At 46.8% G+C, this 41,566-nt stretch carries 29 protein-coding genes, 1 tRNA gene and 2 pseudogenes (1 of these 32 cut by a window edge); 26 read left to right on the forward strand and 6 right to left on the reverse strand.

Going from position 1 to position 41,566, the window contains the following annotated elements; genetic code table 11:
* From NDI48_18190 to NDI48_18205, 4 genes and pseudogenes are all read left to right on the forward strand, one after another.
* A pseudogene (locus NDI48_18190) lies at positions 1-1,230 on the forward strand (cadherin-like domain-containing protein) (it extends 3,315 nt beyond the left edge of the window).
* Positions 1,231-1,678: 448 nt separating this feature from the next.
* Positions 1,679-1,819 (forward strand): hypothetical protein, encoded by a 141-nt coding sequence (locus tag NDI48_18195; protein MEP0833106.1) that lies wholly within the window; start codon positions 1,679-1,681, stop codon positions 1,817-1,819.
* Between the two features lie 733 nt (positions 1,820-2,552).
* Complete coding sequence (locus NDI48_18200; protein ID MEP0833107.1) at positions 2,553-6,326, forward strand: DUF4347 domain-containing protein; 3,774 nt, start codon at positions 2,553-2,555, stop codon at positions 6,324-6,326.
* A gap of 338 nt (positions 6,327-6,664) precedes the next feature.
* Positions 6,665-8,002, forward strand: coding sequence for an AAA-like domain-containing protein (locus NDI48_18205; GenBank protein MEP0833108.1), 1,338 nt, complete (start codon positions 6,665-6,667; stop codon positions 8,000-8,002).
* Between the two features lie 38 nt (positions 8,003-8,040).
* On the opposite strand, the gene NDI48_18210 is transcribed toward NDI48_18205, so the two are convergent.
* Entirely contained in the window at positions 8,041-8,730 is a 690-nt protein-coding gene (locus NDI48_18210) for a DUF2834 domain-containing protein (protein MEP0833109.1), read from the reverse strand.
* Positions 8,731-9,064: 334 nt separating this feature from the next.
* Between NDI48_18210 and NDI48_18215 the strand changes: the two are divergent.
* Positions 9,065-9,610, forward strand: a pseudogene (locus NDI48_18215) (alpha amylase C-terminal domain-containing protein).
* A 46-nt stretch (positions 9,611-9,656) separates the two neighbouring features.
* Here the strand turns inward: NDI48_18215 and NDI48_18220 are convergent.
* The gene (locus NDI48_18220) at positions 9,657-9,812 is read right to left on the reverse strand and encodes a hypothetical protein (protein ID MEP0833110.1); all 156 of its coding nucleotides are present in this window, start codon (positions 9,810-9,812) and stop codon (positions 9,657-9,659) included.
* On the opposite strand from NDI48_18220, the gene NDI48_18225 reads away from it, so the two are divergent.
* Together NDI48_18225 and mltG are read left to right on the forward strand one after the other, a co-directional pair.
* Positions 9,803-10,381 carry a DUF3727 domain-containing protein gene (locus NDI48_18225; protein MEP0833111.1) on the forward strand — a complete coding sequence of 193 codons (579 nt, stop codon included), beginning with the start codon at positions 9,803-9,805 and terminating at the stop codon, positions 10,379-10,381. The two genes, NDI48_18220 and NDI48_18225, sit on opposite strands and share 10 nt — an antisense overlap.
* Positions 10,382-10,445: 64 nt before the next feature.
* Entirely contained in the window at positions 10,446-11,534 is a 1,089-nt protein-coding gene (gene mltG / locus NDI48_18230) for an endolytic transglycosylase MltG (GenBank protein MEP0833112.1), read from the forward strand.
* Positions 11,535-11,606: 72 nt separating this feature from the next.
* Here the strand turns inward: mltG and NDI48_18235 are convergent, their stop codons facing one another.
* Positions 11,607-11,768, reverse strand: a complete 162-nt coding sequence (locus NDI48_18235) for a hypothetical protein (GenBank protein ID MEP0833113.1) — start codon at positions 11,766-11,768, stop codon at positions 11,607-11,609.
* Between the two features lie 352 nt (positions 11,769-12,120).
* On the opposite strand from NDI48_18235, the gene NDI48_18240 reads away from it, so the two are divergent.
* Together NDI48_18240 and proB are read left to right on the forward strand one after the other, a co-directional pair.
* Positions 12,121-12,684 carry a YqeG family HAD IIIA-type phosphatase gene (locus NDI48_18240; GenBank protein MEP0833114.1) on the forward strand — a complete coding sequence of 188 codons (564 nt, stop codon included), beginning with the start codon at positions 12,121-12,123 and terminating at the stop codon, positions 12,682-12,684.
* A gap of 367 nt (positions 12,685-13,051) precedes the next feature.
* On the forward strand, positions 13,052-14,164 hold the full coding sequence (proB, locus tag NDI48_18245) for a glutamate 5-kinase (GenBank protein MEP0833115.1): 1,113 nt from the start codon (positions 13,052-13,054) through the stop codon (positions 14,162-14,164).
* A gap of 168 nt (positions 14,165-14,332) precedes the next feature.
* Here proB and NDI48_18250 read toward each other — a convergent pair whose 3' ends face one another.
* Positions 14,333-15,949 carry a response regulator gene (locus NDI48_18250; GenBank protein MEP0833116.1) on the reverse strand — a complete coding sequence of 539 codons (1,617 nt, stop codon included), beginning with the start codon at positions 15,947-15,949 and terminating at the stop codon, positions 14,333-14,335.
* A gap of 472 nt (positions 15,950-16,421) precedes the next feature.
* Between NDI48_18250 and NDI48_18255 the strand changes: the two genes are divergently transcribed.
* Entirely contained in the window at positions 16,422-18,788 is a 2,367-nt protein-coding gene (locus NDI48_18255; GenBank protein ID MEP0833117.1) for a flotillin family protein, read from the forward strand.
* Positions 18,789-18,980: 192 nt separating this feature from the next.
* Positions 18,981-20,888 (forward strand): serine/threonine protein kinase, encoded by a 1,908-nt coding sequence (locus tag NDI48_18260; protein MEP0833118.1) that lies wholly within the window; start codon positions 18,981-18,983, stop codon positions 20,886-20,888.
* 107 nt (positions 20,889-20,995) lie between these two features.
* On the opposite strand, the gene eno is transcribed toward NDI48_18260, so the two are convergent.
* A complete protein-coding gene (gene eno, locus NDI48_18265) occupies positions 20,996-22,282 on the reverse strand; it encodes a phosphopyruvate hydratase (protein ID MEP0833119.1) in 1,287 nt (428 codons plus the stop codon).
* 304 nt (positions 22,283-22,586) lie between these two features.
* Here eno and gloA point away from each other — a divergent pair, with 304 nt between their 5' ends.
* The 8 genes from gloA to NDI48_18305 all read left to right on the forward strand — a co-directional run bounded on the left by gloA (position 22,587) and on the right by NDI48_18305 (position 33,882).
* Entirely contained in the window at positions 22,587-23,018 is a 432-nt protein-coding gene (gene gloA, locus NDI48_18270) for a lactoylglutathione lyase (GenBank protein ID MEP0833120.1), read from the forward strand.
* Positions 23,019-23,274: 256 nt separating this feature from the next.
* Positions 23,275-24,708, forward strand: coding sequence for a carotenoid oxygenase family protein (locus NDI48_18275; protein MEP0833121.1), 1,434 nt, complete (start codon positions 23,275-23,277; stop codon positions 24,706-24,708).
* Positions 24,709-25,815: 1,107 nt separating this feature from the next.
* The gene (locus tag NDI48_18280) at positions 25,816-26,793 is read left to right on the forward strand and encodes an SDR family NAD(P)-dependent oxidoreductase (protein ID MEP0833122.1); all 978 of its coding nucleotides are present in this window, start codon (positions 25,816-25,818) and stop codon (positions 26,791-26,793) included.
* A gap of 27 nt (positions 26,794-26,820) precedes the next feature.
* Positions 26,821-27,648 carry an SDR family NAD(P)-dependent oxidoreductase gene (locus NDI48_18285; protein MEP0833123.1) on the forward strand — a complete coding sequence of 276 codons (828 nt, stop codon included), beginning with the start codon at positions 26,821-26,823 and terminating at the stop codon, positions 27,646-27,648.
* Positions 27,629-28,978, forward strand: coding sequence for an NAD(P)-binding domain-containing protein (locus NDI48_18290; GenBank protein MEP0833124.1), 1,350 nt, complete (start codon positions 27,629-27,631; stop codon positions 28,976-28,978). Before NDI48_18285 ends, NDI48_18290 begins: the two co-directional genes overlap by 20 nt.
* A 449-nt stretch (positions 28,979-29,427) precedes the next feature.
* On the forward strand, positions 29,428-30,771 hold the full coding sequence (gene miaB, locus NDI48_18295; protein MEP0833125.1) for a tRNA (N6-isopentenyl adenosine(37)-C2)-methylthiotransferase MiaB: 1,344 nt from the start codon (positions 29,428-29,430) through the stop codon (positions 30,769-30,771).
* 213 nt (positions 30,772-30,984) lie between these two features.
* Complete coding sequence (locus NDI48_18300) at positions 30,985-31,650, forward strand: hypothetical protein (protein ID MEP0833126.1); 666 nt, start codon at positions 30,985-30,987, stop codon at positions 31,648-31,650.
* Between the two features lie 525 nt (positions 31,651-32,175).
* Complete coding sequence (locus tag NDI48_18305; GenBank protein ID MEP0833127.1) at positions 32,176-33,882, forward strand: DMT family transporter; 1,707 nt, start codon at positions 32,176-32,178, stop codon at positions 33,880-33,882.
* 107 nt (positions 33,883-33,989) lie between these two features.
* Here NDI48_18305 and NDI48_18310 read toward each other — a convergent pair.
* Positions 33,990-34,076 (reverse strand) — tRNA-Ser (locus NDI48_18310).
* A 71-nt stretch (positions 34,077-34,147) separates the two neighbouring features.
* On the opposite strand from NDI48_18310, the gene NDI48_18315 reads away from it, so the two are divergent.
* From NDI48_18315 to NDI48_18345, 7 genes are all read left to right on the forward strand, one after another.
* The gene (locus NDI48_18315) at positions 34,148-34,516 is read left to right on the forward strand and encodes a 2Fe-2S iron-sulfur cluster-binding protein (protein ID MEP0833128.1); all 369 of its coding nucleotides are present in this window, start codon (positions 34,148-34,150) and stop codon (positions 34,514-34,516) included.
* Positions 34,517-34,724: 208 nt separating this feature from the next.
* Positions 34,725-35,270: a thermonuclease family protein gene (locus NDI48_18320; protein ID MEP0833129.1), complete on the forward strand. Its 546-nt coding sequence runs from the start codon at positions 34,725-34,727 to the stop codon at positions 35,268-35,270.
* Between the two features lie 261 nt (positions 35,271-35,531).
* Entirely contained in the window at positions 35,532-36,356 is an 825-nt protein-coding gene (locus NDI48_18325; GenBank protein ID MEP0833130.1) for an inositol monophosphatase, read from the forward strand.
* 235 nt (positions 36,357-36,591) lie between these two features.
* A complete protein-coding gene (locus NDI48_18330; protein MEP0833131.1) occupies positions 36,592-37,605 on the forward strand; it encodes a DnaJ domain-containing protein in 1,014 nt (337 codons plus the stop codon).
* Positions 37,606-37,613: 8 nt separating this feature from the next.
* Positions 37,614-38,849, forward strand: coding sequence for an ATP phosphoribosyltransferase regulatory subunit (locus NDI48_18335; GenBank protein MEP0833132.1), 1,236 nt, complete (start codon positions 37,614-37,616; stop codon positions 38,847-38,849).
* Between the two features lie 117 nt (positions 38,850-38,966).
* On the forward strand, positions 38,967-39,191 hold the full coding sequence (locus tag NDI48_18340) for a ferredoxin family protein (GenBank protein MEP0833133.1): 225 nt from the start codon (positions 38,967-38,969) through the stop codon (positions 39,189-39,191).
* Between the two features lie 743 nt (positions 39,192-39,934).
* On the forward strand, positions 39,935-41,371 hold the full coding sequence (locus NDI48_18345; protein MEP0833134.1) for a GUN4 domain-containing protein: 1,437 nt from the start codon (positions 39,935-39,937) through the stop codon (positions 41,369-41,371).
* Positions 41,372-41,566 lie beyond the last annotated feature (195 nt).

Genomic DNA, 41,566 nt, shown 5'->3' on the forward strand with positions numbered 1-41,566 from the left:
ACTCAGTCCTTTGCGATCGCTCCTGTTAACGATGCACCTGTACTAGCAACCAATACCCTAAGCATTACTGAAGGCGCTACAGTCATCCTCTCTCCTACTAACCTCAACACGACTGACTCTGATACACCTGCAACCGGACTGACTTACACCGTTAGCAACGTCACAGGGGGCCAGTTCGAGACTGTTGCTAATCCTGGAACAGCAATTACCAGCTTTACCCAGGACAACATCAACAATGGAGCAGTACAGTTTGTCCACAACGGCGGTGACGCGGCTCCTTCTTACTCAGTCAGCGTCAGCGATGGTGCTCTCAGCACCCCTGCAACTCCGGTTAGCATTGGTAATTTTACCTCTGTTAATGACGCTCCCACTCTAGCAACCAATACCCTAAGCATCACTGAAGGCGGCACGGTTACCTTAAGCAGCAGCAACCTCAACACCAGTGACTCGGATAATACACCCGCTCAACTGCTCTACACCATCAGCAACATCAGTGGTGGCAGCTTTAGCGGTACAGGCGTCACCACCAATAGCAACGGCACTGTCAGCTTTACCCAAGAGGCGATTAACAACGCAGTAGTACAGTTCACCCATGATGGCGGTGAAAACCCACCCAGCTATGCCGTCAGTGTCAGCGATGGTGCGTTGAATACAAACCCAGCCACTGTCACTATCCCAGCAGGTAGCTTCATTCCTGTTAATGATGCACCCATTGTGGTCGGGCAAGGCATTGAGGATCAAATCATCTCAATTAATCAAGCCTTCTCCTTAAATGTCAGCAACAATTTTAGTGACGTTGACCCAGGGAATATTCTTACCTACACGGCTACAGGCTTACCCAGTGGTTTCAGCCTCAATGCCAACACGGGTATCGTATCCGGCACAATTTCCACTCCTGGCATTTTTAATGTGAATGTCACAGCCAATGATGGAGATGGTGGCACAGTGAGTGATGCCTTTGAACTGATTGTTGCTAATAATAATGCCACTCCTTTTGATGACATCATCTACATGAGCCAACTCTCTGGCATCCACAAAGATAAAATCAATGCCAAAGAAGGGCGCGATCGCGTGATTGGCACCAGTGCTAATGAGTTTATTGGCGGTGCAGAAGGCGATGATTACTTGGATGGTCAGGGCGGTAACGACAAACTTCTCGGTGGTGATGGTAACGACACGCTCATTGGTGGACTTGGCAGTGACGACCTCCAAGGCGGTGACGGGAACGACACCTTGACCGGTTGGGGCAGTGGTACAGGGAGTGCCAATCAAATCGACGAACTCAAAGGTGGCAGCGGAGCTGACCTCTATATTCTGGGAAATAGTACCTCCGTCTTTTACAACTTGGGTGGCTACAATGACTACGTCAAGATTGTTGGCTTTGAAGCTGAGGATCGCATTCAGCTAAAGGGAACAGCTAGCAACTACTCTTTGGGTTCACTTCCATCATCTGTGTCTACAGATAATGCCTCTATCGGCCTGTTTACCAATTCCGGCACAGAATTGATTGCCGTCCTCAAAAACGAAGGTTTAACCTCCACTAGCCTGACAACAGATGCTCGCTTTACTTTCGTTTAATCGCGTCTTGTTGAGGTAAAAGAGTGAAGATTTGATTGGAATTGAGAGGGTTGCCCCAAAGGAACAACCCTCTTCACTCCGGTAACACTAATCCTGTTGAGTGCGATCGCTATCCCCAGCCTGTTCACAACTCAAGTTCCGCGTTGAGTATATTTCAGGATATTTGGTGGGCGATCGCTCTTTTTTTTTGCCAACTGCTGAGGATACAGAAGACCCAGAGGGAGAAAAAGCGATCGCTTAACCTACAGTCTTGATTGATGGCGATTGCACTAGAGACGAGTCTTCATCAACTCTTCATCCATTTGGTTTGCGATCGCTTTTACCCAACAACAGACTTTACCACTACTAAAATACGACCTTCTGTATATTGACTTATCCAGTGTTTTATGTAACTAAGGTAGTTAATGTACGAACTTCCCTATATTGACTTATCAAATATTTTGTGTGTTTTTAGCAATATCTACAAAAACAAAGAATTGTCAATCCACCTATTTAAAGAGTATAAGAAGTCACCGCTGATTCTTTTAAAGATTCATAAAGATAGGCTTGTGAGCAAATTGCCAAATGTACGAACTTTTATATATCGACATTGTTGAACTGATTGAAGATACTGGGAAAACTCAATAAAGTTAAAGGTTCACACAAATCATCACTCTCAGGAAATTCACTGTTGAAAATATCCTGTTGTTCCAAAGGTATAGATTCACTCCCTAAAACAATAAGGGTTTGTAGGTAATTGTTTTGGGATGGGGCATGGTTGCCCTGACACCCACTGAGAATTTTGCACCAATCAGGTTGGTGTAAATAAAAGTAATCTCAACTTGTCTGAGATTTCATCTCTTGGCGTTGGCATGACGCTAAGTGTTCATTGCGTTCTCCTCGAAGTGAGGTTGGCGTTCATTTCTGCTGTTTTTTTTGCCTGTACTAACTAACCAAACTCAAGAAAACACAAGAACTAGAGGCATTTATCAATTATGGAATTTTTCACGACAATTCAGAATGACAATTCACAGGATGGAATGAGCTGGGAAATAGGTACGGCACTTCGCTCTCGCAGAAACGATGAAATCGCTATCTCTGATTCGGGTTGCAGAGTCGCTTCACACAAGCAGAATGTTGATGAAGTTCGGCAAGTTTTGAGTGGAATTGCCTTTATTGATTCGGGATTAGACGATTACCAAAGTTTGGTTGCGGGAGTGGCATCAGGAATTGAGGTGGTTGTCCTCGACTCCACACAGGATGGGGTGGAGCAAATTAGTCGGGCACTGGCGCAACGGCAGAGAATTGGCAGTATCCATATTGTCTCTCATGGCGCTCCCGGTGCAATTTATATCGGTAATCGCGAACTGAGTCTAGAAACGCTGAATCAGTATGGAAGCGAACTTTTAAGCTGGGCAGATTGGCTAGCTTCCGATGCTGAAGTGTTGATTTACGGTTGTGAGGTAGCAAAAGGCGATCGCGGACAAGCCTTTATCCACCGCTTGAGTGAGCTAACTGGAGCAGCGATCGCGGCTTCAGCAACGCTGACAGGTTCCTCTGAACGAGGTGGCAACTGGGAGCTAGAGTTTAATACTGGAAGTAGTGAGGCTTCAGAAGTTTTTCAACCCTGGACACAGACGGCTTACAGCCATGTGTTGGCGACTTTTAGCGTCACGAATACCAACGATAGTGGTGCCGGTTCATTGCGGCAGGCGATCTTAGATGCAAACGCAGCGGCAGGAGCAGACACAATCGAGTTTTCAGGTTCCATCTTCACCGATGCAACTCCCGACACCATAAACCTGACTTCTGGAACGCTCAATATTACAGGCGACACCACAATTACGGGAACCGGAGCCAGCAATTTGAGCATTGCCAGAAGCTCCAGTGCATCTAACTTTGGCATCTTCAATATCACAGGTGCAAACGTTAACTTGAGCAGCTTGACGGTTACAAATGGTGTTAGCAATTTGGCCGGTGGTATTTTTTATCAAGGTGCTGGAACGCTGAATCTCACTAACACTGTTGTCTCCGGTAATAGAGGAAGCAATGGAGCTGGGCTGTGGGTTAATGGTACTGGTGCTGCAAATGTAGTCAACAGCACTTTTGCAAATAATACTGCTCCCGGAGGACTCGGTGGTGGTATTTTGCTTAACACTGCCACCACAATTAACATCATCGATAGTCAGATAACGGGAAACTCTGCCGCAAGTGGTGGTGGTATTAACAATAATGCTCAAGGTGGCATCATTAATGTTACCAATAGCACAGTTTCTGACAATACGGCTACTGATTTGGGTGGTGGTATTTCAAACCGCTACCATCAAGTAAATGTTATCAATAGCACCATCTTTAACAACACGGCGGGTAATAGCGGTGGTGGAATTTACCATCAATCGGGCACTTTTACAGTAAGTAACTCCACTGTTTCGGGTAACCGCTCCAATAATAACGGTGGTGGTATCTACAACGATTTGTCCGGTGCAGTGATGAATTTGTTGAACAGCACCATTACTAACAATATTGCTGACAACGACAATAACGGTTCGGGTAACGGTGGCGGAGTTGCCAGAAATACTGGAACTGTTAACGTTAAAAACACCATCATTGCTGGAAATTTCGATAGTCCCAATGCTAATACAGCAACTGAAAATCCCGATGTCTCTGGAATTTTTAATAACCAAGGCAATAACCTGATTGGCATCAATACTGGCAGTAACTTTGTTGCTGGAGGTTTAATTGGCTCTGCTGCAAATCCAGTCGATGCCTTACTAGCTCCCCTGGCTAACAATGGGGGTTCAACTCTGACCCATGCTCTACTTTCTGGCAGCCTTGCTATTAATGCAGGTAGTAATACCAGTATCCCTGCTGATACTGCCGATTTAGATGGAGATGGAAATAAAACTGAGTCTATCCCGTTTGATCAGAGAGACTCAGGTTTTACAAGGCTTTACGGTAGCTCTGTCGATATCGGGGCTTTTGAAGTCCAACCTCCCTCCAATACTCCACCAACCCTTAGTGCTCCAGTGACGGTATCTGCAACTGAAGATGACGCTCCTTTGAGCGTTAATCTGCTGGCTAATGCGTCTGACCCTAATGCTGGTGACACTCTCAACGCGACCAACCTCACCCTTACGAGTGGCAATGCGGCGGGTGTAACAATTAACGGCAACAGTCTGAGCGTCGATCCCAGCGCGTACAATAGTCTGTCTGCTGGGGAGAATGAGGTCATTACTTACAGCTACAACATCATTGATGGCAATGGTGGTAGTGTTTCCCAAACGGCGACTCTCACTATTAATGGTGTCAACGATGCACCTGTACTCACAACCAACACCCTAAGCATCACAGAAGGTGGCACGGTTACCCTAAGCAGCACCAACCTCAACACCAACGACCCGGATAATACTCCAGCGCAACTGCTCTACACCATCAGCAACATCAGTGGCGGCAGCTTTAGCGGTACTGGCGTCACTAACAATAGCAACGGTAGTGTCAGCTTTAGCCAAGAGGCGATTAATAATGGACTGGTGCAGTTCACCCATGATGGAGGTGAAAACCCGCCCAGCTATGCCGTCAGTGTCAGTGATGGTGCATTGAACACCACCCCAGCAACTGTGACTATCCCCGCAGGCAGCTTCACTCCCGTCAACGATGCCCCTGTACTAGCAACCAACACTCTTACCATCACTGAAGGTGGCACAGTTACCCTAAGCAGCACCAACCTGAACACCAGCGATTCAGATAATACACCAGCTCAACTGCTATACACCATTAGCAACATCAGCAGTGGCAGCTTTAGCGGTACTGGCGTCACAACTAATAGCAACGGTACTGTCAGCTTTAGCCAAGACGCGATTAATAACGGACTGGTGCAGTTCACCCATGATGGAGGCGAAAACCCACCTAGCTATGCCGTCAGTGTCAGCGATGGTGCGTTGAATACCACCCCAGCCACTGTGAGTATCCCCGCAGGCAGCTTTATACCTGTCAATGATGCCCCAGTAGCGACGGGTGACACGACAACCACCAGTCAAAACACAGCCGTGAATATCAGTGTGCTGGCAAACGACAGCGATATCGAGGGTAACTCTCTCAGCTTGAGCCTTGGCACCAATCCCAGCAACGGCACTGTCCAAATCAATAACAACGGCACTGCCTCAATTCTGTCCGATGACTTCCTCACTTACACTCCTAACAATAGCTTCAGTGGCACTGATAGCTTTAACTACACCATCAATGACGGCAATGGTGGAACTGCCACGGCTACTGTCACAGTAGCTGTAGGTAAAACCTTAGATGGCACCAACAAAGACGATTTGCTCGACGGTACCTCAGGCAACGATATTTTCAGGGGCGGTAATGGTCAGGATACCCTGAACGGATTTGCAGGTGACGACCTACTGGACGGCGGCAACGGGAAAGATACTCTTAATGGCGGTGTCGGTAACGATACCCTACTCGGTGGCAATGGCGAAGATGTTCTTGTCGGTGGCGATGGCAATGACTTGCTAATTGGCGGTAATAGTCCTGACACTTTAACGGGAGGCACTGGCAGCGATATCTTTGCGATCGCTAAAAATGGAGCCAATGATACGATTACCGACTTCAGTTTAGGTCAAGGCGATCGCATTGGTCTATCTGAAGGTCTGACGTTTGGCGAACTGACCTTCCAAGCCAACAACATTCTCAGAGGCACTGAAGTTTTAGCGACTCTGACTGGGTTTGATACCACAACTCTTACTCAGGCTAACTTCATAGCTGTTTAATCTCGATCGCCCAACCGCTTGGTACTCTGTAACACCAATCCTGTTGGGTGCGATCGCTATCGCCATCATAGTCTCCGACCCAGCATGAGTTCTTTGCTCATGCTGGATTATTGCTTTTCCCTTACTTTTTCTTTACTTTTTCTCTGTTTACTATTGGAATTATTCCCTGTTAAATATAGAATACCAAAATAAAAAATCAAATTTATATTTTTAGGCTTCTTATGAAGAAATAAAAAATAATTTGATTTTTGGTTAAATTAGGTTTTGAATTTTAACCTTGCTTGGAGTAGTTCGTTGGAGCTACCAATCTTGAAATGTATATTTCTAGTTCAATAGCCATGAAAGAGAGCCATGACGGCTTAGATTTTATCGAAAAATTAATTTATGTAAAAACAGGGAAATCTCTCAATAATATTCAAAAAGCTGTATTACAGCAATTTTGGCAAGATTCCAGAAAAACCTATGAAGAATTTGCTAAAGAATTAGAATATTCTGCTAGTTATATCCAGCAAACAGTTGCTCCTCAGCTCTGGCGTCTCTTGTCAGAGATATTAGGCGAAAAAGTCAGTAAAATTAATTTTCGTTCTATCGTAGAAAGGCAGTGGTTAAACCAAGTTTTGAGTAAAAGTGATAACCTGATTGAGCCACCAATGCTAGAATTGATGGACTTAGAATTTCCAGAGGGACGAGTTTCTCTAAGTTCCCCATTTTACATAGAGCGAGTTCCCCACGAAAGCAGGTGCTATGCAGAAATTGTTAAACCAGGAGCCTTTATCCATATCCAAGCACCCAAGCAAATGGGCAAAACTTCTTTGTTGGGAAGGATTCTTGCTTATGCAACAAGGCTAGGCTATCAAACAGCCAGCTTGAACTTGCACAGAGCAGATCAATCGATTCTCACAAACCTAGATAAGTTGTTGCGGTGGTTTGCCTGGGAAGTCAGTCATAAACTAAAACTAAATCCCAAATTGGATGACTATTGGTATGAAGATTTGGGCAGTAAGGCGAGCTGCACAAACTATTTTCAAGACTATCTATTAGAACAAATCAATTGCCCCTTTTTCTTAGCAATGGATGAGGTGAATGAAATTTTTCAAAATCCGCAAATTGCCCAAGATTTTTTATCACTTTTGCGTTCTTGGCATGAAGAATCAAAAGACAACAAAATTTGGCAAAAACTCCGCTTGGTAGTTGTTAATTGCACAGAAGCTTATGTGTCTCTAAATATTAATAAATCTCCATTTAAGGTAGGGATACAAATTCAGTTGGACTCATTTACCTGGGAGCAGGTACAGGATGTAGCCCAGCGTCATCGACTCGATCTATCAATCGATGATTTAGCTCAGCTTATGTGGTTAGTAGCCGGTCATCCTTATCTCTTGCGTTTGGCTTTATACCATCTGGCTCAAGAGAGTTTGACGTTGGAGGAACTGCTACAAACGGCTGCTTCAGATACTGGGATTTACAGCGAACACCTGCACCAAAAATCGTGGTATTTACAACAGAATTCGGAACTAGCGGCAGCGTTTGAGAAGGTTTTAAAGGCAAAAGCTCCCATTGAGTTGGAGCAGGTACAGGCGTTCAAGTTGCACAGTATTGGGCTGGTGAAAATGGAAGACAAGCTAGCAATGACTAGCTGTAATTTGTATCAGCAGTATTTTGGCGATCGCTCTTAAATAGGCTGCCACGTACCTTACACGTAAAAACCTAGCTTTCAACTACCTTCTAAAGCCATCTCTCCCCTGTTGACTCGTTCGGAGTCAGTTTCTGGCAAAGACGGACGCAGGCAGAGATAGACGAGTGGGCCAAACAGAGGTACCAGCGCCACAGCCCAAAAGATACGAGCATCTATGAGACCTCGCCTTGCCATGTCATCATCAAACAATGAGGTTAAGGGAAATATCAGACACATTAAACAAAAATCCAGACTGATCAGGTGAACAAAGTGCCTTGTTTGGAATAGCTGTATATAATCTCCCCAATCTCCAGCCAGGATAGCGTAGGCGAATAGACCAATGGTAATCAGTAGGAGAAAAACACCAGTTGAGCGCCTATCTAAAATTCGCAACCACTTATCCTTTTTTCCGGAGAATTCTTGATTCGGTTTCCGTAAAATTAAATAGGGCAGCAGACAAAGTACTCCGGTTCCATTTGACCCAATAAAATAAGGCCAAACCCGGAAGTTTTGCATTCTGCCATCAGCGAACATCAGGCAAGCATAGATCATAGGCCAGACACCCATTAGCCAGAAAATAGCAAAGAGGATAGCGTTAACGTCTCGCCACTGAAGCGTTAATAGCTTTTTGACCAGAGGCCAGGTATCGGGTTGATCAAGGGGCGCTAGCCCTATAGTGTAGGTGACAAACCCTACCCATATTAAAAACAAGACAATTTTTCTAACCATCATCATAATTTAAATTCATTCTTTCAAACGCTAAGAATTGACTCAAAATTCTAAAGCTCTTACTAAAAATGGGATGAACGTCTTAACCATGTGCTTTTTATTTCATTCACTCTAAGGCTGAGGCGGAATAAAATACGTCTGTCTTTAGTCAAGTTTTAGTTTGTCGATTCTGAAGCGTATCTCTTGCCTTTGCTAGTTGCGAGCGCTGAAATATGCCTTCATTTCTATATTTTTAGCACCTGTGTATTCACCGTGAGACTTATCTTTTTGACCGTTGAATGTAACCCTAAAAAATATTTCTGTAGTTAGATCCATCCCTGACTTTAGAAAATATTATTTGGCAACGCACGATCGCGAACATCTATTCAGAGAATTAGGTGAGCGCGGAATTTTTGACGAAGCCGCATTTAGGCGAGCCAAGTTAGCCGCTGTCTTATTAATGACGGCAATGGGGGTGCCAATGCTCTGGATGGGAGAAGAATTCGGTGAGCATAAGCGCAAAAGTGAAAAGGTGACTCAACCGAATAAAATTGCATGGCCGTTGTTGGGAAGAGACTTGAATCGAGATTTATTCGAGTATTACAAAAAACTCATTGCCCTACGCAAACAACATCCAGCGCTTCAAGGGAACTATATTGAGTTTTGCCACGAAAATCCAGAGGCTAAAGTGTTAGCTTACGTTCGTGGAAGTGATGCAAGTTCTCGTGTTGTTGTGATTACGAATTTCTCTGATAATGTTCTGAATCAGTACCATGTCCCTAATTTTCCAGACGCTGGGACTTGGCATGAGTGGATGGGCAACTATGACGTAGCCGCACGGGAAGAGGGCATCCGGATTGATATCGGAGGCTACGAAGCAAAAGTTTTCGTCTGTCAGTGAGCTTCCCCAATCCCAAAAACCAATCCCCATCCCTTGCCATGAGCGATTACCCATGACCCATGACCCATTTCTCAACTTCAGGCTCATGCATCGTGATATCCTGATGGTTGCGACCGGCTCCCCAGCGTCTTGTTACAACGGAGGTTGGCGCTTTTCCCATCCCTTTCGAGCCTATATAGCAGCCTATCTGCCATGTTCTCATCTGAATTTCCCCAAGAGAATGGGTCATCCGGTAATACGAGTGTTACGCTGACGGATGAAGCTGGACGATCGCTCAATTGTTATATTGAGCATTCCCTTGAAGTAGACGGTAGTGAATACCTTTTGCTCCTACCGGTAGACGCACCCGTCGAGATTGTTGCGTGGGATGAAAGCGATGAAGAAGAAGAAGCCGATGCCACTCTCATTGAAGATGACGCTGAAATTGACCTCATCTTCTCGGATGCTCAAGCGGTTCTGGCTGAACAAAATCTGACGCTCAAGCGCACAGCCTATACTCTCACGGTGGAAGGTGAACTGCCTGCTGTGGATGAGGAGGAGATTCTCACCATTGAAATTGAAGAAGACGAGGTCGAATTAGAGCCAGAGCAATTCCAATATCTGGCAAGCTTCTATCATGAGGAACAGGAGTATGGAATTTACACTCCCCTCGATCCCCTGCTATTTTTTGCACAACGGGACAAAACAGGTCAACCTGTGTTGCTTTCCCCGGAGGAGTTCAAAAAAGTGCAGCCCTTGCTAGAAGAATTGCTCTTTGATGATCTCGAATAGAGCAAAGCTTCTCCCAGGACGGTAAAACCTCTCAGGGGAAAGTGATTATTTACGGCACCAGGTTATGAAAGCGGTCAGTAGCATATCCAAATGGTTATTTTATCTGGCTCTCCTGCCAGCAGTACTCTTCATGGGTGCATGGCAGGGGTGGGAGTGGTGGAGCTGGGCGCAGTCACCTGTGATCAGTCCATCCTCAAAGGCCGGGGAGGATAAAGCCGTACAAATTCAGATTCCCCCAGGAACAGCAGCTCAGAAGATTGGCAAAGATCTGGAGGCGGCTGGTGTAATTCGTTCTTACCAAGCTTGGAAACTGTGGACGTATTGGCTGCGGTTTCAGGATAAGCAGGGTGGCTTTAAAGCGGGGACTTACAAACTATCACCCGCACAACCTCTAACTGCGATCGCCGACAAAATTTGGGCGGGTGAGGTGATGGAAGTCTCGTTCACCATTCCCGAAGGTTGGTCGCTCCAGCAGATGGCCACTTACTTTGAATCCCTAGGATATTTCAAAGCGCAAGACTTTCTCAATGCCGCAAGCCAAATTCCCAAGGATAAGTACCCCTGGTTACCCGATAACTTGCCCCATCTGGAAGGGTTTTTGTACCCAGACACCTATCAGTTGCCGAGCGATCGCATGTCTGCCTCACAAGTGGTCCAACAAATGCTCAGCCGCTTTGAGCAGGTGGCGCTACCCTTGTATGAACAGGGACGAAATCAAACTAAACTTACCCTTTTCCAGTGGGTTACCTTAGCCAGCATTGTGGAAAAAGAGGCGGTAATTGCTACCGAACGCCCACGCATTGCTGGTGTTTTTACCGGCCGTTTACAAAAAGGGATGAAACTCGAAACCGATCCAACGGTTGAGTATGGGTTAGGCATTCGACAAACCATGGAGCAACCCCTAACCTTTGCCCAGGTGAAAACCCCTTCTCCCTACAACACCTATCTCAACCCTGGACTCCCCCCGACACCCATTGCGAGTCCGGGTGTAGCCAGCTTAAAAGCCGCTCTCTATCCCGAAAAGACCGATTATGTTTTCTTCGTTGCCCGGTATGATGGCTCTCACGTTTTTAGTAAAACCCTAGCCGAACACCAAGCCGCTACAGCTGCCATTCGCCAACAAATTAACTCCCAGCAAAAACCCGCCTCTTAATCGTTCCTCACGAACGCTGATTGAGTGGGGCATTTCCTCTGCTTGTGAGCCAGGGCGCACACCGCTAGAACTCTAGTGCAGCGCGGCGGAAATAACTATCCAGTTGACAAAGGCAATAAGGCTTACTGTACAAGCAATGTTGCTTCTGCCTTCTGCCTCCTGCCTTCTGCCTTTTTGCACTAGTGCAGACTGGCAGAAATAATCCACCAGTTTTTTTGTAGGTGTTTCTCCCATCCTCACGTTTAGTTCCAGTCCCAATCTCCCACTCCCCCACTCCTTCCACCTAGCTGGTGGGGAACTTTCGCCGCCTTGCACTAGGGCGGGCTTTCCGGCTCACCCCATAAAAACACCAACCATGGGGAAACCCCAAAATCTTACTTCCTCCAGATTGGGCATTGCCAGAGCAAGTGAGTAAGATGCGTTTAGGTTATACCATTTTGGATGCGAGAATTTGAGATTTTAGATTTTAACAGCCTTGCCATTAGGGGTTTCAGAAATTTAAATTAGACAAGTTCATCCCCCAACTGGGATTAAACGTTTCAAATCTCTCAATTTTTTCCAAATCTTAAGCATTTAATCAATCCTCATGTCTTGGCTATCTTACTTACAACCCGATTTAATTCTTGGTGGCCCTATCCTAGGTCTCACCCCAGAAATCTTACAGAAATATCAGATTAGAGGTTTAGTTCTGGATGTTGATGAAACTTTAGTCCCTCTACGCTCTCAAGAGGCGTCTGCGGAACTCAGAGAGTGGGTAGAGCAAATTCGACAAGTGGTGTCCCTGTGGCTAGTCAGTAACAATCTCAGCGAGAGTCGGATTCGCAGTATTGCTAATTCCCTCAATTTGCCTTACATCTTGGCGGCTAGCAAACCCTCGCGGCGAAAGTTAAAACAAGCCGCAACAGCGATGAATCTCCCCGTAGAGCAGGTCGCCATGGTCGGCGATCGCTTGTTCACGGACGTGCTGGCCGGAAATCGTCTGGGGATGTTCACCATCCTTGTCGAACCAATGGTAGACCCCAGCGTCACTGAGCCTTCATATCCAACTCATGACTTTGAAGTTTGGCTGACGCAAGCCTTAGGTGTCTCAATCCCAGCTCAGAAACAAAACTTCAAAAAACATGACGAATCAAGAAAATCAGAAACATAAAGAAAACATTACGATAGTGTAAACGCTGAGAAAGTCATGAGATATTTACATTAGTTCAAATGGGGTCAGCCCATATAAAGACCCTAAACATATTAAAACCCTAATAAATCTCTAGAGTGTCCAGCTTAAAACCGATATGAGCTGGGCGCTCTAGAGTTTTGTCTGTTTAAAAAAATTTTAACCTATACCCTTGTAGGTGTTAATTTTACAAGCATTCCCAGTCGAGAATTGTAGATCATCAAATGTAACAAATCTTTTCTCCAGAGGGTAATCGGGAGTTGTCCGTTAGCAAGTTGCACCTGAGCAAGTTATAAAGTTATTTGTCTAACCTTCTCACATTCCAATCTTCAACCTTCAACATCGCCTCATGTCCCAAACGATTGTTGTTAAAGTTGGTACCTCCAGCCTTACCCAACCACAAACCGGTCAGCTAGCACTCTCAACCATTGCCAAGCTCGTTGAAACTCTCACGCATCTACGCTCCTCAGGTCATGGCATCGTTCTAGTGACCTCTGGGGCTGTGGGTGTTGGTTGTGCGCGGTTGGGGTTAAAGTCCCGACCTCAGACAATGGCTCTCAAACAAGCCGTGGCAGCAGTCGGACAGGGACGCTTGATGCGAATTTACGACGATTTCTTTACCAGCTTGCAACAACCAATCGCACAAATCCTCCTCAGCCGCCGTGACTTCATTCAGCGGAGTTGCTATGTCAATGCCTACGGGACATTTCGAGAACTGCTCCAATTAGGGGTGATCCCGATTGTGAATGAAAATGACACCGTTGCTGTTGAGGAACTCAAGTTCGGAGATAACGATACTCTCAGCGCTTTAGTCGCTAGCCTAATTCAAGCCGACTGGCTGTTTTTGCTCACGGATGTAGACCGGCTGTACTCCGCCGATCCACGCCAGGTACCCGATGCTCAGCCCATTACCCTGGTAAACAGCATGGAGCACTTAGCCGAACTTCAGATCCAAACCGGAGAATCCGGCTCCCAGTGGGGGACGGGTGGCATGGTGACCAAAATTTCAGCGGCGCGGATTGCCACCAATGCCGGTGTGAGGACTGTAATCACAGAAGGACGATACCCTGAATCGATCGAAAAAATTTTACAGGGAGAACCCCTCGGTACCCAGTTTGAACCCCAACCTCGGACTGAAAATGCCCGTAAGCGTTGGATTGCTCACAGTTTAGTGCCTGTGGGTAAACTGTATCTTGATTATGGAGCTGTAGCGGCAATTTGTCAGGCGGGGAAATCTCTATTAGCGGCTGGGATTACAGGCATTGAGGGGGAGTTTCACGCTTCCGAGGCGGTACAGTTATGCGACGGCAGTGGCGTAGAAATTGCTAGAGGATTGGTTAACTACAGCAGCAGCGAACTTCAGAAGATTCGAGGGCGCAAATCCGAGGATATTCCCACGATTTTGGGCTATGGGGGTGCTGAAACGGTGGTGCATCGCGATAACCTGGTGTTGAGTAATTAGCCTTGAGTTGGCGGCTGGGTAGGTGTTTTTTGGGGATGATCTAATGTTGAGGCTGTATAGCTGAGCATACAAAAGTTGGGTGCGATCGCGCCAGTTTTGAGCAGAATTCTGCCAAGAGTTAAAAACTCCTGACTAACAGCAAAAGTCCTCTTGCATAGGACTAAAACGTTATTCCTGAGAGGGCTGCCGTATGGGAAGGGTGACAGTAAACGTTGTGCCTTGACCCACTTCACTTTCTACAAGAATCTCGCCCCCGTGTAAGTCCACACATTCCTTGACAATTACTAATCCTAAACCAACTCCAGGGGTAACACCAATATTACTGCCGCGAAAGAAGGGATTAAATAACCAAGGTTTTTCGGTCGGGAGAATACCAATTCCTTGGTCTGATAGGTGCAAAATCACTTGGCTGGGTTCGCAAGTTAACTCCAACCGAATTGGGTTGTGATCCGGAGAAAACTTAATCGCATTGGAAAGCAAGTTTCTCAGGATTAATTGTACGAGCTTTTCATCTAGAAAGACATGGGTACAGCTTCCTTGGCACTCAAAAAGAATGGGGTGTAGATTTGCGGCATTCACCTGATATTCGTTGACCATTTCACGAGCAATCTGTTCGACATTCACAAGAGTCGGACTAAACTCTAGATTTCCCGTTTCCGCTTGGTTGACAATCAGCATATCTTCAACCAACTTGGTCAAGTATTTAATAGAGGATTGAATGCGTTGAAAATGTTTCTTTTTTTTATCGAGTGTCAATCGCGAGTCGTAATTTTCTAGTAGATCTGCTGAGGACAAAATGGTCGTCAGGGGAGTACGGTACTCGTGTGAAACCGTCGCGATGATGCGAGATTTTAAGTCATTAAGTTCTCGCTCTTTTTCGAGAGCCAATCGCAATTCCTGTTCTAAACGCTGGCGTCGAGCAATTTCTTGCCTAAGTTGCTCATTCGTTTCTCTTAATTGATTCATACCCTCTGCCACTCTAAGTTCTAGTTCTTCATTAGTCTTTTCTAATAAAGATTGAAATTGCTGTTTTTCAGTCATGTCATGAAAAACTAATACAGCCCCAAGAATGTTACCTTCTTCATTTTTGATCGGTGCTGCACTATCATCAATTGGAATTTCGCTACCATCTTTGGTAATCAGGAGGGTGTGGTTTTCTAAACCCACCGTAATTCCCTCTTGAAGAACCAAGTTGATCGGATTCTCAATAATCTCTCGCGTTTTTTCGTTGATGGCGTGAAAAAATTGGCTCAAAGCATTCCCTAGAACCTCTTCGGAGTTCCAACGAGTAAGGGCTTCGGCAACCGGATTCATAAACGTGACTACACCCTGTGAATCGGTTGTAATCACGGCGTCTCCAATACTTTTAAGTGTCGTTGCCAACCACTGTTCTCTCTGTCGAAGCTGCTGCTCTATCTGATGTTTGTAGAGAGCTATTTCAATAGTTGTATTTAAATCTCTCGCTTCAAAAGGCTTCAGAATATAACCGTAGGGTTCTGTGCGTTTGGCACGATTGAGTGTTTCCTCATCGGTGTAAGCCGTTAAATAGACGACAGGAATTTGGAATTCGGTACGTATTCGTTCGGCAGCTTGGATACCATCGATCATGCCTTTGAGTTTAATATCCATTAAGACTAAGTCGGGGTGAGTTTGTTCTACCTTTTGCAGGGCAACTTCTCCCGAAGAACTCACAGCGGTTACAATATATCCAAGTCTTTCCAATCGATTTTGAATATTAAAAGCAACAATATTTTCGTCTTCAACTATTAAAATTTTAGCTTTCACGATTTTGGGTGCAATTCCTTCAAGGGTCATTTTATAAAAAGTATTTGAAATCGGGTTTATCAGCCACAGTCTCATTCAGCATTCGCTCATCGGCCAGTGATTTTTCTCTCGGTAATGAATTACTTGGAGGAAAACTCTCCTAAAAAATTTTAAAATTCTGAGCCTAATGTTTCCATTTGTCAAGTTTGCGTGTGCCAGAGCCTCTTGTGTACATTACAACATGTAACGGAATTGCGTAGGCAAGAATATAGCCGTTCTCCCATGAGTTAAACCCAGCCGTCTGTCAGGACAAAGCCTTCCTTGTCTCTACCCTGTGGTATATACAACTGAGACCCGATATAAACTTTTATCACAGATTGAGCCGGTGTCTGGAACCGGCTTCCGGCTGACTGTGGTACTCTTGTAAGTCCCTGCGGGACTGATGAATTTCATAGGCTACACACCCTAATACTTCCTCCTTTAGGAGGGAATAATGAAAAATCCCCACACTTTTTTACGCTCGGTTTTGTTAATGCATCTGCGGCAATTGCCCTACACGCAAGCCGCCCAATCGTTTCAGAAATCTATCACCTTCAAGCATCCTCTGCTGAAGCAAATAGCGGCCTCCGCCTTGGCAACGGTGGCATTCGCTTCAGTCGGAACGACTTTAAAACCTACCCTAACTCAAGTCAGTTCTGCGACTCTGCCTTTGACTGCAACAGCAAGGGTTAACACCAACCTCAATCCTCAATCGGCAAAGATTGCGGCCTCTGCGCGGCTCAATTCTACTCCATCAACTCTTGCCCAACTGCAAACCCGTAACAGTCGCTATCAAGCGATGCAGTTGTTTGACCTGGGAGGACTCATCCCCATTATGGTTGTGGGGGGTCTGATTATCGCTGTGCCGCTGTTGTTCGGCGGACTGGTGGTGATTAGTGAACGGGAAGTCGGCATTGTGGTTAAGAAATTTGCCCTTTCCGGTCGCGGACTTCCACCCGGTCGTTTGATTGCCTTGGAGGGCGAAGCGGGATATCAAGCGGATACTCTCGCCCCCGGTTGGCATTGGGGTTATTGGCCTTGGCAATATAACGTTCGCAAAGAATCGCTGAGTATTGTCCCCCAAGGGGAAATTGCCCTCGTGGTAGCTGCCGATGGTGCTTCCATCCCGGCGCAACGCATTCTGGGGAAAGTCCTCGCCTGCGATAATTTCCAAGATGCCCGGAAGTTTCTCAAAGGGGGTGGCGAAAAAGGTCGTCAGTTGGGTATCCTCACCGCTGGAACCTACCGGATTAATACGGCTTTATTCACCGTGATTACCGCCGCCAACGCCAACCATCATGGCATGAAACCGGAGCAGTTGCGGCTGTATAGTATTTCTCCGGACAAAGTGGGCATTGTCACCACCTTTGACGGTATCTCGATCGAAGAAGGGGAAATTGCAGGCCCGATTATCCCCCATCACGATAATTTCCAGAATGCTCAAAAATTCATCGATGGCGGTGGGCGACGCGGTTTACAGGAGCAAGTTCTGCTATCGGGTTCTTGGAACCTAAACCCTTGGTTCGTGGGCGTTGAGCAAGTCGCGATGACCGAAATTCCCATCGGCTATGTCGGTGTGGTGATTTCCTATGTCGGCAAAGCGCAAGAAGATGTCAGTGGGGCAGCATTCACCCACGGCAATTTAGTGGAACCAGGGCATAAGGGCGTGTGGGTAACACCGCTTTATCCAGGGAAACATCCCCTCAATACCCGCATTCTGAAAGTTGAACTGGTGCCAACCACGAATATCGTGCTGAATTGGTCAGGCAGAACGGAACGGCACAGCTACGACTCGAAACTCTCCTCTCTCACGGTGCGTTCTCAGGATGGCTTCGCCTTTGATTTGGAAGTGGCTCAAATTATCCATGTCGGGGCGTTAGATGCACCCAAGGTGATTTCTCGCGTCGGTGCGATGCAAAATCTGGTAGACCATGTGTTGCAGCCCACGGTGGGAAATTACTTCCGAAATTCCGCTCAAGCCTATACGGTACTCGACTTTCTCACAGCACGTTCCGAACGGCAAGTGGAAGCGGCTGAGTATATTAAAATCGCACTTCGCGCCTATGATGTACAGGCGATCGATACCCTGATTGGGGATATCTTGCCGCCAGCAACGCTGATGACGACGCAAACCGATCGCAAAATTGCGGAAGAACAACGCAAGACGTATGAAGTGCAGCAAATGGCACAAACTCAGCGGCAACAGTTGGTGAGAGAAACCGCGATCGCAGATATTCAGCAAGACTTGGTGAAGTCGGAACAAGGGGTTAAAATTGCGGAACTCAAGGCCAATGCCAGAGTGAAGGAATCCACTGGGGAAGCAGAAGCGATTCGAGTCACGGGTAACGCCAAAGCCGAAGCATACAAAGCCGGTGTCGATGCTTTGGGAGGACAGGGTTATACTGCATTGCAACTCATGCAGATTATCGGCGATCGCAACGTGCGCGTTGTCCCCGATGTTGCCGTTAGCGGAAACGGCAGCGGTGGTGGCTTAGTGGATGGCTTGTTGGGGATGATGATTCGTTCTCAGACAAGTAAATCCAATGGGAATGGGAAGTCGCCCTCCAAGCCTCCTGTGCCACCGATCACGGAAACGATGACCGCCGAGTTGGAAACCGAACCAATAATTGCGATCGCCCAAGAGGCGGTGGCAAAGCCAATCGCCCAAACTCAGTCTCCGCGTTTAGAAAGCACACCGTCAACCCATGCCACTCAAACTCCCAAATCTCAGGGAACAAAGGCACCCCCACTACCTCCCCATAAAATAGCGATCGATTCATTCTTCGACCAATTGTCGCAGGATGCTCCATCAATCGACTAGGGAATCTGGGCAAAAATGTTTGACCACTTCCCAGACTAGATGGGAGAAGGAGAGATTCTAATCGGTCAAATCGTTCTCAATAGCAATAGGAATTCACAGGAATTTGGCTCCAAAAACTCTGCGTTCCTCTGCCTTAAAAAATAGTATGGCGATACGAACAGATTCAATCTCAATTATCCTTCATCCTTTTTGATGAGCTACTGTGTAAACCCTGATTGTCCAAAGCCGCGAAACCCTGAAACCCAAAAATGTTGTCAGGGATGCGGCTTTAATTTATGGGTGCAACAGCGTTACCGGGCTATTGAGTTAATCGGTGAAGGTGGATTTAGCAGAACCTTTCTAGCTGTGGATGAAAGTGAATCGGCTTGCGTACTTAAGCAGTTGTGGACAAAGAACCTCACCCCTGAAGCGGCAAAAAAAGCGATGCCGAAGGCGGTTCGCGAAGCGACCATCGCTCTTTTTCAACAAGAAGCACGACGACTGGAGGAATTAGGCCAGCATCCCCAAATCCCTACGTTATTGGCACATTTTGAGGAAAATTACTACCTCTACTTAGTGCAAGAGTTGATTGATGGCCTAAACTTGGCGAAGGTCGTAGAGGAAGAAGGGACATTCAGCGAGGCTCAGATTTGGCAACTTCTCGATGATTTATTGCCAGTCCTCAAGTTTATTCACGACCATCACATCATTCACCGCGATATTAAGCCAGAAAATATCATTCGCCGTACCTCTTTGCCTACAGTTTTCTCCCTTAATCAGGCCGGAACTCATACGAGGAGGTTCGGAGAGGTTGAGAAGAGTCAGTTGGTACTCGTTGACTTTGGTGCTGCCAAATTAATCACAGGAATTAACTCCCTGAACGCAGGAACCTGCATCGGCAGTCCGGAATATGTAGCACCCGAACAAGCGAGAGGAAAAGCGGTTTTTGCCAGTGACCTTTACAGCTTAGGGGTAAGCTGTATTAACCTGCTGACAGGCATTCCTCCCTTTGATTTATTTGATGTTGTTAATGATGGCTGGGCGTGGCGAGATTATTTAACGCAAGATGTGAGCGAATGCCTGGGTCAAATTTTAGATAAACTGCTGCAAAATGCGCTAACTCGCCGCTTTCAATCAGTTGATCAAGTGATGCAAGCGATCGCTGATACTAGGGAAAAATCAGGTTTATCTCAATTCCGGCACAAAGATTACGCAGGGACGCACAGCCCTCCTCCAATCTTATGGCAATGCCAACAGACTCTGAGCGGTAATTCAGCGGTCAATTCACTAGCCATTAGCCCGGATGGTCAGTTCTTGGCAAGTGGCTATGAGGATAACACCATTCGCTTATGGAATTTAGCAACTGGAGAGTTACTCTCTACCCTCATGGGACATGGACAAGCTGTAACATCGGTTGCTTTTAGTCCTGATGGGAGAATGCTGGCGACAGGGAGTGATGACCAAACAATCAAATTGTGGGACTGGAAAAATGGTCAGGAAATTTACACCTTGTGTGGGCATTCCCACGCCGTAAAGTCGGTTGTGTTTAGCCCTGATGCTCAGGTGTTAGCGAGCGCTAGTTGGGATAAGACCATTAAACTGTGGAATGTTCAGACTGGTGTGTCAGAAAAGACGCTGACGGGTCATAGATTGCAGGTTAGTGCTGTGGCGTTCAGTCCGACGGGTAATATTCTGGGCAGTGCCAGTTGCGATCGCACTTGGCGTTTGTGGGACTTGACATCGGGTTCATCTACCCCTCTTTACGGTCACGCTTGGGCTGTTGTTGCGATCGCTTTTAGTCCGGATGGTCAAACCCTGGCAACAGGCAGTGATGATAACACGAGCATCTTGTGGGACTGGAAAACTGGGAAAATACTTTACACGCTTTCTGGTCACTCGTGGTCAGTGGTCGCTCTTACCTTTAGTGCGAATGGAGAGACTTTGGTAAGTGGCAGTCGGGATCAGACGATTCAGCTTTGGCAAGTGAGTACAGGGAAGAAGATCGCCACCCTCACAGGGCATTTAGACTCTGTCTCTAGCGTCGCCATGAGTTCGACGGGGGCGATGATTGCCAGTGGCAGTCAGGACAAAACGATTAAGCTGTGGCATCGGCTTGGATAACTTTGAGCATGAGCATTCTCTGAGGCACTGCCAAAAGATAAATTCTCCAATACCTAAATTAACAAGTAAGGTGCGTGATTTAACGCACCCTACTACCTTTTTCAGCCCTAAATTGGCCCCAGTCCTACAGTTCCAGCATAAATGGCGCGATCGCCTAATTCATCTTCAATCCGCAGCAGTCGGTTGTATTTGGCAACCCGTTCACTACGACATAAAGAGCCGGTTTTGATTTGACCTGCACGAGTCGCTACCGCTAAATCGGCAATGGTCGTATCTTCTGTTTCACCAGAACGGTGGCTGATCACGGAACGGTAACCCCGACGCGTCGCTAAATCAATTGTTTCTAACGTTTCAGTCAACGAGCCAATTTGATTGAGCTTAATTAAGATCGAGTTACCTGCACCCAACTCAATGCCTTTCTTCAGGCGTACCGGGTTAGTCACAAACAGGTCATCACCGACTAACTGAATGTTGCCTAGTTTCTGACTCAGCAATTTCCAATGATCCCAATCTTCTTCGTGCAACCCATCTTCAATGGAAATAATGGGATATTGCCCCACTAACTTCGCCATATAATCAATAAATTCTTCGGGTGAGTGAGATGACCCATCGTAGATATACTGACCCTCTTTGTAAAACTCACTCGCCGCCACATCCATGGCTAACGCGACTTGTTCTCCGGGTTTATACCCAGCCTGCTCAATTGCCGCAATCAGCAATTCTAAAGCGGCTTGATTAGACTCCAGGTTGGGCGCAAAGCCTCCTTCATCCCCAACCCCTGTCAGTAACTTCTTCTCCTTCAGAACTTTTGCCAAGGATGCGAACACCTCAGCACCCCAGCGCAGCGCGTCTCGAAAGGTAGGTGCTCCCACGGGTACAATCATGAATTCCTGAAAATCCACATTATTATCCGCATGAGCGCCACCGTTGATCACGTTCATCAGCGGGACTGGCAGCAGATTAGCCAGGGGCCCCCCTAGATAGCGATAGAGTGGAAGTCCCAGATTATCTGCGGCTGCTTTAGCCGTTGCCAGCGAGACAGCGAGGATGGCATTGGCTCCCAAGTTCTTTTTGTTGAGGGAACCATCGCGCTCTATCATTTTTTGGTCAACGGAGGCTTGGTCGAGGGCATCCATTCCCAACAACTCAGGCGTAATTTTCTCCTTAATATTCCGTACCGCGTAGAGAACTCCTTTACCGCCATAGCGATGGGAGTCATCGTCCCGCAGTTCGTGGGCTTCAAAAGTCCCTGTCGAGGCTCCACTGGGAACCTGGGCGAGTCCCTTAGCGCCCGTCAGCAGCATCACTTCGGCTTCTACGGTAGGACGCCCACGAGAGTCTAAAATTTCTCTGGCATCGATCGCTTCAATTGCGGTTTCTGGCTTGTATTCCATACATCTCCTTTTAGCAATGTAAGGATTTTAGATTGCCGACTTTGATTATGGCTCAATAGAGTGAGTTTTAACTCCCCAGATTCATTGATGGGGTTCTACTCCAAAATCTAAAATCGGATGACTCCAGCGATTAGCATACGCCTTCTTGTGAGCGTCAAACTACAACTTTAAGGATGTCTACCGATCCCTACCGTGTTACTACGTACTCTGGGGTAGGGATTTCTCTTCATCGCGTGAGCGCTTTTAGACCGTCACTGTTTTTAAAATGAACTCATAGAGGAATCCGCTTAAGGAGAAAAAGCCCATGCGAATGCTACACACAATGCTGCGGGTCGGCAATCTTGAGGAATCTCTCAAGTTTTACTGCGACGTTTTGGGGATGAAGCTACTGCGCCAAAAAGATTATCCCAGCGGCGAATTTACCTTGGCTTTCGTGGGTTATGGCGATGAATCTGACCACACTGTCATTGAACTGACCCACAACTGGGGTACAGAGCAATACGACTTGGGTAATGCTTATGGTCACATTGCCCTTGGTGTGGATAATATTTACGAAACTTGTGCCCAAATCAGAATTAAAGGTGGTAAAGTCGTCCGCGAACCAGGGCCGATGAAGCATGGTTCAACGGTCATTGCTTTTGTGGAAGACCCGAATGGATATAAGATTGAGCTGATTCAGTTGGGCACTCAAAATTCTGTTAACCAGCAAGAAACCGCCAAAGCTGCAACCAGCTAGTACAGGCTGATCAAAAACTGATTTTCTCTTGAATTGTTCCCTTGGTTAATTTCTTCCTCTCCCCTTAGCCACTCCTTTGAGGCATAAAGGAGTTGCCGAAATGGATTGGGTCAGAATCGTCTCAAAGACCTTAGGAAAAGGAAAAAGAGCCACTTGTGTGACTCTTTTGATTATCAGGGTGCATCTACTAAGCACAATATAACACCTTAGGGGTGGGGGGTGTCACCCCTTATTTAAAAATTCTGCCTGGAAACGAATGAAGACAACCCATAAACCTCTAACTCGTAGAGCTTGGGCAAATGCGATCGCCCAACCCGCCCAAGAATTTCCCCCCACACCCCTGCCCATCCTCTCCGGTAAAATTCCAGAGGGTTTACGGGGTTCACTCTACCGCAACGGCCCCGGACGCCTAGAGCGCGGTGGTATACGAGTGGGACATTGGTTTGATGGGGATGGAGCGATCTTAGGGGTGCATTTTACCGATGCGGGTGCGACAGGACTCTATCGCTACGTGCAAACCGCTGGCTACCAAGACGAAAGCGAAAAAGAGCAATTTCTTTACCCCAACTATGGCATGACAGCACCGGGCAGAATTTGGCAGCGTTGGGGTAAGCCAGTGAAGAATGCTGCCAATACCTCAGTGTTGCCGTTGTCCGATAAACTCTTAGCTCTGTGGGAAGGCGGAAATCCCCATGCTCTCGATCTTCAGACGCTGGAAACCATAGGAATCGATGATTTAACTCAGTTAGGTGAGGGAGCGCCATTTTCGGCTCATCCCAAATGTGACCCCAAGACGGGGGAGATTTTTAACTTTGGTGTGACTATTGGCCTGAATATCACATTAAAGGTTTATAAAAGTGATTCTACGGGCAAGATTATCCAACAGGGTTCTGTACCCCTAGACGGTTTGTCCCTAGTGCATGATTTTGTGCTCGCAGGGCAGTACTTAATCTTTTTTGTGCCACCAGTGCGGGTAAATTTGTTAAGCGCTGGGTTGGGATTGAGCAGTTATAGTGACGCGATGGAATGGCAACCTGAACGCCCGACTCAGATTATTGTCCTTGATCGCGAAACCCTTAGTTTGGTCAGCCGCACTGAAGCTGAGCCTTGGTTTCAGTGGCACTTTAGCAATGGTTATGTGGATACGGATGGCACGATCGCGATCGATCTGGTGCGCTATCCGGACTTCCAGACGAATCGGTATTTAAAAGAACTGGCAACCGGTCAAACCCAGACACAAGTTAAAGGAACGCTGTGGCAGGTGCGTTTAAATCCCCAGACGGGGAAAGTTATACAACTCGTGGAATTGTTAGACAGAGGCTGTGAGTTCCCTGTTGTACCGCCGCAACTTGTGGGACAAGCCTCGCCGGATATCTATTTAGCCGTACATCGGGATGGGGTGGATATTAGTCAAGAGTTTTTTGGTGCGATCGCTCGATTCAACACCAAAACGGATCGTTTAGCGATCGCGGATATGGGAGACAATCGCTATCCCTCTGAACCCCTATATGCCGCCGATGCCTTGAATCAGCAGCAGGGTTGGGTACTAACGGTTGTGTATGACGGGAATTCTGACACGAGTGAGGTATGGATATTTGATAGCGACACTCTAGATGATGAGCCCGTCTGTCGCCTAGGATTACCCAGCGTGATTCCCCATAGTTTTCATGGCAAGTGGAAACCCGCATAAGCTGTTCGTTATCTAGTTTTACAGGGTAATCTCAGGCAGCAAACGATTTCAGGCACTAAATTATCAAATTTAGATGCCCCTCAGCTTAACAACCGAGAAGTTAATACGAGTTGCGTTTAACGATAGTAGAGCGGTTGGATGGGGAGATGGGGAGAAAGAAAAATTCTTGATCAGTCCTACTAAAATTTCAGCCATTTCACTGAAGGAATTGAGCCATTTTGCTGAGGCTTCCTTAGCGAACTCAACTGTAATATTAGAGAGGATTGAGAGAGGAGAGCGAATCAGCGCTCGAATTAGCTGTTTTTAGTCATCTCTTTATCTCTCCGCCCACAGCCGGGAGGAGGGCTTTGTCCACTATCAGGACAAACCTTCTGTGTGCCTGACGCCTTTGTTGTTAATAACTGTACGCCAAAATCCGATGGCTGCGGCCTTGCAGCTCGAGAGCCGAACTGTGGAGAATTAGCAGCTAGGCCAGTGAATAACAGACTTGCTAACAGGATCGAGCTGTAGGTTTGCATTTCGGGATGTCCTTGTCGGAGTATCTAATTCCTTATTCGGACCTCCAAAGACGGTTTCAGTAAAAAAAGCAATGAGAGAAACACTTTTGTAAGTGTTCTCTATCTACTTCATTAAAAACATGTAATTAGATGACTGGGTTTAAGGAAAGGTTAACCCTGACAGTAAAAAAACTGGCCTGCATTTCTGTGACAATTGTCTCTTCTTATGTATATTCTATTAAGTAAAGTAATATCTTTCTTAAGAAGGATGCACAGCTCAAAAAACTTAATCGGTGTTAGCGCAGCCCTTCCGCAGTAGAGCCAGACTAGCGAATCAGTCCCGACCTGAGAAGCGTCAGCGGGATGTATTGATTCTAAAGCGTAAATCCTGTAGAAAATCGCCTGATAATTTTCCCCTCAAGAATAGACAATTAATGCCATTGGAGCCGTGTTAAGAAACTGGGCGTAGTTGTTTACAAATGCTTTAATTTTTGATGGTTTAATGATAAAAGATTTATGAAAAACACAGTCTTCCAGTCTGCGGTGAGCTAGTGAAGGCTTTCATCTGCGAGTTTTTTGTGCATCTTGATAAGCGACGGAGACAGCAATCATGAAAAGCCTTGAGGGCAGAGTGACATTGGTCACAGGTGCGACGCGGGGTCTGGGTAAGGGAATTGCCATTGGACTCGGTGAAGCCGGTGCAACGGTATACATCACAGGTCGCCGTCTTAATAGCTCTAATACCGAAAATGGCATACCAGGGAGTCTCAATGATACTCAATTAGCGGTGGAACAAGCCGGTGGTGTATGCATTCCCGTCTGTGTCGATCACAGTGACGACGAGCAAGTGCGTCTGCTGTTTGAGCGTATCCAAGACGAGCAGGGACAACTTGATTTGCTGGTGAATAATGCATACTCAGGAGTACAGGCATTAGGGGACGCGAATGGGAAGCCCTTCTGGGAGAGTGAACCGAGTTTTTGGGATGCTTGCAACAATGTGGGGCTTCGTAGCCATTATGTAGCGAGTGTTTTTGCGGCTCGAATGATGACCCAGCATCAGCAAGGACTGATTTGCACCATCTCCTCATGGGGGGGGATGTCTTACATTTTTGGTGTTCCCTATGGTGCAGGCAAAGCCGCCTGCGATCGCTTAGCGGCGGAGATGGCGGTTGAACTCAAGCAGCATAACGTTGCTTCACTCTCAATTTGGCCCGGTATTGTTGGTACTGAGTTCATTACCCGCTTTGCGGCTGAAATGGATGACAGTAGGGAGGTTGATTCACAAAGCTCAGCCATCAAGGAGGGTTACAACTGGGAAACTCCCTTACTTACAGGACGGGCAATTGCGGCATTGGCGGCAGACTCAACGGTAATGCGTCGCACCGGTCGGGTGCAGATTGTGGCTGAACTCGCTCAGCACTATGGACTGGTAGACAAAGACGGTAATCGCCCCGTATCATTTCGTTCTCTGCGTTTTCTCCTCCCCTTTGGCTTACCCACCCTGAGACAGTACCCATGGCTCGTACCCGATATTAAGGTACCGTGGTCGTTGCTACTCCTGAGGATGCTCAGTTCCCCTAAAATTTAACCCAAGCGCTAAGAGGGAACTTGCGATATGACCCAGCTACGCGAAGCAGTGGTGTTAATTACGGGTGCAACCGGTGGCTTCGGACAGGAACTCACGCGACAGTTATTGAGGGCGGGTAGCCGATTAATCCTCACAGATCTGGATAAAGTCGTTCTATATCAACGGGCTGAGTCCATTTGGGGGGAAGTTGCAACGGGTGAGGTACTCGCTTGCCTAACTGCCGATTTGGCTTCCCGTGAAGGTTGTGAATCGCTTTATCACCAAGTCAAAGCCCTGGGCATTCCTGTGGATGTTTTAATTAACAATGCTGGGATCGCCGTGGTGGGTCATGTCAACGAAGTTCCGTTAGAGCCATGGGAACAACTGATGCAGGTGAACTTAATGGCACCCATGCGATTAAGCGCCTTATTTGTGGTTGATATGATTGCTCGTCAAAAGGGGCATATTGTTAATATTTCATCGATCGCAGGCTGGGCGGCACCGCCTGGGCTAACTCATTACGCCGCCAGCAAATTTGGGTTACGGGGATTTAGCGAAGGACTTTTCGATGAAGTTAAGGATTACAACGTTAAGGTGACAGCCGTTTATCCGTTTTTTAGCCGCACCCCGATTCTACAATCGAAGCGGTATGGAACACTGGCCCAGAGGAGCCAGGATTTACCAGAAAACTGGATAACCGAGCCAGCAAACGTTATGCGGGAAACGATTCAAGGAATTATTCGCGATCAATTGCACGTATTTCCCGATTCAGTCGCTAAAAATATCCACTTTTTCAAACGATATGCTCCCGGATTTTTGGACTGGATTAGCAACGAGTTCACTAGGAGACTAAAAAGTGGTACAGGTCGTCACTAACTCTCTTCAAGCTCCACAGAGGCTTGATACGACTCAAAAACATTTAATTATTGGCGCGGGTTTTGTCGGCTTAGGCATGGCTCAAGCCCTGAAAGCGGCTGGTATTCCATACGACCAAGTTGATGCCAGTGATGATATCGGCGGTAATTGGTATCACGGTGTCTACGAAACCGCGCATATTATTTCATCGCGCAAGATTACCCAATTTACTCATTTCCCCATGCCGGAGGATTATCCCGACTTTCCCAGCGCTCAAAACATGCGGGATTATCTGAATGCTTTTGCTGATCATTTTGAATTACGTGAGCCTATCGAACTTAATCGTACAGTTAGTGATGTGCGACCCATTGAAAATAACCTCTGGGAAGTCACTTTTGCTGATGGGGAACAACGAATCTATAAAGGGGTATTAGTCTGCAACGGGCATCACTGGTGCAAACGTTTTCCCAAATTTGAGGGAGAATTTAGCGGAGAGATTATCCATTCCAAAGATTACAAACGACCCGAACAGTTGCGTGGTAAACGAGTTTTGGTGATTGGTGGCGGGAACTCAGCCTGTGATATCGCAGCAGAAGCGGCACGGGTAGGAGCCAAGTGTGTTTTGAGTATGCGCGAATCGGTATGGTTCATCCCTAAAACCTTTGCCGGGGTTCCGGTTGCCGATTTGGGTAAATCATGGATGCCACCGCTGCCAGCATGGTTCGGTCGCTTAATGGTGTATTGGGTGATACGCCTGACATTTGGTCAGCACTCCGACTATGGTTTACCCAAACCCAACCATCGAATTTTCGAGAAACACCCAACTCTCAACAGTGAGGTACCGTACTACATCAAACATGGTCGTATTATTCCCAAGCCTGCTGTGCGTCAGCTTAATGGTTGGAACGTTGAGTTTGTCGATGGTAGTTGTGAGGAATTTGACTTAATTGTTTGTGCAACGGGCTTTTACGTTGCCTACCCCTTCTTAGCTCAAGAACTTCAGCGGGTTGAAGGAGCGGTCGTTAAATGTTATGGGGGTTCGTTTCTTGACGACTACAAGGGACTTTATTACATCGGTTGGGAACAAATTCGGGGAGGGGTTGGCTCGCTCGTTGCAGCTTATGGTCCACTGTTCGCCCGTTATCTCAAACTCCAGGATGAAATCAATGTGCCGCTTGGTTTAGTTTTCAAAGAAATGGGGCAACAGCTACCGACAACCCATCTCGCCGATCCACAAAAGATTTTTAGACAATTCCAGGCTGCTAACGCCTCCTTTAACAAGATTGTCAAAAAAGCCCATCAAGTTGATGCCCAATATCCCAACTTTAGTAACCGCCCACTCCAAAAGTAAAAAAACCTGGCTTCCAGAGCCAGGTTATGGTTCGATTCTCGCTTCCAATTTCTCAATCTCCTCACAAACCAGCGGCTTTTAACCGCTCTTCGTGGTATTTCCATCTAACGTCCACTGCCCCGATTGTCATCCTCGTCCTCATACCCACCAGTAAGAGTGCTGAGTAACGGGTTATATACAACAAGGGTAGGGTTTTCACGCCAAACCCCTGAACGGGATTGTACTGGAAACCCGGTCACGTAGTTGCACATTAGGAAATCTCCTATCTGAATTTCTAAAGCTTTTTTCAGATCAAGGGTGATGAATCAGGATAATCGCCAAAGCGCGCAATATTTCGTAATACATTCAACGGCTTCGTGAATTCAGTGGAGAATCCCCGCCTTTATGCGTGGGTGAGTGTCAATATAGATACAGTTCTGATCATTCCGACTCATTAGTTGTAGCCGTCCATGAGCACTTCTCGCCGTCGCTATCACATCACCACCTTCGGCTGCCAGATGAACAAAGCCGACTCGGAGCGCATGGCTGGCATCCTAGAAGATATGGGCTTCGAGTGGTCTCAAGACCCCAACGACGCTAACTTAGTTCTTTACAACACCTGTACAATTCGGGATAACGCCGAGCAAAAGGTTTATTCTTACCTAGGAAGGCAGGCAAAGCGCAAGCACGAACAAGCTGATTTAACTCTTGTGGTGGCTGGATGTGTTGCCCAGCAAGAAGGAGAAGCCTTGCTGCGTCGAGTCCCAGAACTCGATTTGGTGATGGGACCGCAACATGCCAATCGTCTCCAGGATTTGCTGGAACAAGTATTCGATGGCAACCAAGTTGTTGCCACAGAACCGATTCAGATTGTGGAAGACATCACCAAACCTCGCCGCGATAGTACGGTTACGGCTTGGGTGAATGTGATTTACGGTTGCAATGAGCGCTGCACATACTGTGTGGTTCCCAACGTTCGGGGGGTTGAGCAATCCCGCACTCCAGAGGCGATTCGTGCAGACATGGAGGAACTAGGGCGACAGGGTTACAAGGAAATCACCCTACTCGGTCAAAATATCGATGCTTACGGACGCGATCTCCCCGGCGTCACCGAGTCTGGACGACACCAACACACCTTAACCGAGCTCTTGTATTACGTTCACGATGTGCCAGGAATTGAGCGCATCCGTTTTGCTACCAGCCATCCTCGCTACTTTACTGAACGCTTGATTCGCGCTTGTGCCGAGTTGCCCAAGGTGTGTGAACATTTTCACATTCCCTTTCAGTCGGGGGATAACGATATCCTGAAAGCCATGGCACGGGGTTACACTCAGGAAAAATATCGCCGGATTATTGATAAGATTCGCGAGTACATGCCGGATGCATCGATTAGTGCCGATGCGATTGTGGGTTTTCCTGGGGAAACGGAAGCACAGTTTGAGAATACCCTCAAGCTCGTGGACGATATCGGTTTTGATTTGCTCAATACGGCGGCTTATTCTCCCCGTCCCGGTACTCCCGCTGCACTGTGGGAGAATCAACTGAGTGAAGAGGTCAAAAGCGATCGCCTCCAGCGGCTCAATCACCTGGTTTCTACAAAAGCCGCTCAAGCGTCGCAACGTTACTTCGGACGGATTGAAGAGGTTCTCGTGGAAGACCAAAATCTCAAAGATCCCACCCAAGTCATGGGACGCACGAGCGGTAATCGCCTCACCTTCTTTACAGGCGATATTAAAGAACTTAAAGGTCAACTGGTGAAGGTCGAAATTACTGAAATTCGAGCCTTCAGTTTAACGGGTAGGCGGTTGCATTAAAGACGAGTTAATACTCAATTAACCGAATAATTACATCAGTCAGAAGGCATACATTTATGTACCTTCTCTTTTTGAGTAACTTCAGAACCAGGGATTCCCTGTACTCTTCTGCGGCAATATTTCTCTGACAACAAAAAAATAAGTTGATTATAATCAGACTAAATTAAAGTTAAATTTCGGTTAAAGTCTGGCTAAGGAGGAGAGATATTGAACATGAGTGCAAAACTGCATACTCAACTGAAGAGTCTCTTGCCAATACTTCTTGGGCTGTATACACCAATGCTAATTCTAGTGGCAATGATTGTATTGGTTGGTCTTCAGCTCAGCATCCCCATGGCTGATTTGACACGCGATCCCTCGGCGACGACAGGAGACAGTCCCTTTATTGGAGCACTTTCCAATTTTGGGGTCTTATTTTGGTGTGCTTCTGTAGCGATCTGTTTTTTCACTTTTGCACTGCTACAAACAACAGGAAGCCTAGGGAGATTTTCATCTTTTTTTCTGTTTGGTGGTTTGATTTCTTTCATTCTATTGCTGGATGATTTATTTCTTTTTCATGAAACCGTATTTCCGCTTTATTTGAATATACCTGAAAAACTTGTTTTTCTGAGTTATGGATTAATGATAATAGGGTATGTAGTCCGATTTAGAAAGTTAATTTTACAGACAGATTTTATTTTCCTGATTTTGGCTTTTGGTCTATTTGGATTATCAATAGTTATCGATCTTTTAGAATTAAAAATATCCATCCTGTTTGAAGATGGCTCTAAGTTATTTGGCATTGTCAGTTGGTTCGGTTATTTCGCTATAACCTGCTTTCGGGTGGTGAAACAGATTACACTTCAACCTGCTGAAAAAAAGGAACAACGCTTCTCTTAAACAAAAAGGCAATATTGGCCTAAGCTGTGGTGCATTTAATTGGTGAGTTCGGTTTCAGCCTTTCTCTTTTGGGATGGGAAGGATAGCCCGTCCAAACGATGCAATGTTTTATGCCGATTAGCTGACTCAAGAACTGGTGCTATCTAATATATCCCTTAGAAGGCTTCAACCACTCCATTGAGTGAGAAGATCTGTGCATGGCGGCATAAGACAGACGTTTTTTACTAGTTTTTTGGATACTCCTAAAAACTTTCTCCCATCCTCTACTCTCATCTCTGCCCCCACTCCCCCCCGCTGCATGGCGGCGTGCAGCTAGGAGATTTGAGTCAATAGCACCTTACTGTCGCTCTCGAAGTACAATGACGGCAACCCTCCTAAGCCAGAACCTCTGGGGACACACCGCAGGTTGGAATCGGAGAAATTTGCTGGAATTGACATATAGAGTGCTAAAACCTGGAAATATAGACAAAACGAGCCATGAAATGCTAACCAGGTTCTTTGGGGGCTAATAGAGGTTAAACGCAAATGGGGCAACTGAACAAACAATCGGATGATAGGGGAGCAAGCGATTCGCAGGCAGCAGAAGATCTTTTAAGAGCCATGACTCAAGATATTGAGCACCTGCGGCAAAATCTCCTGAGTCAGTTAGCTCAAGATGTTGAGCGGCTCCAGAGAGAAAAATCTCAGTTGATTGAGGACATTGAACAGCTAAAGGCTCAGCGTCAGCAGCAGCTTTTCCAACAACAGATTGATCGTGTCCCCAGTGCGGGGTTCTCGCCAAACGTAATAGCCGAAGTTCACAATGAGAATATAGAGCAATTGATTGCCTCTTTGGATTCAACCCTGAGAGCAACCTTTAGAAGCCTACAACAAGACCTTAAGAGCTATCAAAGTTCCCTCTCCCAGCAGTTGGGTGAGATGTACAGTCTAGAGAAGCAAGGCGAAGCCATCTTAGAGACGCTGGTTAATCGTCTGAGGAAAGAAGTTTCATCCCAATCTTCTGCTACAAAGAACTCTTCACTGTCTTCACCGCCAGCACACCCCAATGTTTCTTTACCCCGCCGCGACATACCTGGGTATCTGGAGGAAGATCATCATTACAACAGCTTTAACGTCTCATATCCTTCTGAGCAATCCATCCCAGCCGTACCATCAATTCCAGCACCAGAGTCGCTGACGACTGCCCCCCAGCCTCAAGCCTCCTCTAAGCCTAAGCGGGGGTTGGTGGGTGGGTTAGTCATGGGGTTTGTTCTGGTTCTGTTGTCCTTCCTGCTGCAAGCGTTCCAGAACATTGTTATTAGTGTAATTTTCAATAAGTCCCCTATTTTGGGGCTATTTGAATTCGGAGGATTGTTAGTTCCCAGCGCGGGCAATTCGCTGCTGATTTTGTGGTTGCGAATGCTTGTGGTAGTACCTTTGATGGCGATTTTAGCGATGGTTCGCTATCCATCGGTGTGGCGAGAAATTGGCCAATTTGCGCGCTCAAAAGACTGGCTGTTATTTTTCAATGTTTTGGCAAGTGGCTTTTTTCTGTTTTTATCTCAGGCGCTACTGTATTTGGCTTTGGGGCCTATTGCTCCAGGGGTTGCCCTGACAATTTTCTTTATCTATCCGATCTTTACTCTGTTATTAGCGTGGGTGCTGTATGGTAGGCGACCGACGCTCATTAGTAACCTCGTTATTTTCAGTGTTTTGGTCGGGTTTGTGCTGATTACCCTTCCCGGTACTAGAACAACGGAACTTTCCAGTTTAGGTATTAGTGCGGCGGCGGGTGCGGGTGTCGCCTTTGCTTTTCATCTCATCCTGACGCGAATTCCTGCTAAGAAGATTAACCCCGTCCCTTTGATGTGGATTAATTATGTCCTCCTCCTTACTTTTGCTGGTTTGTGTTTAGCCGGACCCTTTCCGCAATCCTGGTGGCGTTTCGATGTCGCTCCCACGATGTGGCCTAGTCTAATCATCAGCAGTTTAGTATTAGGGGGTATTACGTTCTTGATCAATCTGCTAAGTAACATGGGGCTGAGACGGATCGATCCACGTCGAGCCTTAATTCTGGAAGCAACAGTTCCTGCTTTAACAGGGCTCTTAGCTCTGGGGATCGTGCAAAGCACCATGCAGGGGTCGCAAATCTTTGGAATGGTGATTGTTACCTTGGGAGTTGTTGCTCTGAATTTTGAGCAGCGACGTCGCCATGCCCAAGCCGCTCAATCGGCCTCGCGATCGCAAAAATAAAGGTGCGATCGCTGGCTATCATGCGAATCTTATCGACTAGGAAGTACTGTGCCATCAGATGTCCTAGTCAAATATTCTATGGTTTGGCTATTAGCCACGATAAGGAACGGAGAGAGAGGGATTCGAACCCTCGTTAGAGTCACCCCTAAACAGCATTTCCAGTGCTGCGCCTTCAACCGCTCGGCCATCTCTCCAGGGGAGTTATTCATTGCAGGTTTTGAATTAAGCTAATTCAGCACCCGGTTTCTAATTGTACACTAAAGTGATGACTAAATCCTATAAAGTTCAAATTCATCATCGCCAAGCTGGTACTCATCATATAGTACAAGTGCCAGATGACCGATATATCTTGCAAGCGGCAGAGAATCAGGGCGTGAAACTGCCGTTTGCGTGTCGCAATGGAGCTTGCACCACCTGTGCCGTCCGGGTTCTGCGTGGTGAAGTTTACCAGCCAGAAGCCATGGGACTTTCTCCAAATCTGCGCGACCAAGGCTATGCTCTGTTGTGTGTGAGTTATCCTCGCTCCGACCTGGAGGTGGAGACGCAGGATGAAGACGAAGTCTATGAACTTCAGTTTGGTCGCTATTTTGCCAAAGGCAAGGTGCAGTTTGGACTGCCACTGGATGAGGATTAAGGTGGACAACAGAGGAGGACTCATACAATTGGGCATGAAACTTGCCCGATTCGATTGTCTGCAACTCCCGACTGGTGAGGTTTCCCAAATCCAAGATCTACAACTTTCGCCTTCTAAGGAGTGTAAGGAGAGTCATCTCTCCCTCCAGGGCCTCCACTCTCTCCTGTGTCCCCACAGTCTTCACGCTCTGCGGAAGGAGTGTTTGCTTTTGCTGAGGCTATTGAGCCTGTTATGCTGCTGTCTCTTTTTATTAGTGGGTTGCCAATCCTCCCCTGTGCCCACGGGAAGAACCGTAACCGTTCAGGTGCAGCGAGTTGTCAGTGGACAAACGCTAGATGTATTGAACCCAACCCAGCAAACCGCCTTGATAGAGCGGGTACGATTGATTGGGATTGAGGCACCCGATTTAAAGCAAGAGCCTTGGGGATCAGCAGCCAAAAATCGCTTTGAGCAAATGATTAGCAAAACGGCTAATCAGCCGCTTGTCTTACAACCTGTTTCCTTGGAACCGGATGTCCAAGAGAAAGACAGCACAGGTCGCTGGCTCGCCTATGTCTGGTACGATGGCGTCTTAATCAATGAGCAATTGGTAAAAGAAGGGTATGTGTTAGCCGCACCGCGATTGCCTAACCAAAAATACGATGATCGCCTTGCTCGTGCCCAGGAATATGCCAGACTCATGGGATATGGCATCTGGAATTTAGACCAACCCATGCGTTTGACCCCAGCCGAATTTCGTCGCCAAAATCCTTAACGTTGCGCTGACGATGGGATTAGTGTTTAGCCCGCTTGGCGGGTAGACGACAAAAACGAAGAGAATTTTGGCTTAGGGTTCATCTCAATCACTTTTGTCTGTTCTGATGAGATTTGAGCCTTCCAAGATCCATTCAAAAGCTTCCGTGTAATGCCTCTTGGGAGGATAATGAGTGGGTGAGTGATAACCCTACTCTCCACTAATCCCTAATCATTCCACTCGCAGCGTTATTCCTGAATTGGTGTTCTAAGCTATTTAAAGATGAGCCAACATACACCCCAACAACTGCAAATCTTCCTGGACATTGCCACCGAAGCCGCTATGGCAGCAGGGGCTATCTTGAAAGACTACTGGGGTAAGTTAGACGAAATAGAGGAAAAAGGACGTCCCGGAGACTTAGTGACGGTTGCCGATAAAGACGCTGAAGTAGCCATTCTCAAAGTGTTACAGCGTCATGTTCCCCATCACTCTATCCTAGCCGAGGAATCCGGTCAGCTAGGGGATAACCAGAATGAATATTTGTGGGCGATCGATCCCCTGGATGGGACTACCAATTACGCTCATCAGTACCCCGTTGCGGCTGTCTCTGTCGGACTCCTGATTTCCGGAATACCTGAGGTTGGAGCGATTTATAATCCCTTTCGTGATGAGCTATTTCGTGCGGCCACGGGTTTAGGAGCGACTCGCAATCGACGCCCAATTCAAGTGTCTCAAACATCCGACCTGAGTAAAAGCCTACTCGTCACCGGCTTTGCCTACGATCGACGCGAGACTTCTGATAACAACTATGCTGAATTCTGTCACCTCACCCACCTCACCCAAGGCGTCCGCCGTAGCGGTGCCGCCTCCATCGATCTAGCCGATGTGGCCTGCGGAAGACTGGATGGGTACTGGGAACGGGGACTTTCTCCCTGGGATATCGTTGCTGGGGTCGTGTTGGTAGAAGAAGCTGGTGGGAAAGTGACCGCTTACGACGGCAGCCCCTTAAAGATTGATTCGGGTCGGATTCTAGCCACCAATGTGCATCTGCACGAACAGATGAGTACTGAGCTGTTACAGGTGCCCCCTCTTTCTGGGTGGAAATAATTTTGATAGGTATTTCACGCAGATGGGAATAATCTAATTAGTAACCCATGAACTTTCAGAACGCCGCTAACTATGAAAAGCTATTTCCCATAGTAGCCAAACAATGTTCTGATAAAAATGACATAGCTTTATGGTGCCTTGATAAACCAAGACAAGGTGATAAAGTTAGCGATTATAGCAGAAATTAAGACATACTAGAAACAATTATTTTGGCACGGAGCTTGGACAAACCCCTATGTCTTTTCAAATTGAGCGCGGACTCTTCAAGTTTGATTTCAACGACCATCACGCCGTTATCGGTGTTCCGGTTGATGCGGATGTTAAAGAAGTCCGCAAGCGATATCTCAAGATTGCTAGAAAACTACATCCTGACAGCTGCAAAGCGGCAAGCGATAGCGAAAAGAAGTTAGCCAATCAACTGTTATCCAAACTCGTGAATCCAGCCTACGAACAGCTGTCTCAGGGGAATAATCGGGATTACTTGGTGAGTCTAGGCCACATGGGGAGACGTTTAGCGGCAGAAGGGGCTAAAATTCCCCTTGCGAGCGCCTCAGCCAAACAATTATTCCAGTCAGGTGCCAATTTAGACAACGCTTACAAAAGCGTATTACAAAAGCTAGCCACAACACAATACGATTCCCTTGACCAAGTCTTAGATAAAATTGCTGAAATCAGTGAACTGAATATGGTTTACCTAATGCTGAGCAAGGGTGAACTCCAAAAACCCACCGATAGAAGACCGGGGGCTCCAATGGGTCCGGGAGCCGGCCCAAAAGGCGGTCAGCCAGCTACTCCAGGCCGGAACCCAGGTCCTAACGCTCCGACACCACCTGGAACACCGGCACGCCCTATTAGTCCGCTACCTGATTCGGGAGTCACGAGATCGGCTGAGTATGTTCGGCGAGCAGAAGGCTACATGGCAAAGAACAATTTTGCCGCCGCTGTTCTGGAGTTGCGTGAGGCACTCAAGCTAGATCCAAACAATAGTCGCTGCCATAGCTTACTAGGAGCCTCTTTTTTGAAGCAAAATCAGGCGACAATGGCAAAAGTTCACCTTAATAAAGCCTTGCAACTGAATCCCAACGATGAGTTGGCTTTGAAGGGCAAAAAGCATCTCGATGCCCTTCAGAACACCAACGGGGGTCAAAAACCGACTCCTCAACCAACTCCGGGCACACAGTCCGATCAATCGGGGAAATCGCGTGGCGGTGGCTTATTTGGTGGTTTATTTGGCGGTAAGAAAAAGTAGAAAAATTAATGGTTCATCAACCACCGGCGGGTGCACGAGATTTGTTGCCCCTTGAAGTGACACAAAAACGTTGGATTGCCGAGCGCTTACAGCAGGTATTTCACCGCTGGGGATATCACCAGATTATTACATCGACCTTGGAGTGGTTAGATACTCTGATGGCAGGCGGGGCAATTCAGCGTTCAACTGTCATTCAGTTACAGGATGCTGAGGCGGGGACATTGGGACTGCGCCCGGAACTCACAGCTTCAATTGCACGGGCTTTTGCCACACGAATCGCAGGGAGTACTACTGAGGCAACCCTATCCTTACCACAACGACTCTACTACAATGCTAATGTGTTCCGCCAACCGCCCATGGGTCACCACGGACGTCAACTGGAATTCTACCAGTCAGGGGTTGAACTTCTGGGAGCTGGCGGACTATTGGCAGATGCAGAAATTCTGCTGTTGCTTGCGGATTCGCTGAATCAGCTCGGTTTGCAACAGTGGCACTTGATTTTAGGGGAAGCGGGGTTAACGCGATCGCTCTTTTCTCCCTTCCCCGCGTCAGTGCAAGACAAAGTGCGAAAAGCGATCGCTCATCTGGATCGTGTCTCTCTAGAAACTCTACCCCTTTCCCCGGAATTACGAGAACGGGCGCTGTTTCTGTTTGATCTGCGGGGACGCCCTACGGATGTTTTACAAAAAGTGGCTAGTCTGGATTTAGACGCATCAGAACGCCAAATTGTGGAGCAGCTCAAAGCCCTGATTGAACTTTTAGAGCAATCTTCTCCCACTCCCTTGCCACTCATGCTCGACCTCAGCTTAGTTCAAACCTTTGAGTATTACACGGGTATTGTGTTTGAGGTGGTGAGTGACAGCAATACTAGTCAGCGAGTTTTGGGTCAAGGGGGTCGTTATGACCAACTCCTGGGGCTGTATCATCCTCAGAAAGAAACCTACCCAGGAATTGGTTTTTGCCTCAATATTGAAGACCTTCACTATGTTTTACTTTCAGGGAGTCAGCTACCCAGACAAACACCCGCTAGTGACTGGTTAGTGGTTCCGGAGACGCCCCAGTCTGAGGCTGCTGCTTTTGCTTATGCCCAAAAGCTTAGAGAATCTGAGCATTTAGTGCGCGTGGAGATTGATTTAGGACAACGCTCACCTACAGATATTCGGGAGTACGCCCGTCGCCACCGGATTACTTATTTGGCATGGATTCAAGCAGATGGCAGACCGATGATTGAGACGTTAAGTTAGGGAGGGACAACGCTAGCCAGATATCCACCAAATCTATAGTTTTAGGTTAATCTTGGTAGCGTCGAAACAGTAGACTAAATTTACTTGTTTGATCCGATTGATAAGAGAGAAAACACTGTGCCACACACGATAGTTACTAATACTTGTGAAGGTATAGCCGATTGCGTTGATGCTTGCCCCGTTGCTTGTATCCACGAAGGGCCCGGAAAAAATGTCAAGGGTACAAACTGGTACTGGATTGACTTTGCCACCTGTATTGACTGCGGCATCTGCATCCAAGTCTGCCCGGTAGAAGGCGCGATCGTGCCGGAAGAACGCCCAGATCTGCAAGAGACTCCTTAAAGAACATTACAAATGCTTGCTGCCACAGAGGTGATGGTGACAGTGCTTGTGGCAGCGTTACCGTTGGTATTCCCCAATAGGGCTTCTAACTGGATAGTTTACATACCTTCTACCAAACTCATTTACCATAGCTAGTCAGTCGTGTGCAATATATTGTATTCACCCTGTTGCTCGTAAGACTTCAATAGGAATAAAACTGTTTTAACCTGCTCCAGAAGTGCTGTAACCAACGCCAAAACGGGGAGTAATTCTTAAATCTGCCCCTCTTTGATTGGTGAGGGTGTATCAGTTTCAGCAGAGAGTGTCTGTGCGATAGCTGGGAATGCTAAGCTAAAAGCAAAGAGCAGACTAGTACAGAGTCGATGCACTACTTTGTTCATGGGCGTATTTATCCCGATAGATAACTTTGATGGCTCATATCGTAGCCTTGCTGTTTGCTTGGTGTGTCAAAAATGATTGTTAACACACCGCTCAAATGATCAAGGATGGATCAAAAGGAGAAAGCGATCGCCTTGCTGAACATGCAGAACGCATTAATAGGGTCTGACTATAGGGATGCCTGGGGTAAAGATCGCGAACCTCCCGTGGTCGGCGCTTCACTCACGCTTGGATGACTTCAGAACTGGATTTGTTGAACAAGCCAAAAGTTAGAGAATTGACTTGTCAGCCAATATTCTGCATTAAGGCGACGTTAGACAATAGAAGAGGGCAAAATAAATACTAAGCTTGCATCTTCCTTCACTATGAGCTACTGCCTCAACCTCGACTGTCCCAAGCCCCAAAATCCTGATGATGCAAAGTTTTGCTTAACTTGTGGCACTAAATTACTTTTGAAAGACCGCTACCGGGCGACCAAACCTCTGGGTCGAGGTGGATATAGTAGAACTTTTGCTGCACTCGATCAAGACCGCCTCAACCATCCTTGTGTGATTAAGCTCTTTATGATGCCACCCGATCAAGATCGGAAGGCAACAGAATTGTTTAATCAAGAAGCTGTGCGGCTATATGAACTAGGTAAACACGCTCAAATTCCCGAATTTTATGCCCATTTTGAACAAAATAATCGTCTGTATTTGGTACAAGAATTTATTGACGGGCAGACCTTATTCGATGAATTAGAAGATAGAGTTACAGCTGAAGGCACCCTATATCAAGAGAGCGAAATTCAGGATATTTTAAACGATCTGCTCCCTGTTCTCCACTTTATTCATCAGCAAGGAGTAATTCACAGGGATATCAAGCCAGCCAATATTATACGCCGTCGCCGTGACAGCAGACTGATATTGATTGATTTTGGAGTGGCTAAACAAGCAACAGTCAAAGCGTTTGTTGAACAAGGAACAATGATTGGCACTCTTGGATATGCACCAGCGGAACAACTTCAGTTTGGCGAAGCCTATCCTGCCAGCGATTTATATGCACTAGGGGCAACTTGCATTCATTTGTTAACAGGAATACAGCCTTTTAACCTTTACAATTCTTTTGCTGGCTGTTGGTCATGGCGAAAAAATATGCCATCTGCTACAACAATTAGCCCTAAGCTAGAAGATATTTTAAATAAGCTGCTCCAAGTTTTGGTGAAAGACCGCTATCAAACGGTTCATGAGGTGTTAAAAGATTTGAATCCTTTTTATGCGACTTCGGATTCTTGTACGTTCACTTTCCCAAGTCAGCTTGATATAACCTTAGAATCAGAAAAAGGTATTGATTACAGGAGATTGCAAGATTTACTCGCCGAACATAATTGGAAAGAAGCTGATCAAGAAACTCGTGAAAAGATGCTAGAAGTTATGGGGCAAAAGCAGCGAGGTTATCTGGATAATGAAGATATTGAAAAGTTTCCCTGTAAAGATTTCCGCACGATTGATCGGCTGTGGTTACATTATAGTAATAAGCACTTTGGTTTCAGTGTGCAAAAGCAAATTTGGCTTGAGGAAGGTGGCAAGCCCGGAGTCTATAACTTAATAGCTTATGAAAAGTTTGGAGAGCGCGTTGGCTGGCGAGTAAGTCATAACTGGAAATTATATTCAGAACTGACTTTTCATTCAAATATGCTTGCTGGACATCTTCCCTTAGGGCTAAGTATAGGATGGGGTGATGGAGCCATTGAATTAGTAGGGGTAGAGGGTGCTGTTGAGGTTGATTGTCTTTTCTCGCGTGTGGATAGTTGTGAATTATAAGTTTTAGAAACTCCTAGTTTGCTACAGCCAGGGTAAATCTAACCAAACAAAAGCCTCTTGCTCGATGTGGAGAAAGAGGCTGTTGTGTGATGAATGACCTGGCATCGAGCTATTGTCCCGTGGGGTGACCCCCAAAGTATCTTGGCCGCTGCAACGTTTCACCTCCGAGTTCGGGATGGAGTCGGTGTGGTTCCA

The organism is Microcoleus sp. AS-A8 (assembly GCA_039962225.1).
Taxonomy (GTDB): Bacteria; Cyanobacteriota; Cyanobacteriia; order Cyanobacteriales; family Coleofasciculaceae; genus Allocoleopsis.

Bases quoted from the DNA above. Each gene is read 5' to 3' on its own strand.
- NDI48_18200 (MEP0833107.1), top strand. From the start codon at position 2,553: ATGGAATTTTTCACGACAATTCAGAATGACAATTCACAGGATGGAATG.
- NDI48_18205 (MEP0833108.1), top strand. From the start codon at position 6,665: ATGAAAGAGAGCCATGACGGCTTAGATTTTATCGAAAAATTAATTTAT.
- NDI48_18210 (MEP0833109.1), bottom strand. From the start codon at position 8,730: ATGGTTAGAAAAATTGTCTTGTTTTTAATATGGGTAGGGTTTGTCACC.
- NDI48_18225 (MEP0833111.1), top strand. From the start codon at position 9,803: ATGTTCTCATCTGAATTTCCCCAAGAGAATGGGTCATCCGGTAATACG.
- NDI48_18220 (MEP0833110.1), bottom strand. From the start codon at position 9,812: ATGAGAACATGGCAGATAGGCTGCTATATAGGCTCGAAAGGGATGGGA.
- mltG (MEP0833112.1), top strand. From the start codon at position 10,446: ATGAAAGCGGTCAGTAGCATATCCAAATGGTTATTTTATCTGGCTCTC.
- NDI48_18235 (MEP0833113.1), bottom strand. From the start codon at position 11,768: ATGGGAGAAACACCTACAAAAAAACTGGTGGATTATTTCTGCCAGTCT.
- NDI48_18240 (MEP0833114.1), top strand. From the start codon at position 12,121: ATGTCTTGGCTATCTTACTTACAACCCGATTTAATTCTTGGTGGCCCT.
- proB (MEP0833115.1), top strand. From the start codon at position 13,052: ATGTCCCAAACGATTGTTGTTAAAGTTGGTACCTCCAGCCTTACCCAA.
- NDI48_18255 (MEP0833117.1), top strand. From the start codon at position 16,422: ATGAAAAATCCCCACACTTTTTTACGCTCGGTTTTGTTAATGCATCTG.
- NDI48_18260 (MEP0833118.1), top strand. From the start codon at position 18,981: ATGAGCTACTGTGTAAACCCTGATTGTCCAAAGCCGCGAAACCCTGAA.
- eno (MEP0833119.1), bottom strand. From the start codon at position 22,282: ATGGAATACAAGCCAGAAACCGCAATTGAAGCGATCGATGCCAGAGAA.
- gloA (MEP0833120.1), top strand. From the start codon at position 22,587: ATGCGAATGCTACACACAATGCTGCGGGTCGGCAATCTTGAGGAATCT.
- NDI48_18275 (MEP0833121.1), top strand. From the start codon at position 23,275: ATGAAGACAACCCATAAACCTCTAACTCGTAGAGCTTGGGCAAATGCG.
- NDI48_18280 (MEP0833122.1), top strand. From the start codon at position 25,816: ATGAAAAGCCTTGAGGGCAGAGTGACATTGGTCACAGGTGCGACGCGG.
- NDI48_18285 (MEP0833123.1), top strand. From the start codon at position 26,821: ATGACCCAGCTACGCGAAGCAGTGGTGTTAATTACGGGTGCAACCGGT.
- miaB (MEP0833125.1), top strand. From the start codon at position 29,428: ATGAGCACTTCTCGCCGTCGCTATCACATCACCACCTTCGGCTGCCAG.
- NDI48_18300 (MEP0833126.1), top strand. From the start codon at position 30,985: ATGAGTGCAAAACTGCATACTCAACTGAAGAGTCTCTTGCCAATACTT.
- NDI48_18305 (MEP0833127.1), top strand. From the start codon at position 32,176: ATGGGGCAACTGAACAAACAATCGGATGATAGGGGAGCAAGCGATTCG.
- NDI48_18315 (MEP0833128.1), top strand. From the start codon at position 34,148: ATGACTAAATCCTATAAAGTTCAAATTCATCATCGCCAAGCTGGTACT.
- NDI48_18325 (MEP0833130.1), top strand. From the start codon at position 35,532: ATGAGCCAACATACACCCCAACAACTGCAAATCTTCCTGGACATTGCC.
- NDI48_18330 (MEP0833131.1), top strand. From the start codon at position 36,592: ATGTCTTTTCAAATTGAGCGCGGACTCTTCAAGTTTGATTTCAACGAC.
- NDI48_18335 (MEP0833132.1), top strand. From the start codon at position 37,614: ATGGTTCATCAACCACCGGCGGGTGCACGAGATTTGTTGCCCCTTGAA.
- NDI48_18345 (MEP0833134.1), top strand. From the start codon at position 39,935: ATGAGCTACTGCCTCAACCTCGACTGTCCCAAGCCCCAAAATCCTGAT.